Source organism: Myxococcus faecalis (genome assembly GCF_050039385.1).
Classification (GTDB): Bacteria; Myxococcota; Myxococcia; order Myxococcales; family Myxococcaceae; genus Myxococcus; species Myxococcus fulvus.
The window spans coordinates 8572109-8629779 of sequence record NZ_CP144336.1; the positions used below are offsets into that span (position 1 = coordinate 8572109).

At 70.5% G+C, this 57671-nt stretch carries 51 protein-coding genes (2 of these 51 running past the window's edge); 44 read left to right on the top strand and 7 right to left on the bottom strand.

The features are described 5' to 3' along the window. From glyA to VZQ01_RS34740, 19 genes are all read left to right on the top strand, one after another. Positions 1-196: the 3' portion of a serine hydroxymethyltransferase gene (gene glyA, locus VZQ01_RS34650; RefSeq protein ID WP_267700316.1), read on the top strand. Its footprint begins 1061 nt before the window's first position; only the last 196 of its 1257 coding nucleotides appear in the window; its start codon lies off the left edge, out of view; its stop codon occupies positions 194-196. Between the two features lie 40 nt (positions 197-236). After that, entirely contained in the window at positions 237-740 is a 504-nt protein-coding gene (nrdR, locus tag VZQ01_RS34655) for a transcriptional regulator NrdR (RefSeq protein WP_223745806.1), read from the top strand. 10 nt (positions 741-750) lie between these two features. Further along, the gene (gene ribD / locus VZQ01_RS34660) at positions 751-1914 is read left to right on the top strand and encodes a bifunctional diaminohydroxyphosphoribosylaminopyrimidine deaminase/5-amino-6-(5-phosphoribosylamino)uracil reductase RibD (protein WP_141327751.1); all 1164 of its coding nucleotides are present in this window, start codon (positions 751-753) and stop codon (positions 1912-1914) included. A gap of 108 nt (positions 1915-2022) precedes the next feature. Continuing rightward, complete coding sequence (locus VZQ01_RS34665; RefSeq protein WP_426745772.1) at positions 2023-2682, top strand: riboflavin synthase; 660 nt, start codon at positions 2023-2025, stop codon at positions 2680-2682. Positions 2683-2722: 40 nt separating this feature from the next. Further along, entirely contained in the window at positions 2723-3226 is a 504-nt protein-coding gene (gene ribH / locus VZQ01_RS34670; protein WP_046714846.1) for a 6,7-dimethyl-8-ribityllumazine synthase, read from the top strand. A gap of 3 nt (positions 3227-3229) precedes the next feature. Beyond that, complete coding sequence (gene nusB, locus VZQ01_RS34675; RefSeq protein ID WP_141327756.1) at positions 3230-3661, top strand: transcription antitermination factor NusB; 432 nt, start codon at positions 3230-3232, stop codon at positions 3659-3661. A gap of 25 nt (positions 3662-3686) precedes the next feature. Beyond that, positions 3687-4178 carry a M17 family peptidase N-terminal domain-containing protein gene (locus VZQ01_RS34680; protein WP_223745808.1) on the top strand — a complete coding sequence of 164 codons (492 nt, stop codon included), beginning with the start codon at positions 3687-3689 and terminating at the stop codon, positions 4176-4178. A 59-nt stretch (positions 4179-4237) separates the two neighbouring features. Next, on the top strand, positions 4238-4612 hold the full coding sequence (locus tag VZQ01_RS34685; protein WP_046714844.1) for a response regulator: 375 nt from the start codon (positions 4238-4240) through the stop codon (positions 4610-4612). After that, positions 4609-7035, top strand: coding sequence for a chemotaxis protein CheA (locus VZQ01_RS34690; protein ID WP_426745773.1), 2427 nt, complete (start codon positions 4609-4611; stop codon positions 7033-7035). Before VZQ01_RS34685 ends, VZQ01_RS34690 begins: the two co-directional genes overlap by 4 nt. A 34-nt stretch (positions 7036-7069) precedes the next feature. Further along, positions 7070-7636 (top strand): chemotaxis protein CheW, encoded by a 567-nt coding sequence (locus tag VZQ01_RS34695; RefSeq protein ID WP_223745810.1) that lies wholly within the window; start codon positions 7070-7072, stop codon positions 7634-7636. Then, on the top strand, positions 7633-8157 hold the full coding sequence (locus tag VZQ01_RS34700; RefSeq protein WP_223745811.1) for a chemotaxis protein CheW: 525 nt from the start codon (positions 7633-7635) through the stop codon (positions 8155-8157). The genes VZQ01_RS34695 and VZQ01_RS34700 overlap by 4 nt, the downstream gene beginning before the upstream one ends. Positions 8158-8175: 18 nt before the next feature. Then, positions 8176-8556 carry a hypothetical protein gene (locus tag VZQ01_RS34705; protein ID WP_223745812.1) on the top strand — a complete coding sequence of 127 codons (381 nt, stop codon included), beginning with the start codon at positions 8176-8178 and terminating at the stop codon, positions 8554-8556. Further along, entirely contained in the window at positions 8553-10529 is a 1977-nt protein-coding gene (locus tag VZQ01_RS34710; protein WP_426745774.1) for a HEAT repeat domain-containing protein, read from the top strand. The genes VZQ01_RS34705 and VZQ01_RS34710 overlap by 4 nt, the downstream gene beginning before the upstream one ends. A gap of 15 nt (positions 10530-10544) precedes the next feature. After that, complete coding sequence (locus VZQ01_RS34715) at positions 10545-11426, top strand: CheR family methyltransferase (protein ID WP_228557003.1); 882 nt, start codon at positions 10545-10547, stop codon at positions 11424-11426. After that, entirely contained in the window at positions 11423-12460 is a 1038-nt protein-coding gene (locus VZQ01_RS34720) for a protein-glutamate methylesterase/protein-glutamine glutaminase (RefSeq protein WP_223745815.1), read from the top strand. Before VZQ01_RS34715 ends, VZQ01_RS34720 begins: the two co-directional genes overlap by 4 nt. Before the next feature lie 46 nt (positions 12461-12506). After that, complete coding sequence (locus VZQ01_RS34725; RefSeq protein WP_223745816.1) at positions 12507-12887, top strand: response regulator; 381 nt, start codon at positions 12507-12509, stop codon at positions 12885-12887. Between the two features lie 16 nt (positions 12888-12903). Further along, positions 12904-13662 carry an ABC transporter ATP-binding protein gene (locus tag VZQ01_RS34730; protein WP_046714837.1) on the top strand — a complete coding sequence of 253 codons (759 nt, stop codon included), beginning with the start codon at positions 12904-12906 and terminating at the stop codon, positions 13660-13662. Beyond that, the gene (locus VZQ01_RS34735; RefSeq protein WP_223745818.1) at positions 13659-15389 is read left to right on the top strand and encodes a putative ABC exporter domain-containing protein; all 1731 of its coding nucleotides are present in this window, start codon (positions 13659-13661) and stop codon (positions 15387-15389) included. Before VZQ01_RS34730 ends, VZQ01_RS34735 begins: the two co-directional genes overlap by 4 nt. A 99-nt stretch (positions 15390-15488) precedes the next feature. Continuing rightward, positions 15489-16382, top strand: coding sequence for an NAD(P)-dependent oxidoreductase (locus VZQ01_RS34740; protein WP_426745775.1), 894 nt, complete (start codon positions 15489-15491; stop codon positions 16380-16382). A 90-nt stretch (positions 16383-16472) separates the two neighbouring features. Here the strand turns inward: VZQ01_RS34740 and VZQ01_RS34745 are convergent, their stop codons facing one another. Continuing rightward, entirely contained in the window at positions 16473-17858 is a 1386-nt protein-coding gene (locus VZQ01_RS34745) for a RagB/SusD family nutrient uptake outer membrane protein (RefSeq protein WP_223745820.1), read from the bottom strand. A gap of 3 nt (positions 17859-17861) precedes the next feature. Then, positions 17862-20864 carry a SusC/RagA family TonB-linked outer membrane protein gene (locus VZQ01_RS34750; protein WP_426745776.1) on the bottom strand — a complete coding sequence of 1001 codons (3003 nt, stop codon included), beginning with the start codon at positions 20862-20864 and terminating at the stop codon, positions 17862-17864. 548 nt (positions 20865-21412) lie between these two features. Between VZQ01_RS34750 and leuS the strand changes: the two genes are divergently transcribed. Genes leuS through lptE form a run of 3 tightly spaced genes read left to right on the top strand, consistent with a single transcriptional unit; the run spans position 21413 to position 25085 of the window. Further along, complete coding sequence (leuS, locus tag VZQ01_RS34755) at positions 21413-23914, top strand: leucine--tRNA ligase (protein WP_426745777.1); 2502 nt, start codon at positions 21413-21415, stop codon at positions 23912-23914. Between the two features lie 12 nt (positions 23915-23926). Then, complete coding sequence (locus VZQ01_RS34760) at positions 23927-24529, top strand: hypothetical protein (RefSeq protein ID WP_267700327.1); 603 nt, start codon at positions 23927-23929, stop codon at positions 24527-24529. A gap of 31 nt (positions 24530-24560) precedes the next feature. Next, complete coding sequence (lptE, locus tag VZQ01_RS34765) at positions 24561-25085, top strand: LPS assembly lipoprotein LptE (protein WP_141332109.1); 525 nt, start codon at positions 24561-24563, stop codon at positions 25083-25085. Positions 25086-25160: 75 nt separating this feature from the next. Here lptE and rpsT read toward each other — a convergent pair whose 3' ends face one another. Together rpsT and mazG are read right to left on the bottom strand one after the other, a co-directional pair. After that, on the bottom strand, positions 25161-25433 hold the full coding sequence (gene rpsT, locus VZQ01_RS34770) for a 30S ribosomal protein S20 (RefSeq protein ID WP_141332110.1): 273 nt from the start codon (positions 25431-25433) through the stop codon (positions 25161-25163). 136 nt (positions 25434-25569) lie between these two features. Beyond that, complete coding sequence (gene mazG / locus VZQ01_RS34775; RefSeq protein ID WP_426745779.1) at positions 25570-26745, bottom strand: nucleoside triphosphate pyrophosphohydrolase; 1176 nt, start codon at positions 26743-26745, stop codon at positions 25570-25572. A gap of 152 nt (positions 26746-26897) precedes the next feature. Here mazG and VZQ01_RS34780 point away from each other — a divergent pair, with 152 nt between their 5' ends. The 20 genes from VZQ01_RS34780 (at position 26898) to VZQ01_RS34875 (ending at position 51483) form a co-directional block, all read left to right on the top strand. Further along, a complete protein-coding gene (locus VZQ01_RS34780; protein ID WP_426745780.1) occupies positions 26898-29081 on the top strand; it encodes a tetratricopeptide repeat protein in 2184 nt (727 codons plus the stop codon). Positions 29082-29083: 2 nt separating this feature from the next. After that, on the top strand, positions 29084-30205 hold the full coding sequence (locus VZQ01_RS34785) for a DUF4388 domain-containing protein (protein ID WP_426745781.1): 1122 nt from the start codon (positions 29084-29086) through the stop codon (positions 30203-30205). Positions 30206-30288: 83 nt separating this feature from the next. Beyond that, a complete protein-coding gene (locus tag VZQ01_RS34790; protein ID WP_141330603.1) occupies positions 30289-31383 on the top strand; it encodes a PhoH family protein in 1095 nt (364 codons plus the stop codon). A 134-nt stretch (positions 31384-31517) separates the two neighbouring features. Continuing rightward, the gene (locus VZQ01_RS34795; protein ID WP_223745827.1) at positions 31518-34019 is read left to right on the top strand and encodes an HD family phosphohydrolase; all 2502 of its coding nucleotides are present in this window, start codon (positions 31518-31520) and stop codon (positions 34017-34019) included. A 22-nt stretch (positions 34020-34041) separates the two neighbouring features. After that, the gene (gene ybeY, locus VZQ01_RS34800; protein ID WP_141330607.1) at positions 34042-34899 is read left to right on the top strand and encodes an rRNA maturation RNase YbeY; all 858 of its coding nucleotides are present in this window, start codon (positions 34042-34044) and stop codon (positions 34897-34899) included. A 98-nt stretch (positions 34900-34997) separates the two neighbouring features. Next, positions 34998-36326, top strand: coding sequence for an Lnb N-terminal periplasmic domain-containing protein (locus VZQ01_RS34805; RefSeq protein WP_426745783.1), 1329 nt, complete (start codon positions 34998-35000; stop codon positions 36324-36326). A 78-nt stretch (positions 36327-36404) separates the two neighbouring features. After that, a protein-coding gene (gene prfB / locus VZQ01_RS34810; protein WP_223745829.1) for a peptide chain release factor 2 occupies positions 36405-37527 on the top strand; the annotation gives its coding sequence in 2 pieces (ribosomal slippage) (positions 36405-36473 and positions 36475-37527; 1122 coding nt in all). Positions 37528-37650: 123 nt separating this feature from the next. Next, on the top strand, positions 37651-38277 hold the full coding sequence (locus tag VZQ01_RS34815; protein ID WP_223745830.1) for an RNA polymerase sigma factor: 627 nt from the start codon (positions 37651-37653) through the stop codon (positions 38275-38277). Next, positions 38274-38657, top strand: coding sequence for an anti-sigma factor family protein (locus VZQ01_RS34820; RefSeq protein WP_141330615.1), 384 nt, complete (start codon positions 38274-38276; stop codon positions 38655-38657). Before VZQ01_RS34815 ends, VZQ01_RS34820 begins: the two co-directional genes overlap by 4 nt. Before the next feature lie 73 nt (positions 38658-38730). Next, positions 38731-40260, top strand: a complete 1530-nt coding sequence (gene lysS / locus VZQ01_RS34825) for a lysine--tRNA ligase (RefSeq protein WP_223745831.1) — start codon at positions 38731-38733, stop codon at positions 40258-40260. Between the two features lie 12 nt (positions 40261-40272). Then, on the top strand, positions 40273-42672 hold the full coding sequence (locus VZQ01_RS34830) for an FtsX-like permease family protein (protein WP_223745832.1): 2400 nt from the start codon (positions 40273-40275) through the stop codon (positions 42670-42672). Between the two features lie 2 nt (positions 42673-42674). Beyond that, entirely contained in the window at positions 42675-43349 is a 675-nt protein-coding gene (locus tag VZQ01_RS34835; RefSeq protein ID WP_046714818.1) for an ABC transporter ATP-binding protein, read from the top strand. A 295-nt stretch (positions 43350-43644) separates the two neighbouring features. Then, the gene (gene bamA / locus VZQ01_RS34840; RefSeq protein ID WP_426745784.1) at positions 43645-45885 is read left to right on the top strand and encodes an outer membrane protein assembly factor BamA; all 2241 of its coding nucleotides are present in this window, start codon (positions 43645-43647) and stop codon (positions 45883-45885) included. Between the two features lie 103 nt (positions 45886-45988). After that, the gene (locus VZQ01_RS34845; protein WP_223745834.1) at positions 45989-46546 is read left to right on the top strand and encodes an OmpH/Skp family outer membrane protein; all 558 of its coding nucleotides are present in this window, start codon (positions 45989-45991) and stop codon (positions 46544-46546) included. Between the two features lie 12 nt (positions 46547-46558). Then, positions 46559-47623, top strand: a complete 1065-nt coding sequence (gene lpxD, locus VZQ01_RS34850) for a UDP-3-O-(3-hydroxymyristoyl)glucosamine N-acyltransferase (protein WP_223745835.1) — start codon at positions 46559-46561, stop codon at positions 47621-47623. Then, positions 47623-48090: a 3-hydroxyacyl-ACP dehydratase FabZ gene (gene fabZ / locus VZQ01_RS34855; protein WP_046714814.1), complete on the top strand. Its 468-nt coding sequence runs from the start codon at positions 47623-47625 to the stop codon at positions 48088-48090. Before lpxD ends, fabZ begins: the two co-directional genes overlap by 1 nt. 29 nt (positions 48091-48119) lie before the next feature. Further along, entirely contained in the window at positions 48120-48896 is a 777-nt protein-coding gene (gene lpxA / locus VZQ01_RS34860; RefSeq protein WP_046714813.1) for an acyl-ACP--UDP-N-acetylglucosamine O-acyltransferase, read from the top strand. A 9-nt stretch (positions 48897-48905) separates the two neighbouring features. Next, entirely contained in the window at positions 48906-49727 is an 822-nt protein-coding gene (locus VZQ01_RS34865; RefSeq protein ID WP_223785658.1) for an LpxI family protein, read from the top strand. Between the two features lie 259 nt (positions 49728-49986). Beyond that, the gene (locus VZQ01_RS34870) at positions 49987-50991 is read left to right on the top strand and encodes an OmpA family protein (protein WP_426745785.1); all 1005 of its coding nucleotides are present in this window, start codon (positions 49987-49989) and stop codon (positions 50989-50991) included. 33 nt (positions 50992-51024) lie between these two features. Continuing rightward, the gene (locus VZQ01_RS34875; protein ID WP_046714811.1) at positions 51025-51483 is read left to right on the top strand and encodes a hypothetical protein; all 459 of its coding nucleotides are present in this window, start codon (positions 51025-51027) and stop codon (positions 51481-51483) included. Position 51484: 1 nt separating this feature from the next. Here the strand turns inward: VZQ01_RS34875 and VZQ01_RS34880 are convergent, their stop codons facing one another. The 3 genes from VZQ01_RS34880 to lpxB are packed head-to-tail and all read right to left on the bottom strand — an operon-like array spanning position 51485 to position 54010. Further along, a complete protein-coding gene (locus tag VZQ01_RS34880) occupies positions 51485-52117 on the bottom strand; it encodes a MarC family protein (protein ID WP_141331721.1) in 633 nt (210 codons plus the stop codon). A gap of 19 nt (positions 52118-52136) precedes the next feature. Further along, positions 52137-52841: a polyprenol monophosphomannose synthase gene (locus VZQ01_RS34885; RefSeq protein WP_046714810.1), complete on the bottom strand. Its 705-nt coding sequence runs from the start codon at positions 52839-52841 to the stop codon at positions 52137-52139. Between the two features lie 17 nt (positions 52842-52858). Beyond that, positions 52859-54010 carry a lipid-A-disaccharide synthase gene (lpxB, locus tag VZQ01_RS34890; protein WP_408889873.1) on the bottom strand — a complete coding sequence of 384 codons (1152 nt, stop codon included), beginning with the start codon at positions 54008-54010 and terminating at the stop codon, positions 52859-52861. A 61-nt stretch (positions 54011-54071) separates the two neighbouring features. Between lpxB and VZQ01_RS34895 the strand changes: the two genes are divergently transcribed. Together VZQ01_RS34895 and VZQ01_RS34900 are read left to right on the top strand one after the other, a co-directional pair. Further along, positions 54072-55955, top strand: a complete 1884-nt coding sequence (locus VZQ01_RS34895; RefSeq protein ID WP_223745839.1) for a DUF4388 domain-containing protein — start codon at positions 54072-54074, stop codon at positions 55953-55955. Between the two features lie 4 nt (positions 55956-55959). Beyond that, positions 55960-57671, top strand: the 5' portion of a protein-coding gene (locus VZQ01_RS34900; RefSeq protein WP_426745786.1) for an ABC transporter ATP-binding protein. It continues 73 nt past the right edge of the window; only the first 1712 of its 1785 coding nucleotides appear in the window; its start codon is at positions 55960-55962; its stop codon lies beyond the right edge, outside the window.

Below are 57671 nucleotides of genomic sequence, written 5' to 3' on the forward strand. Positions count from 1 at the left end.
GGTGACCTCCGGTGTCCGGGTGGGCACGCCCGCCATCACCACGCGCGGCATGCGCGAGGCCCAGATGGCCACGGTGGGCAAGCTCATCGGCGCCGCGCTGGACGCGGCCCAGGACGACGCTGGGCTCGCGCGCATCCGCGGGCAGGTGAAGGAGCTGGCCCAGAGCTTCCCGCTGTACGCCTCGCGTCTGAAGTAGCCGCCGCTCGTTCGCCGACAGGAGCTTCTCTCCCGCCTCCATGCGTTGCCCGTTCTGCCAGGATGCCGAAAACAAGGTCATCGACTCGAGAGAGTCACACGAGGGCTCCGTCATCCGGCGGCGCCGCGAGTGTCTGGCCTGCAAGCGCCGCTTCACGACGTACGAGCGGGTGGAGGAGCTCTACCCGCTCATCGTGAAGAAGGACGGCCGGCGGGAGGCGTTCGACCGCGAGAAGATCGTCAGCGGCCTGAAGAAGGCCTGCGAGAAGCGCCCCGTCTCCGCCGACAAGCTGGAGGAGACGGTGGTGGCCATCGAGCGGCTCTTGCAGGGCATGGGCGAGAAGGAGATCAACTCGTCCGTCATCGGCGAGGAGGTCATGCGCCGGCTGCAGCAGATGGACGAGGTGGCCTATGTGCGCTTCGCCTCCGTGTACCGCAGCTTCCGCGACATCTCCGAGTTCATGCACGAGCTGAAGGACCTGCTCGAGGACCAGGAGCGCGAGCGCAAGGCGAAGCCGCCGCTCCTCCCGGGCCGGGGCAGTTGAAGGAGAACGGATGAGGCTGCTCACGCGGGCAAAGCTCGAAGCCACGAGGGCGCCCCGGGCGAAGCGGGCGGCGGACTTCGACCGCGCGGTGGCCGAGTTCTTCATGCGCATCGCGCTGGAGGAGGCCGCCAAGGGCCTGGGCCGCACCAGCCCCAACCCCGTGGTGGGCGCGGTGCTGGTGAAGGGCGGCCGCATCATCGCCCGCGGCTACCACAAGAAGGCGGGCACCGCGCACGCGGAGGTGGTGGCGCTGGAGGCCGCGGGCGCCAAGGCGCGGGGCGCGGACCTCTACTCCACGCTGGAGCCGTGCGACCACTACGGCCGCACGCCGCCGTGCAGCCTGGCCATCATCGAGGCGGGCGTGCGCCGCGTCTTCTGCGGCTCGGCGGACCCCAACCCCAAGGTGAGCGGCAAGGGCGTGGCGCGCATGCGCCGCGCGGGCGTGAAGGTCGTCACCGGCGTGCTCCAGGCGGAGGCCGACAAGCTCAACCGGCCCTTCTTCAAGCTCATCCGCACGGGCATGCCCTGGGTGACGCTCAAGGCCGCGGCCACGCTGGACGGCAAGCTGGCCACGGCCACGGGGGACTCGCGCTGGGTGACGGGGGAGAAGGCGCGCGAGTGGGTCCACCGGCTGCGCGACTCCGTGGACGTCATCCTGGTGGGCGCCAACACCGTGCGCCACGACGACCCCAAGCTCACCACGCGGCTGCCCGGCGGCGGGGGCAAGGACGCGCTGCGCGTGGTGGTGGACAGCCGGCTGCGCCTGTCGCCGCGCTACACCGTCTTCAACCAGAAGAGCTCCGCGCGCACCATCATCGCCACGCTGGAGGACCCCGAGGGCCGCAAGGCCCGGCGCTTCCTCGCCCAGGGCGTGGAGGTGTGGCAGGTGCGCCCCAAGGCGGACCGGGTGGACCTGAAGGCGCTCCTGCGCCGGCTCGCCCGCTCCGGCCACAACCACGTGCTCGTGGAGGGGGGCGCGGAGATGTACGGCTCCTTCCTGCGCGAGAAGCTGGCGGACGAGCTGGCGCTGTTCCTCGCGCCCAAGCTGCTCGGCCGCGAGGGCATGTCGTGGGCCGGGGACCTGGGCGTGAAGGAGATGGCCCAGGCGCTCGCGGTGAAGGACCTCACCTTCGAGCAGCACGGCCCGGACATCCTGCTCCAGGCGCTGCTCTAGGCACTTTCGGCGCCCATGAGCGGGGCGCATGGTGTCGGTGAATGACGGACACATCGGCGCGCCGGACGAGGGCGACCCGCGGGGCCGTTCGTTATAAGCCTGGGCATCATGTTCACCGGGCTCATTCAGGACATCGGCAGGGTGGAGCGCGTCATCCCGGGTGGGATGACGGACTTGTGGATTCGCACGGCGCTGGGGGCCTCGGGCTTCGCGCTGGGCGAGTCGATCGCCGTGGATGGCGCGTGCCTCACGGTGGTGGAGCTCTCCGGGGACACCTTCCGGGTGCAGGTGGCGCCGGAGTCGCTCAGGCGCACCACGCTGGACGGGGTGCGGCCCGGGGACCGGGTCAACCTGGAGCGGGCGCTGGCGCTGGGGGACCGGCTGGGCGGGCACCTGGTCTCCGGGCACGTGGACCAGGTCAGCTCGGTGCTGGAGACCTACCCGGAAGGCGGCTCGTGGGTGATGGTGTTCGGCCTGCCCGAGTCCCTGGCGCCGTACTTCATCGAGAAGGGCTCGGTGGCCATCGACGGCATCAGTCTGACGGTCAACAGCGTGGGCGCGGACCGCTTCGGGGTGCAGCTGATTCCGGAGACGCAGGAGCGCACCACCCTGCGGGCCAAGGCGGTGGGGGCCCGGGTCAACCTGGAGGCGGACCCGATTGGGAAGTACGTGGCCCGGCTGTTCTCGCTCCAGCGCGGGCAGGTGGGCGCTTCCCCGGGTGGGGTGACGGAGGCGACCGTCCGGGCGGCGGGCTTCGGCACGCCGTAGCAGGCGACGGCGGGGGCGCGGGTGGTGTAGGAAGCCCCGCATGCCTCGCTACATCGAAGGTGACTTCCTCCCCCCCAAGGGCCGCTTCGCCATCTGCGTTGCCCGCTTCAATGGCTTCATCACCGAGGAGCTGGCCAAGGGCGCCGTGGACACGCTGGTGCGCCACGGCGTGGCCGACGCGGACGTGGACGTGTACCGCTGCCCCGGCACGTACGAGCTGCCCGGGCTGGTGCGCCGCGTGACGGAGTCGCGTCAGTACGTGGGCGTCATCGCCCTGGGCGCCGTCATCCGCGGCGGCACGCCCCACTTCGACTACGTGGCCGGCGAGTGCGCCAAGGGCATCGGCGCGGTGGCCTTCAACGCGGCGGCGGCCAACCCCGCGACGTCCGTGACGTTCGGCGTGCTCACCACCGACACGGTGGAGCAGGCCATCGACCGGGCGGGCGTGAAGGCGGGCAACAAGGGCGCCGAGGCCACGCTGGCCTGCATCGAGATGGTGAACCTGTACGCGCGCATCCCCGCGCTCGACGCGAGGAAGGGGTAGTCCATGGGCGCGCGCAGAACGGGACGTGAGCGGGCGTTGCAGGCGCTCTACCAGCTGGAGATGGCGCCGGGGACGTCGGTGTACGAGGCGCTGGAGTCGGCGTGGACGGCCTCCGCCGAGGCCGAGGAGCAGAAGCGCGATCCGGACGCGGTGAAGTTCGCCCGCGAGCTGGTGGACGGCGTGCAGGGCCACCGCGCGGAGATCGACCGGCTCATCGAGTCGCACAGCCACAACTGGCGGTTGGACCGCATGTCCCGCATCGACCGCAACGTGCTGCGCGTGGGCATCTTCGAGCTGAAGTACCGTCCGGACATCCCCCGCAAGGTCACCATCAACGAGGCGGTGGAGCTGGGGAAGAACTTCGGGACGGAGGAGTCCAGCGCGTTCGTCAACGGCCTGTTGGACCGGGTGGCGGTGGCGCTCAAGAAGGACTGAAGTCCCGAGCCGAGGAGCAACCGCGGTGAGCCAGACGACGACGCACGACATCGGGATGGAGGGGCTGGACTCGCTGACCGGCGTGGACGCCCTGTGCCTGTTCGTGGCCGAGGATGATCGCCCGTTGCCGGCCACCGCGGGCTACGTGGACTGGCGCCTGTGCGGTGCGTTGTCGCGGGTGCTCAAGGGCGGCTTCTTCTCCGGCGTGAAGGACGACTGGCTCCTGTTGCCCGCGGACGGGAAGCTGGAGGTGCCGCGCATCTTCGTCGTGGGCCTGGGGGCCCGGAAGGCGCTGGACGCCGAAAGGCTCCACGAGGCGCTGGCCGAGGCGGGCAAGGTGCTCAGCCGGGCCAAGGTGGCGTCGGTGGCGCTGGAAATCCCCGGCGGCGGTTCGTTGGATGACGCGGCGCGGGCGGAGGCCTTCCAGAAGGGCTTCTTGCCGGCGTTCAAGGGCGGACGGGTGGCCCTCCTGACGGACAAGGCGCTCGTCCGACTCCTACCAGGCAGGAAGGGCTGAAGCTCGGCGACCGGGCAGGCCTTCTGTTAGCATCGGGGGACCGTCCGGGGCGTGCACGCATGCGTGTCAAGGTGTTGATTGTCGAGGACTCCAAGGCGTCGCGCGAATACATCGCGTCGACGGTGGAGGCGGTGGAGGGCATCGAGGCCGTCGTCACCTCCAGCGGCTTCGAGGCGCTGAAGCTGCTGCCGCGTCACCGCTTCGACCTCATCATCACCGACATCAACATGCCCGACATCAACGGGCTGGAGCTCATCAACTTCGTCAAGAAGAACCCCAACTACCGCGACGTGCCGCTCTTCATCATCACCACGGAGGGGCGGGAGCAGGACCGCGAGCGGGGCATGGCGTTGGGGGCGGCGGAGTACCTGGTCAAGCCGTTCCAGCCCGGCAGCCTCGAGGGGCTCTTGCGCCGGTACCTGAAGCTGCCGTGAGTCCCCCGAGCAAGGCCCTGGCCGAGTTCGTGGCCGAGGCGACCGAGATTCTCGAGGCGCTCGGCAAGGACCTGCTGGTGCTGGACGAGCGGCGCGGCCAGGAGGCGGACCCGGAGCGGGTCAACGGCATCTTCCGCGCGGCGCACTCGCTCAAGGGCCTGGCGGGGCTGTTCGGGCAGGAGCGCATCTCCCGGCTGGCGCACGGGACGGAGGACCTGCTCGACCGGCTGCGGCTGGGCAGGCTGCTGTTGGACGACGCGGTGCTCGACACGCTGATTGAAGCGCTGGATGCGTTCCAGTCGCTGTTGGCGGAGACGGCGCGGGGGTTGGAGACGGAGGGGCTGAGCCGGCGCGTGGAGGGCATGGCGGAGCGGTTGATCCGCCTGGGCGAGGTGCCCGTCGCTCGGGACGAGGACCCGCTGGAGCGGCTGGAACTGGAAGCGCAGGTGCGCTCGGTCTTCACGGAGTACGAGGAGCATCGGCTCCGGGAGAACGTGCGGCGGGGCGTGGCGCTGTGGCGCGTGCGCGCGGCGTTCGACCTGTCGGACTTCGACAAGGGGCTGGCGGACCTGAACACGCGGCTCAAGCCGCTGGGTGAGGTCATCAGCACGCTGCCGTCCGCGCGGCCGGGTGGGGCGCATGGCATCGCGTTCGACCTCATCTTCGGCACGCACGTGTCGGTGACGGAGCTGGAGTCTGGATTGAGTGGGACGCCCGCGGAGCTGGCGCCCCTCAACGTGAGGCCCGTGGGGGTGCCCGCGACGGCCCACTCGGCGGAGGTGCTGGCCAGGGTGGTCGAGCCGCCCGCCATCGTCGTGGAGCCGCCGGGCACGCGTCCCGAGGGGGCGCCGCCCGTGGCGAAGCGCGGTGGGAAGAAGCGCGGCGCGAAGGGGATGACGGAAGGGCGACAGCCGTCACTGCCGCTCACGGAGCAAGGGCCTGGGGCGGCGCGGGGTGACGGCGGGCGTGAGAACGCGGGCTCGCCCCCGATGGGGAAGGGGGGCGTGAATCCAACCTCGGGTCCTGCAAGTGTGGGGCTGGGTGGCGTGACGTTGCTGCAGGGCGTCGCGGCCACCACCGGGCCGTCGCTCGTGACGTACCTCCAGGGCCCCGGAGGCCGCGCTCCCGTGCGCGCGGTATCGACCTCCGCCGAAGCCCCGACCTCTGCACCTCCGACGACCGTGGCCTCCACCACGCCGGAGCCGTCGCTGCGCTCGTTGACGCAGACGGTGCGCGTCGACATCGGCAAGCTGGATGGCCTCATCAACATGGTGGGCGAGCTGCTGCTCATCAAGGCGAACCTCCAGCGGCTCGCCGAGTCCGCGCGGCAGGACGGCGTGGTGCCCCTGTCGAAGCTGTTCGGTCAGGAGCTGGCGCGCGAGACGCGGGGCCTGGAGCGCAAGCTGGAGGCCCTCCAGGAGGGCCTGCTCGAGGCACGCATGGTCCCCGTGGGCCAGGTGTTCGACAAGCTGGCCCGGCTGGTGCGTCGCATCACCCGCGAGGCGGGCAAGGAGATCGACTTCGTCATCGGCGGCGGCGAGGTGGAGCTCGACAAGCTCATCGTCGAGGAGCTGAGCGACCCGCTCATGCACCTCATCCGCAACGCCATCGACCACGGCGTCGAGTCACCGGACGCGCGACTGGCCGCGGGCAAGTCCCGCCGCGCGGTGGTGGCGCTGCGCGCCGTGCAGAAGGGCAACCACGTCGTCATCGAGGTGAGCGACGACGGCGCGGGCATCGACGAGCTGCGCGTGCGCGAGGTGGCGCTGACGCGGGGCCTCATCACCTTCGCGCAGGCCGAGGAGATGGGCCGCCGCGAGCTGCTCAACCTCATCTTCCTTCCGGGCTTCTCCACCGCGCGCAGCGTGTCCGAGCTGTCCGGCCGAGGCGTGGGCCTGGACGTGGTGAAGAACAACCTGGGCAACCTCTCCGGCATCATCGACGTGTGGAGCGAGCGCGGGAAGGGCACCGCCTTCCACCTGACGCTGCCCGTCACGCTGGCCATCATCCGCGCGCTGGTCGTGGGCGTGAGCGCGCGCACGTACGCGGTTCCCCTCAACAGCGTGCTCGAAATCCTCTCCGTGCAGCCCCGCGAGATTCGCACCGTGGAGCGGCGCGAGGTGCTGGACCTGCGCGGACAGACGCTCCCCTTCGTGCGCCTGTCGCGCCTGTTCGGTCTGCCAGAGCGGCCGGTGAGTCGCTACTTCGTGGTGGTGGTGGGGCTCGCCCAGGAGCGGCTGGGCATCGCCGTGGACGAACTGCACGGGCAGCAGGACATCGTCACCAAGCCCCTGGGCGGCCGGCTGCAATCGGTCCGGGGCATCTCCGGCGCCACGGACCTGGGAAACCGGACTCCCGTGCTGGTGCTGGATGTCGGCGCGCTGCTGGAAGACGGGCTGGCCCTGGAGCGAAGGCGGGCCTGACGTCCGGCGCGGCCGGCTGCTATCCTCGCGAGCCGTGTCCCGGTTCGCCGAACTGCTCGACGACTTCTTCTTCCGTCCGGACGAGGACGTCAGCGGGCTGCAGGACTTCGCCGCCGGCAGCGACGGCGTGGCCTCCGTCACGCCCGAGGAGGTCCCCGAGGAGTACCTCGCCTTCCGCCTGGAGGGAGAGTGCTACGCGGTGCCCATCCGCGCGGTGCGCGAGATCGCCAAGGTGCCGCCGCTGACGGAGATTCCCAGGGCCGAGCCCCAGCTGCTGGGCGTGCTGAACCTGCGCGGCGAGCTGCTGCCCGCGTACGATATCAAGGTGCGCCTGGGCCTCGCGGAACGCGCGCCGCTGGTCGCCGGCCCCGACGCGCCCGTGCCGCCGCGAGACGCACGCATCCTCGTGCTGCGCACGCAGACGGGGCCCGCGGGTGTGTGGGTGGACAGCGTCAGCGGCGTGGTGAAGCTCAAGCCCTCCATGTTGGAGCCGCCACCGCCGAGCCTCCGAATCGGGGACCGGGACTGCGTGGTGGCCATCGGCCGACGTGGACCCTCGCTGTTCATCCTCCTGGACCCCGAACAGGCGCTGGCGTCATGAAGGACTCCGTCAACCTGCTGGCGCATCATCCTTCCGGTGTGCCCGAGGCGCCCGCGGGACACCCGGACTCGCCAGTGCAGCTGTGCGCCTTCTTCGTCGGCGAGGACGAATACGCGCTCGACATCCAGCGCGTGGAGGAGGTGCTCCCGCTCCAGCGCGTGACACCCATCCCCCACGCGCCGTCGTTCGTCGAAGGCGTGCTGCACCTGCGCGGCGTCATCCTGCCGGTGGTGGACCTGCGCAAGAGATTGCAGGGGCAGCCCTCGGTGGAGTCGCGCAAGGCGCGCCTCTTGGTCTGCAGGCTGGGCGCGCGGCGGGTGGCGGTGAAGGTGGAGCGCGTGGCGGAGGTGCTGCGCGCGCGTCGGGGTGATATCAAGCCCGCGCCCGCGTTGAGGGTGGCGGGGCGCTCGCCCTTCGTCGTGGGGGTGTGCGGTCCACCGGACCGGTTGCGACTGTTGCTGGACTTGAAGGCGCTGTTGCGCGCGGAGCTGGAGCGCGAGGCGGTTCGTCCGGCGCGATGACACGTGAAGGGAAGGGCCATGCCTCGCAGTGACCTGGACAACCACCGCCGCATCCTCGGCATCAGCTTCCTGGTGGTGAACGGCTTGACGGTGCTGGTGGGCGTCGGCGCGATGCTCTTCTTCACGGTCATGGGGCTGGGCATCATCAGCGACACCGCTTCGGCCAAGGACCGCGCCGACTTCTGGTGGTTCGGCGGCGGCGTGAGCGTCTGTGTCCTGGTGTACTGCCTGCCGGGGCTCTTCACGGGCATCGGCTTGTTGAAGCGGCGCGCGTGGTCGCGGGTGCTGGCGCTGGTGCTGGGAATCCTGAACCTGGCGAACTTCCCGCTGGGCACGTGCCTGGGCATCTACGCCCTCTGGTTCTACGCGCAGGAAGGGTCCGACCGGGTCTTCGAATGAGCCACCTGCCCGTCTTCCCCGCGGAGGAGGAGCGCTACCGCGCGCTCCAGGAGCTGGACCCGCGAGCAGAGGGCATCCTCGACGTGCTCGTCACCGGCCTGCACGACGAGAGCTGGCGCGTGCGGCACGCGGCGGCGACGGGCCTGCAGCGGCTGACGCCCCCCGAGCAGGTGGCCTCCCGGCTCGTCGCCGTGCTGGGCGAGCGCGGGGAGACGGGCGCGCGCAACGCCGCGGCGGAGGCCCTCTCCGGCCTGGGCCCGGCCGCGCTCGCGCCGCTGGTGAAGCTCTTGGGCCACGTGGACCCGGACCAGCGCAAGTTCGCCGCGGACATCCTCGGGCAACTGGGGCTCGGCACCGCGGAGCTGCCGCTCGTCCAGGCCCTGGAGGACCCGGACCTGAACGTGCGCGTGGCGGTGTCGGAAGCGCTGGGGCGCGTGGGCGGGGAGCACGCGGCGCGCGCGTTGTCGCGGCTGCTCGGTGACGCGGAGCCGCTGCTGCGCCTGTCCTCGCTGGAGGGCCTGGCGCTCCTGCGTCGCCCTCCGCCCCTGCCCGTGGTGGTGGCGCTGCTGGACGACGCGAAGCTGCGACGCAGCGCCTTCCGCGTGCTGGGGCTCATCCCCCAGGTGGCCGCCACGGAGCGGCTGTGTCAGGGCCTGTCGTCGGACGCGCGCTCGATTCGCGAGGCAGCCCTGGCGGCGCTGGGCACGCAGGCCTCGCTGGTGGAGGCGTCGCGTCGCTGTGAGCTGGAGGCCGTCATCGTCGCGGCGCTCCGGCGCCTGCCGGACGCGGTGTCGCGGCTGGAGCAGGCGATGGAGGCGGAGGACGTGGCGGTGCGCTCGGGCGCGCTGCTCGCGGTGGCGGCGCTGGGCGAGGCCTCGCTCGCGGTGCGGGTGGCGGAGGTCGCCCGCGAGGACCGGCTGCTGCGGGATGTGCTGGGCACGCTGGGGCGGCTGGGCTCCGAAGGTGGCCGGCTCCTGCTCGCGGCGATGGCGGACCTGTCCGCGCCGGCGAGGGCCGCGGCGGCCGAGGCGCTGGTGGACCTGGTGGACCCCGGCTCCGTCACGCCGCTGTGCGCGCTGCTGGAGTGGGCGGAGGATGACCTGCGCGGGGTGGTGGTGCGGGCGTTGGGGCGGACCCGCTCACCGGAGGCGGCCAGCCCGCTGGTGGATCTGCTGCGGGACCCGGTGACGGCGGGCGCGGCGACGCGGGCCCTGGGCGCGCTCGCGGGGAGCTGCCGGGCGGCGGTGCTGTCGGCGCTGGAGGAGGCGGTGGCGCGTCGGGCCACCCCCGTGGCGGTGACGGCGCTGGGCCGCGTGGGAGGCGCGCCCGCGCTGCCGTCGCTGCGTGCGCTCGCGCGCGATGTCGACCCGCGCTGGCGAGCCGCGGCGGTGGAGGTGGCCGGAGAGGTGGACGGCGGCGTCGGTCGGGAGCTGGCGCGCGCGGCGCTCGCGGACGAGGCCTCTCCCGTGCGGGCGGCGGGAGCGCGCGCCATGGGACGGTTGGGAGGCGCGGAGGCGGGCGCGCTGCTGCGCTCCGCGCTCCAGGACGAGGACGCCTCCGTGAGGCGGGCCGCGGTGGAGGCGGTGGGGGAGAGCGGCGCGGTGGACCGCGCGCCGGAGCTGGAGCGACTGGTGCGTCATCCGGACGGCGCGTTGGCGGTGGCCGCGGTGCGGGCGCTGTCGAGGCTGGGCCGGGTGGAGGCGAAGGTGCTGCGGGAGGCGTCTGGGCATTCCGACGAGGAGGTGGTGAAGGCGGTGTTGTCCGCGGGTGCGGTGTCGCGGGAGGGCGTGACTCTGGCGGTATCCTTGCTGGAGCATCCCCACTGGGATGTGCGCGCGGCGGCGGCGCGAGTGCTGGGAGACTCGGGAGGGCCGGAGTGTCTGGAGCCGGCCCGTCGGGTGCTGGAGACGGAGCCGGACGCGCTGGCTCGACAGGCACTGGCGGACGCGGTGGAGCGCTTGTCGCGGCGCTGAGCGGGGGGACTCGGGGTGGCTCGCTTCGACGACAGTCGGCCGGAGATGACCGCGGAGGAGTTCCGGCTCCTGCGCGACCACGTGTACTCGCACTGCGGCATCCTCGTGCACGAGGACATGAAGTTCGTGATGGAGCGGCGGCTGTGGCCGCGCCTGGAGACGCTGGGCGTCCCGGACTTCAGCGCCTACCACCGCTACCTGCGCTACGACGCCAACCGGCACGCGGAGCTGGAGGCCGCCGTCGAGTCGCTCACCACGCACGAGACGTACTTCTTCCGCGAGCCCTCGCAGCTCAAGGCCTTCCGGGAGGAGCTGCTGCCCGTGCTCGAGAAGCGCAACGCGCGCACGAAGCGGCTGCGCCTGTGGTCCGCGGGGTGCTCCTCCGGTGAGGAGGCGTACACGCTGGCGATGCTCCTCAAGGACGAGCCCCGCTTCGAGGGCTGGGACGTGGAGGTGTACGGCTCCGACATCTCCCGGCGCGTGCTGACGATGGCGCGGCGCGCGGAGTACGGCCCGTCCGCGCTGCGCGCCACGTCCGCGGACCTGCTGGAGCGCTTCTTCGTCCCCGCGGGCAACACCAAGGTGCGCGTGCGCGACGATGTCCGCGCCATGGTGTCCTTCGGCCACCACAACCTTCTGGACGAGGCCGGCAGCCAGCTGGTGATGAAGATGGACGCGGTGTTCTGCCGCAACGTGATGATCTACTTCGACCAGTCCGCGCGCAGGAAGGTGCTGCGAATCCTGCGCGACAGGCTGGTGCCCGGGGGCTACCTGCTCCTGGGGCACTCCGAGAACCTGCTCAACCTGGGCGCCGACTTCGAGCTGGTGCACCTGCGCGGAGACCTGGTGTACCGCAGGCCCGAGCTGCCGGGGCTCGCGGGCGGTGAGGTCCGATGAGCGAGCGGGGCACGGTCTCGGTGCTCGTCATCGATGACTCCGCGCACAACCGGCACACGCTCACCACGCTGCTGGAGTCCGCGCCGGACGTGCGCGTGCTGGACCGCGCGGCCGACGGCGAGGAGGGCCTCAAGAAGGTCCTGGAGCTCAAGCCGGACGTGGTGACGTTGGATTTGGAGATGCCGAAGCTGGGTGGCTACACGTTCCTGCGGCTGCTCATGCGCACGGCGCCCACGCCCGTCATCGTCATCTCCAGCTACGCGCACCGCTCGGACGTCTTCAAGGCGCTGGAGCTGGGCGCGTTCGACTTCATCGCCAAGCCCGCGCGCGGCACGCCCGAGGAGCTGGAGGGGCTGCGCGTGGAGCTGCTCGACAAGGTGCGCGCGGCCCTGCACGTGCGGCCGGGACAGCGCCACGTGTCGCCCGGCGCGCGGGCGCTGGCGGTGGCGGGCGAGCTGCCCCTGGTGGTGGCCATCGGCGCGTCCACGGGAGGCCCTCCCGCAGTGCAGCGCGTGCTGGAGGGCCTGGCCGCGGAGCCGACGCCGTGCGTGCTGGTGAGCCAGCACATGCCCGCGCAGTTCACCCGGGCCTTCGCGGACCGGCTGGACAGGATTGGCCCCTTCACCGTGACGGAGGCGAGCGAGGGGGACGTGGTGCAACCCGGACACGTGTACATCGCGCCCGGAGGCCGGCACCTGGTGGTGGTGGACCGGGGGACGCGTCTGGAGCTGCACACGCCCCCGCCGACGCCCGTGGACAAGTACGCGCCGAGCGTGGATCGGCTCTTCACCAGCGTGGCTCAGGTGCTGGGCCCGCGCGCGCTGGCGGTGGTGTTGACGGGCATGGGGGCGGACGGGGCGCTGGGCGCGCGCGAGGTGCAGCGCGCGGGGGGCGAGGTCTGGGCGGAGTCGGAGGAGACCGCGGTGGTGTACGGCATGCCGGGCGAGGCGGTGGCGGCTGGGGCGGTGAAGCGGGTGCTGCGACTGGGGGAAATCGGACCCGCGCTCGCCTCGCTGGCCCGTCGTCGACGGTGAGATGGCCGGGCGGGGCGACGGGGTCGGGTGTTAGTGTGCGCGGGCCATGACGCAGCAGATTCGAGCCCTCGTCGTCGACGACTCGCAGGCGATGCGACGCAGCATCATGTACGCGTTGCAGCGCATCAGCGGGATGGTCTGCACCGAGGCGCAGGACGGCGCCGAGGGGCTCAAGAAGCTGACCCAGGGCCGCTTCGACCTGGTGCTCACGGACATCAACATGCCGTTGATGGACGGGCTGAAGCTCATCCACCACATCCGTCAGGCCACGGACCATCGCGGCGTGCCCATCGTCGTCATCACGACGGAAGGCGCGGCGGCGGACCGGGAGCGGGCGCTGGCGCTGGGCGCCAGTGCGTACCTGGTGAAGCCCGTGCAGGCCAAGGTGGTGATGGACACCGTCAGGGACCTGCTGAAGCTGGCCTGAGGCGAGGGGCGTGCGAATGGACTTCGTCCTGCGGGTGGCGGGCCTGGAGAAGCGCTACGGCGCGGTGACGGCGGTGCAGGGCCTGCACTTCAACGTGGCGCCCGGCGAGGTGCTGGGCCTGGTGGGCCCCAACGGCGCGGGCAAGACGTCCACGCTGCGCTGCCTCGCCGGCATCCTCCCGCCCTCGGCGGGCAAGGTCATCGTGGCGGGGTATGATTTGGGCAAGGACGCGGTGGAGGCCAAGCGCGAGCTGGCCTTCCTGCCCGACGAGCCGCGCTTCTTCGACTACCTCACGGTGTGGGAGCACCTGAACTTCACGGCGCGGCTCTACGGCGTGGAGGACTGGGAGGCGCGGGGCCGCGCGCTCCTGGAGGAGATGGAGCTGACGGGCAAGGAGAAGGCGCTGCCCGGCGAGCTGTCGCGCGGCATGAAGCAGAAGCTGTCCATCGCCTGCGGCTTCCTGCACTCGCCCCGGCTCATCCTGCTCGACGAGCCGCTCACGGGCCTGGACCCCATCGGCATCCGGCGCATGAAGGACTCGCTGCGTCGGCGCGCGGAGGAGGGCGCGGCGCTGGTGTTGTCCTCGCACCTGTTGCCCCTGGTGGAGGAGCTGTGCCACCGGCTGCTGGTGATTGCCGGAGGGCGGGCCATGGCGCTCGGCAGCCTGGAGGAGATTCGCGCGCGGCTGAGTGGACCGGACGCGGGCAGCGCGTCGCTCGAGGACCTCTTCGTGCGCATCACCAGCGGCGCGGGCTCGGAGATGCCCAGGCCGTGAGCTTCCCGGGCGCGGTGCTCTTCCTCTGGCTTGCGTCCACGCGCAACCGCCTGCGGCTCCAGGTGCTGCGGCTGCGCAAGCCCCGCTACCTCGTGGGCGCGGCGGTGGGCCTGTTCTACATCTACTCGCTCTTCCTGCGCCGGCTGGACTTCACGGGACCGGTGGCCGCGGTGCCTCCGGGCGTGAGGCTGTTCGCGGAGCTGTCGCTGGTGGGCTCGGTGCTCGTCACGCTGTTCTCCGCGTGGGCGCTGGGGCCGGACCGGCCCTCGCTGACCTTCACGGAGACGGAGGTGGTGCAGCTGTTCCCCGCGCCCGTCACCCGGCGCTCGCTGTTGCACTACAAGCTCGCCCGAGGCGCGATGGGCGCGGCGGTGGGCGCGCTGTTCGCCACGCTGTTCGTCGGCCGGGTGGTGAGCCCCGAGCCCGCGCTCTTCTTCGCCGGGGCCTTCCTGTCGCTCGGCACGCTGTACCTGCACGGCATCGCGGCGTCCTTCATGCGCACGCGCTGGGCTGCGAGGGGACGGCGGGGACAGGTGGAGCGCTGGGTGGGCGTGGGGCTGGTGCTCGCCGCGGTGGTGATGGGGGTGTTCTCCACGCTGGAGACGTACCCGTTCCCCAGGACGGTGGGGACGCCGGGGGCGCTGCGCCACTGGGTGGAGGCGGTGGTGGCCTCGCCGGGGCTGAGCGCGGTGCTGTGGCCCGGCAGGCTCCTGGTGGCGCCGTCGCTGGCGCGCGACACCTCGGCCTTCTGGAGCGCGCTGCCGCCCGTGGTGGTGCTGGCCGTGGCGCACTACGTCTGGGTGCGATTGGCGGAGGTGCCCTTCGAGGAGACGGCGGTGACGCAGGCCGAGGCGCGCGTGCGTGAGCAGTCCCAGCGCCTGTCCGGGACGCTCGTGCGCAAGGGCGGGCTGGGGGCTCGCAAGGCGCCCTTCCGGCTGTCGGCGCGGGGGCGTCCCGAGGTGGCGCTCATCTGGAAGAACCTCATCACCCGCAAGCGGATGGCGGGCGGGGTGTGGACGGTGATGGCGCCGCTGCTGCTCGCCGCCGTCATCGTGTCGGTGATGGGCGAGTCGAACGTGTTCACCGACACGCGCCGCGTGGTGGGGCCCATGGCCACGCTGCTGGCGGTGATGATGACGGTGGTGGGGCCGAGCGCGTTCCGCATGGACCTGCGAATGGACCTGCCGAAGCTGGACCTCTTGCGCGCGCTGCCGCTCGCGGGCTGGCAGGTGGTGGGCGCGGAGCTGGCGGCGTCGGCGCTGGTGGTCAGCAGCCTGCAGCTGGGGCTGCTCGCGGTGGGCCTCGTCTGTGGCCCGGGCGCCGAGGACGACTGGCTCATGACGTACTGGTGGCCCGGGGGACTGGCGCTGGCGGCGCTGTTGCCCTCGGTGGCGCTGGCGGGGCTGTTCGTCCAGAACGGCGCGGTGGTGTTGTTCCCCGCGTGGGTTCCGGCGGACCGGGTGGGCAGCGCGCGCGGCATCGAGGCCCTGGGCCAGCGCCTGCTGACGCTGGTGGGCTCGCTGGTGGTGTCCCTGCTGGGGCTGGTGCCCGCGGCGCTGGTGGGCTCGCTGGTGGCCTTCGTGGCCTGGAGCTCGCTGGACCTCTGGGCGCTGCCGCTGGCGGGGCTGGCGGCGGCGGCCGTGCTGCTGACGGAGGTGGGGCTGGGCGTGCTCTGGCTGGGCCGCGCTTTCGAACACCTGGACGTCTCCGAGGACCGGCCGGAGTAGGCCCGAGCGTCGGCTCCTGGACTCGCGCCCGGAAAGAGGTGGCGGGCACCGGGCCCGGGCGCGCAGGAAGTCCGCGGACCGAACCGACGGGAGCGCGACATGAAGGTGGGATTCGTGGGACTGGGCAACATGGGGCTGCCCATGGCGAAGAGCCTGCTTGGCGCCGGGCATGTGCTGACGGTGTGGAACCGCTCACCGGCGCGAGGCGAGCCCCTGGTGAAGCAGGGCGCGCGCATGGCGTCGAGTCCCGCGGACGCGGCCCGGGGCGCCGACGTGGTGTTCAGCATGCTCGCGGACGACGTGGCGGCGGAGGCCGTGTCCTTGGGCGCCCAGGGCATCATCGAGGGGCTGGGCAAGGGCGCGGTGCACGTCTCCTCGAGCACCATCTCCGTGGCGCTCTCCCAGCGCCTGACGGACGCGCACGCCAGCGCGGGGCAGGGCTACGTGGCGGCGCCCGTGTTCGGCCGCCCCGAGGCCGCCGAGGCGAAGCAGCTGTGGGTGGTGGCCGCGGGCGCGCAGGTGGACGTGGAGCGCGTCAAGCCGCTGCTGGAGTCGCTGGGCCGGGGCCTCACGGTGCTGGGCGAGCACGCGTCCATGGCCAACGTGGTGAAGCTGTCGGGCAACTTCCTCATCGCGTCGATGCTGGAGGCGCTCGCGGAGGCGTTCGCCTTCACGCGCAAGTCCGGCGTCGAGCCCCGACAGTTCCTGGAGGTGTTCCAGTCCGTCTTCGCAAGCTCGCCCATCTTCGCCAACTACGCCCGCGCCATCGCGGAGGAGCGGTACTCGCCGGCGGGCTTCGCCCTGCGGCTGGGGCTCAAGGACGTGGGGCTGGTGCTGGAGGCGGCGCGCGCGGCGGAGGTGCCCATGCCGCTGGCCAGCCTCGTGAGGGACCAGTACCTGGGCGGCGTGGCCCAGGGACATGGAGACCTGGACTGGTCCGCGCTGGGAGCGCTCGTCGCGGAGCGCGCGGGGCTGGGCAGGCCTCCTCGCTGAAATGAAACGCCCCGGGCGAGCGACGATGCGCGCACCCGGGGCTGTGACGACGGGGGCTCCAGGCGTTGGCGCTGGAGCCCCGGAGGACGGCTACTGCCGTCCGTTGACCTCGGCGACGGGGATGGGGAAGAACGCGTGCGGCGGGACGTTGGGGTCCAGGTTGCGCGGCAGCTCGTCCAGCTTCCCGTAGCGGCGCATGTCGATCCACCGGTGGCCGCCCTCGAACATCAGCGAGTAGCGCTTCTGCTTGAGCAGCTCGTCCACGGCGTTCTCCGCGGTGATGTCCGTGCGCGCCGGCAGGCGGCCTGAGCGGGTGCGGATGTAGTTGAGGTCATCCGCGGCGGCGCCAATCTGGCCCATGCCGATGTTGGCCTCGGCGCGCAGGAGGATGAGCTCCTCGTTGCGGATGATGGGCACGGGCGCGTCCGCGGACGTGTACAGCGTGAAGCGCAGGTCCGTCGTCAGCTTGCCGTCCGCGGCGCTGACGGGGGCGTTGAGCTTGACCGTCTTGCGCGTCACGCGGTCATCCACCGGGCCACCCGCGCCCGCGGTCTCCGCGTCCGTCGCGATGGACGGGTGGGCGAAGACGGTGGTGGACAACAGGCCGTTGTCCGCGTCGCCGGAGGCCGCGCGGAAGACGTGGTAGACGCCGACGTTGAGCGAGGCGAGGGCCGCGGCCTTCGCGCCGTCATCGGCCGGGACGTTGGCGGTGATGAAGGACTGGCTCAGCGCCGTGAGCGCGTCCTCGTTGCGGCCCATGTACACGGCCACGCGCGCGCGGACGGCGCGGTTGAACGTGCGGAACGTCGCCGGCGTGTCGAAGCCGTTGAAGCCCGTGCTCAGCCGGAACGAGAAGCTGTCCCCGGCGTTGTCCAGGTGGCCCGCGGCCGTGTCGAGCAGCCCGGCGATGTGGGCGAACACCGCGTCCTTGCCCTCGATGGGGGCCAGGTCCGCGCCCAGCGGGCGGTCCACGTCGATGGGCGCGCCCTGGGTGTCACGCGTGTTGATGACCACCAGGAAGTCGAGCGCCTGCATCGTCTTCGCGAAGCCGCGCACGCCCTCCTTCTGCGCGTCCGACAGGCCCGCCACCTTCTCCAGCGCGGCCAGCAGGGTGTTGGCGTTGCGGATGTTGGCGTAGGGCGCCGTCCAGTAGTTGCCGCCGAAGGCCGCGGCGCCCGGGTCCATGACGGGGCCGAGCATCTCGTCGATGGCGCGCGGGTCCGCGGGGTCGAACACGTACGCCTCGCGGCCGATGACGCCCAGCTGCGCGACGTAGCCGTTCGGCGCCGACACGCCCGCGCGGTGGCCCAGCAGCAGGCCCGTGGACGCGCTGTTGACGCCGGAGACGGTGGGGTTGTCGCGGAAATCATCCAGGCTGGGGTTGTTGAGGTCGCCGATGTCCAGGCTGCCGCAGCCGCCCAGGCCCACCGCCGCGCACAACGCCAACAGGGTCTTCTTCGTCTGGTACATGTTCATGGCTTAGAACCCGACGTCGAGCGACGTCCAGAAGCTGCGGCTGGGAGGGAACGGGGCGACGTCGATGTTGCGCGCGATGGCCTGGTTGCCGAAGTTGCTCACCTCGGGGTCCAGACCCGAGTAGCCCGTGAACACCAGGAGGTTGCGGCCGCTGAGGCTCAGCCGCGCGTTCTGGAGCTTCGGGATGGCGGACACCCAGCTCTTGGGCAGGTTGTAGCTGAGCGTCACCTCGCGCAGCTTCAGGAACGTCGCGTCCTCGATGTAGATGGTCGCGTTGCCCCGGCGGTTCGCCACGCGCTCACGGCCCGCCGTCTCGAAGTCCGCGGAGGTGCCCGCGCTGTCATACAGGTAGCGGGTCAGGTTGATGATGTCGCTGCCCTGCTGCCAGTGCCACAGGAAGGACAGCGTCACGTCCGCGTAGCGCAGCGTGTTGGCGAAGCCCATGGTGAAGGTGGGCTCCGTGTCGCCAATCTTGCGGACGATGGGGTTGCCGTTCGCGTCGCGGCCCACGTTGCCGACGATCTGCGTGGCGGACGCGCCCTCCTCGATGAAGAACGCGCCCAGCGAGTTGCCGAAGCCGCCCGCCTGGAAGGGCGCCACCGGCAGGTTCGTCACCTTGCTGCGGTTGAGCGCGAAGGTCGCGGAGCTGGTCCACTCGAGCGGGCCGCTCAGCGGCGTCACCTGCACCATGGCCTCGATGCCGCGGTTGCGCAGCGAGCCGCCGTTGACGAACTGGGTGGTGAAGCCCGTGGAGGTGGGCAGCGCGCGGCGCAGCAGCATGTCGCTGATGCCACGCTGGTACACGGACAGCTCCAGCGTCAGGTCGCCGCCGAACAGCAGCGCGTCGACACCGGCCTCGATTTCACGCTGGCGCTCCGGACGGATGTTCGGGTCGCCCGCCACGCCCGTGCCGATGAGGCCCGGGGTTCCCTGCACGTTGTTCAGCGCGCTCATGCCGCTGAACTTCATGCCGTACTGGGGCAGGTTGCCCGTCTCGCCGTAGGCCGCGCGGACCTTCAGCTCGTTCATGAACGCCGGCAGCGTGGGGATGCGGTACGCGGCCGCCAGCTTGGGGAAGAAGAACAGCTTGTTGGGGTTGCCGTTGACGCTGGACTGCTCGCCACGCACGGCGCCCACCAGGGTCAGCCGCTCCTCGAGCAGGAGCACCTCCTCCTGCAGGTAGTAGCCGCGGTCCCTCACGTGGTTGGCGTCGTCGCGCACGCCAATCACGGTGCCGTTGTCCACGCCGGGCTGGCCGGCGTTGAGGTTCTCGCTGATGACGTAGGTGGAGTCGATGCGGCGCTCCTCGAGCTGCACACCGACGGACGTGGTGGCGCTGAGGAACTTGGAGGCCGGCTTGTAGCTGTGCACCAGGTTGAGGCCGCCGTTGAGGTTGCGCACCTGGCTGGTGCCGAACAGCGACGTGCCCGGGAAGGTGTCGTCCACCGGCTCGAAGTTGAGCTCGGGCGGGAACAGCAGCCGGTTCTCCTGCTGGAAGCGGTCCACGCCCGCGTTGGCCAGCACGCGCAGGTGGTGCTCGTCCGTCTTCATCAGGTGCACGGTGGCGTCACCGGACCCGATGAAGCGCCACACGTCCTCGTCGTTCTTCACCAGCGCGGCCGTCTGCAGCGGGTTGGCGCCGTTGCCGAGGAACGGGTTGGTGGGGTACACGCCGGCCGCGTCCGGGTCCATGTTCAGGAACTCGGGCACGTTGGGCAGCACCATGTAGTTGGTGATGGTCTGGTTGTCGTTGTTCGTCAGACCGCGCTGACCCAGCGTGTGGATGAGGTTGGTGGCGACGTTCACCTCCACCACCTCGCCGATCGTCTGACCCAGGTTGAGGCGGAACGACTCCTTCTCGTACCCGGTGTTCTTGATGATGCCCTCGTCGTTGCGGAGCATCGCGGACGCGAAGTAGCGCGTGTTGCCGCTGGCGCCGCTCACGCTGGCGAGCGTCTCCGTGGACAGGTCCCGCCGGCCGCTCAGCTTGGCCTCGTGGTCATACCGGTTGCCGGTCCAGTAGTTGGCGGCCTCCGGACCGAAGGTCTCCACGGCCTCTTCCACCGTCTCGAAGCGGCGGGTGCCCAGCTTGTTGGCCAGCGTGTACATGCCCACGCGCTGGGTGAGCTCCACCTTGGGCTCGCCGGCGCGGCCGCGCTTGGTGTTGATGATGACGACGCCGTTGGCGGCCTTGGAGCCGTAGATGGCGGCGGCGGACGCGCCCTTGAGGACCTCGATGCTCTCGATGTCGTTGGGGTTGATGTCCGCGATGCGGTTGACCTGGTTGTCCTGGGTGGGGTTCGGGTTGGAGCCGCCCACCGAGTCGGTCACCACGTACACGCCCGAGGCGATGGCCACGTCGCTGACGAGCACGCCGTCGATGACGTAGAGGGGCGCGGTGGAGCCGTTGATGGTGGACACGCCGCGCAGGCGCATCTGGATGCCGCCGCCCGGGGCGCCGGAGTTCTGCTGGATGTTGGCGCCGGCGATCTTGCCCTGGAGGGCCTGGTCCACCGTCTGCGCGGGCGCGCGGTTCATCTCCTCCGCGCTGACGGAGGCCACGGAGTTGGCCAGGTGCTTGCGCGCCAGCTCGGAGGCGCGGCCCACGACGACCATCTCCTCGGAGAAGACGTTGTCGAGCGCCACGTTCACGTTGTCCTGCGTGGCGCCGACGCGCACCTCACGCTCGCCGTAGTCCTGGCTGGAGAACAGCAGCGTGGTGGCCCCCGGCGGGACGTTGGGCAGCGAGAACGTGCCGTCCAGCTCCGTCTCCACGCCCTGGGTGGTGCCCTTGATGATGACGCGCACCAGCGGCAGGCCCTCGTTCGTCAGCCGGTCCGCGACGCGTCCCTTCACCGTGCGGCCCAAGGAGGGCGCGGGCGCCGCGGCGGGCGAGGGGGAGGCTGGAGTGGTGGCGGCCGGAGCCTGAGCGGGTGCCGGGGTCGCCGGAGCCTGCGCCGCGGGAGCCTGCGGCTCGGGAGCCGGAGTGGTGGCCTCCTGCGCCATGGTTTCCAACGAGAAGAGTGCGATCACGCACCCCGGAATCAACGCTCTCTTAAGCGTCATTCGGATCTTTCCTCGCAACGGTGGGAACGGCCCCCCCTGCAGGTGCCGTGGGCGCGAATCGTCGGTGGGTGAACTGAACCAAGTCAATGGTAAGACTTGTTTTTCAAGAATGTTGGCCAAATCCATCCAAACGGAAATATTCCGATCTCGTATCGAGAGCTGACTGACGCGAAGCGCGATGGACCGGCGCCACGAGGGGCGCGGTGTCCCTACCCGAGGGGGGACGTCGTGGATCTCCGCAAGGTCGACGTGGTGGGGAGGGTGGAGGCGTCACCGCAGCAGCCCCCGCAGGGCGGCGCTGTAGCGGGCTGTGTTGGCGCGGTGCATCCGTGCCTGCGGCCGCCCGGTTCCATGCGCGCGGCGGGCACAGAACGGCCGGGCCGGGGGTTCTCTCGGGTCAGCCGGAGAAAGCGGGCTCCGTCGGCCAGGAGTGGCCGGCGAGATTGGTTGCCCCCAGGGCCGGCCCTCCCATAAGAGGCGCAGCGGATATGGCGATGAACGAGCGTTACGAGCCGCAGGCGATTGAAGGTAAGTGGCAGGCCCGTTGGGACGAGGCCGGCATCTTCCGGGCGGGCAAGCGTCCGGGCGCACCGAAGAAGTACGTGCTCGAGATGCTGCCGTACCCCAGTGGCAAGATGCACATGGGACACGTGCGCAACTACCTCATCGGGGATGTGTACGCGCGCTACTTCCTGATGCGCGGCTACGACGTGCTGCACCCCATGGGCTGGGACGCGTTCGGCCTGCCGGCGGAGAACGCGGCCATCAAGGACGGCGTGCACCCGGCCATCCGCACCCAGGAGAACATCGTCTCCTTCAAGGCGGAGATGAAGAGCCTGGGCTACAGCTACGACTGGTCCCGCGAGGTGAACACCAGCCAGCCGGAGTACTACCGCTGGAACCAGTGGTTCTTCATCAAGATGCTGGAGAAGGGGCTCGTCTATCGCCGCTTCAGCAAGGTGAACTGGTGTACCGGCTGCCACACCGTCATCGCCAACGAGCAGGTGAAGGACGGCGTGTGCGAGCGCTGCTCCTCGCCCGTGGTGGACCGCGAGATGCCCGAGTGGGCCTTCCGCATCACCGCCTTCTCCCAGGATTTGTTGGACGCGCTGGACACGCTCAAGGAGTGGCCGGACCGCATCACGTCCATGCAGCGCAACTGGATTGGGCGCTCGGATGGCGCGGAGGCGGACTTCCGCGTCCAGGGGCATGACGCCTCCATCCGCGTGTTCACCACGCGCGTGGACACCCTCTACGGCTGCACCTACGTGGTGCTGGCGCCGGACCACAAGCTGGTGGCCCAGGTGACGACGCCCGAGCGCCGCGCGGACGTGGACGCCTTCGTGAAGAAGATGGCGGCCCAGTCCAAGACGGAGCGCACGGGCGAGGACACGGAGAAGGAGGGCGTCTTCACGGGCGCCCACGCCCTCAACCCGTTCACCGGCCAGCCGGTGCCCGTGTGGATCGCCAACTTCGTGTTGAGCGACTACGGCACCGGCGCGGTGATGAGCGTGCCCGCGCACGACGAGCGCGACTTCGCCTTCGCGCGCAAGTACAGCCTGCCCGTGAAGGTCGTCATCCAGCCGGCCTCGGGCGACCCGCTGCCCGCGGGCGACGCGCTGGAGGCGGCGTACACCGAGTACGGCGTGCTGGTGGACTCCGGTGAGTACAGCGGGAAGACGTCCGAGGCGGCGCGTCAGGAGATGGCGCGCAAGCTGGAGTCGGAGGGCAAGGGCCGCGCGACGGTGACGTACCGCCAGAAGGACTGGGGCTTCAGCCGCCAGCGCTACTGGGGCACGCCCATCCCCATCGTCTACTGCGAGAAGTGCGACCCGCAGCGCCACGGCATCCCCGTGCCCGAGTCGCAGCTGCCCGTGAAGCTGCCCGAAATCGACGTGCAGGAGGTGCTCACCGGCAAGGGCGAGCCCCCGCTGGCCAAGGTCGCCTCGTGGGTGAACACCACCTGCCCGAAGTGCGGTGGCCCCGCCCGCCGCGAGGCGGAGACGATGGACACCTTCGTCGACTCCTGCTGGTACTTCGCGCGCTACCTGTCTCCGCACTACGACGCCGCGCCGTTCGACCCGAAGGAGGCCCAGCGCTTCCTGCCCGTGGACATCTACGTGGGCGGGCCCGAGCACGCGGTGATGCACCTGTTGTACTTCCGGTTCTGGACCCGGGTGATGAAGCTCTTGGGCTTGAGCCCGGTGGACGAGCCCGTCACGCGGCTGATCACCCAGGGCATCGTCAACGGTCCGGACAAGCGCAAGATGTCCAAGCGCTGGGGCAACGTCGTCGCGCCGGCCTCCATCATCGAGAAGTACGGCGCGGATACGGCGCGCGCGTACGTGGCGTTCGCCGGCCCGCCGGAGCGTGACTTCGACTGGTCCGACGCCCAGGTGGAGGGCGTGTTCCGCTTCCTGAAGCGCGTCTGGGTGCTGGCCTCCACGCACCAGGCCGCCGTGGCGGGCGCCACGCACGCGGGCCCCTTCGAGGGCAAGGCGCTGGAGATCCGCCGCGCGGCGCACAAGGGCCTGAAGCGGGTGGGGGAGGCCATCGAGCGGCTGTCCTTCAACACCGCCATCGCGGGCATCATGGAGTGCCTCAACGCGCTCTCCGACGCGGGCACGCCGGAGACGCCCGCGGAGAAGGCGGCCATGGCGGAGGCGGTGCGCCTGTTGTCGATGATGCTCACGCCCTTCGCGCCGCACATCGCGGATGAAATCGCGGAGGCCTACGGCAGCGCGCAGCTCACCGTCTCGCAGACGTGGCCCGAGTTCGACCCGGCCCTGGTGGTGGATGACGTCATCCCCTACGCGGTGCAGGTGAACGGCAAGCTGCGCGCGGAGATCCAGGTGCCCGCGGACGCGGGCGAGGCGGACGTGCGCGCGGCGGCCGAGGCGGACGAGCGGGTGAAGTCCGCCATCACCGGCAAGACGCTGCGCAAGTTCGTCTTCGTGCCCAAGCGGCTGGTGAACTTCGTCGTCGGCTGAGCGGGGAGTCGGGTGCCCACCGAGGTCCTCGTCATGTGCACCGCGTGCGGTCGGCCCCAGGCGGCCGGCGGCGCGCGGTGCATCGCGTGTGGCGCGCCCCTGCCGGACGCGCCGCTGCCGGCCCCACCGCCGGCGGACGTGCCGCCTCCCGCTCCTCCCGGGCCGTTCCTGACGGCGGACCTGGGGGGAGGCCGCCAGCTCGTCGGCGAGGCGGGGCGGCTCTCCTATCGCATGGCGGATGGGGTGGCGCCCCGGGGGGTGGAGCTGGTCCACCTGCGCGCGCTGACGCTCGAGACGCGGCCGTTCCTGGAGGCGCTGATGCTCTGCGGCTTCGGTGCGCTGGGGGCCGTGGCCTCGGTGCTCGTGCTCAAGCTCGTCGCCTTCGGACTGACGGCGCTGGGCGTGCTGCTGGCGGCCGTGTGCCGCGTGCACACGCTGGTGCTGGAGACGTCCACCGGGGGCACGACGCGCTGGTCCCTGGGGCTCGCGCGGCGGGGCTCGGAGCGGGACGCGCGGCTGCTCCAGGCCTGGCGCACGCTGGCGGGCGCGGTGAAGGCGCGGGGCGTGGTGGTGACGGACGCGGACGGGCGCCCGGTGGACGGGCCTCACGCTTGACGCAAGGGCCGGGGCGGGTAGGGTGCCGCCCATGTCGCTCCGCTCGAAGTCCGCCTCACGGCGTCTCCACGTGGCCGTGCTGCTGTCGGGCTTGGGGGTGGGCTCCCTGCTGCTGTCCGGGTGTGGCTACCGCTTCACGCCGCGCGGTGAGGGGCTGCCCGAGGGCGTGAAGTCCGTGTGCGCGCCCATCTTCACCAACGACACGCCGGAGCCCGCGCTGGAGACGCTCTTCACGCGCCACTTCCGCCAGGAGCTGACGCGCGTGGGGCGGCTGGGCAGCGGGGCGTCGTGCGACGCGAAGGTGGAGGGGGCGGTGCTGTCGCTGTGGAGCTCGCCCACCATCGTGGGCCGCTTCTTCCGCGTCGCCGCGACGGTGCGCCTGCGGCTGGTGCGGGAAGGACAGCCACCCCAGGAGACAGTCATCTCGGGGACCGAGGACTACCTGCCGGGGAGCGGAGACATCCTCGAGGCCGAGTCCAACCGTCAGGCGGCCCTGGACCGGTTGGCGCAGGTGCTCATGCGGGATGGGTTCGATCGGCTCGCCAGCACCTGGTGAGGAGGCGCGGAGCCTCCTCCCGGGGAGCCTGTTTCGAGGACTGGGCGGGGACCTGTCGAGGGGCCCCCGGGTGCATCAGGCCTGACGCGCGCTCTTGGCGGCGGCCTTGGCCAGGCGGGAGATGCGGCGCGAGGCGGTGCGCTTGTGGATGACGCCCTTCGTCGCGGCCTTGCTCAGCGCCTTGGAAGCCGCCTTGAGCGCGTCCGTCTTCTTGGCGCCGTCCTTGGAGCCGATGGCCTCCCGGGCGGACTTCACGGCGCTCTTCACGTCCGTGCGGACGGTGACGTTCCGGGCGCGGCGCTTCTGGGACTGACGGTAACGCTTCTCTGCGGACTTGGTGTTGGCCAAGAGAAATCTCCAGCGAAAGGCAGGCTAAAAAGAGGGGCCGTCCTTACTGCGACGCCTCGCAGGCGTCAAGACGGGCGTGTGCGTACGGACGGGTTTTCCGGGCTCCGGACGCGATCAGAAGGCTCTGGCGGGGGAATCACCCAGCCTGGGTGGTGTATTCCCACACCAGCCCGGCGGGGTCCCGGAAGGTCAGCCGCCCGGCGCCCGCTTCGAGCACGGCGCCCGGGGAGGTCCGCTCCACCTGCCGGCGGATCAGCGCCACCGCGTGCTCGGACGGTGCCTCCAGGGTGAGGGTGGCCCCTGTCGCCGCCGTCTTCGCGCGCTGGAAGACCAGCCGGATGGATCCGCTCTCGTAGCGGGCCTCGCCCGCCGGGACAGGGGCCGGGATGATCCACCCGAGCAGGGCCGCCAGCGGCGTCCAGAAGGCGGCCTGGGCCTCCAGATCCACCACGCCCAGGCGCAGGGTGGACAGGGGCGCGCGGGGCAGGGTGGTGGGGGGCGGGAGGGATTTCTCCTGGGCCTTGGCCGCCTGCCAGTGGCGCTCCATGTGCTCCAGGGTGGCTCCGCCGAAGGGGACCCCCTCGGCCCGGAGCGCGGCCTCGATGTGCTGGAAGCGCCGGGTGAAGCGGAGGCTCGCCAGGCGCAGCGCGTCCTCGGCGGGGGTCTTCACGAAGCGCGCGAGGTTGGCGAGCGAGAAGAGGACGTCGCCCAGCTCGTGCTCGATGGCGGCCCTGTCCCCGGAGGCGATGGCCTCGTCCAGCTCGACCAGCTCCTCGGCCAGCTTGCCGCGCACGCCGGCCAGGTCCGGCCAGTCGAAGCCGATGCGGCTGGCCTTCTCGGTGAGCCGCTCGGCGCGCAGCAGGGCGGGCGCGGCGGAGGGGACGCCGTCCAGGACGGAGCCCTCGCTGCCCGTCTTCTTCTTGCGCTCCTCGGCCTTGAGCTTCGCCCAGTTGGCCAGCACCTGCTCGGAGCCGTCCACGCGCTGCTCGCCGAAGACGTGGGGGTGGCGGCGGGTGAGCTTGTCGCTGATGGCCCGGCTGACGTCGGCCATGGTGAACTCACCCCGCTCGGCGGCGAGCTGGGCGTGGAAGACAATCTGGAAGAGCAGGTCTCCCAGCTCTTCACACAGCGGGTGCCAGGGGCCGCCCTCGGTGACGCGGTCCATCTCGTCCAGGACCTCGAAGGCCTCCTCGAGGAGGTAGGGCCGCAGCGTGCCCAGCGTCTGCTCCCTGTCCCAGGGACAGCCGTCCGGGGCCCGCAGCCGCCGCATGATGTCCACCAGACGTTCCAGCTCGGTCCCGGGGGTCCCCATGTCGTTCACGCCTCCCTCGCGCGGGCCGTCCCGCGACATGCCGACCCTGTAACACGTGGTCCTGGCCGGCCGTCCCGGAAAGCCGGTCCTGACCGGACAGGTGGCGTTGTCTTTCGTGGTTCGGCCCGGCTCGCCTATCATCCGAGCCCTGGATGATCCGCTTCCTGCTTCCCTCCCTCCTCCTCTCGGGCCTGATGCTCCTGTCCCCTGCGTCGGCCCTCGCGCAGCTCGAGGCGCCCACGCGCCTCCAGGAGGTGGATCCGGGCCCGCTCGAGCCCGACCTCCAGGATGAGTCCTACGACGCGGCCGGGCCCGAGGACGACACCCCCGTCGAGGACGGCGAGCTCGACGTCGACGAAGAGCAGGATCCGGCCTCCCGGCGCACCGGACGGGGAGAGAAGGCCAGACCGCCTCCCGCGCGCGCCGCCACGCCCACCCCGCCCGTCGTCGAGCCCGCGCCGCCCCCCGTCATTGTGCCCCGCCCCGTGCTGAGCCCCATCCTGACGCCCCGGGTGTCGGACGAGGAGGTGCTCGCGGTGTGGGACCGCTGGCGGCAGGCGCGCTCGACGAACGACGTCGGCACGGCCGAGAAGGCGCAGCAGGAACTCCTGACGCTCAAGCAGGAGCTGCTCGCCGCGGACCTGGAGCCCATCAGCGTCGGCTTCCTCCGCGAGTCCGATGTCCGGCGTCGGGCCGGGGACATGGGCGGCGCGGTGCGGCTGGCCCGGCTCGCGGTGGAGCTGTCGCCCCGGCTCCCGCTGGCGCACTTCGAGCTCGCGGAGCTCTATGCCCAGGAGGACTTCACCGCCGTGGGCCGGGTGCTGGGCGAGCTTCGCGCCGCCTTCCTGTCCCTCGCGTTGGACCCCCGCTACCGGGGGCCGGCGCTGGCGGACCTGGGCTCGCTGTTGCTCCTGGCCTGGTCGGCCACGGCCGTGCTCTTCGTCGCGCTGCTGTTCCTCAGGCGCGTGCGCTACGCGCTGCACGACTTCCACCACCTGCTGCCGCGAGCCGTCGCGCGCTGGCAGTCGGCGCTGCTCGGGGTGCTGCTGCTCGGGCTGCCGCTGACGCTGCCGTGGGGGCTGGTGCCCCGGCTGCTGGTGCTGCTCGCCGTGGTGGCGGCGTACCTGACGAACCGGGAGCGCGTCGTCTCCGCCGTGCTGGTGGCGGGGCTCGGCCTGACGCCGCTCGCCGCGGGGCAGCTCACCCGGGTGACGGCGTTCGCGGGCACGCCCGCCGAGGACGTGTTTCTGTTGGAGCGCGGTGGCCTGTCCGCCGAGGGCGCGGTGGCCCGCGTCAAGGCGCGGCACGAGTCGCGCGCGGCCACCTTCGCGGAGCTCAACGCGCTGGGGCACTACGAGTCGCGCCGTGGCCTGCTGGAGGACGCCCGCACGCACTTCAAGGCAGCCTCGGCCGTGCGCAGCGGGGACGCGCGCCTGTTGACCCGCTTCGGCAACACGCTGGTGGGGCTGGGGGACGTGGACGGCGCCGCGCAGCTCTACGTGCAGGCCTCGCAGGCCGACCCGAGGATGGCCGCGCCGCACTACAACCTGGCGCAGCTCCACCGCCGGCGGGCCAAGACGCTGCCGGACTCGGAGGTGGGCAAGGAACTGGACCGCGCGGCCACGGCGACCGCGTCCGCGCAGGCGCTCGATGGCGAGCTGCTCCGCCGCGAGCCCCCTCCGGATGACCGCTTGCTGCTCAACCGGTTGACGCTCGCGCCCACGGTGCCCGCATCGGAGTGGCTGTCGCTCGCGGACGGCTCGGAGGCGGGGCGGCGGGTGGAGGCGCAGCTGTCCGGCTGGGTGTTGCCGGGCGTGGCGCCGGGGCCGGTGTCCTGGCTGCTTCCCGCCGGCGTGGCGGGGCTGCTGGTGCTCTGGGGCGTTGCGGCGCGACGGCTGAAGGCCGCGAAGGTGTGCGAGCGCTGCGGCCGTCCTGTGTGCACGCGGTGCGACCCGGAGCTGGGCGTGGGCAGCACGCAGTGTGGCCAGTGCGTGAACGTCTTCAGTCGCAGGGGCCTGGTTCCCCAGCAGCTGCGTCAGCGCAAGGCGGATGAAGTGCAGCGGCACCAGGCCTGGGTGGGTCGGGTGACGTACGCGGTGGGCACGCTCCTGTCCGGCGCGGGACACGTCTTCTCCGGGAGCACGGTGCGCGGGGCACTGTACGCCTTCCTGTTCCTCTTCGCGCTGGCCGCCTCGCTGCTGTACCGGGGCCTGGTGCGCGCGCCGTACGCGGACGCGCCGCTGTACCTCAAGCTGGTGCCGGCGGTGCTGCTGCTGGTGGGCATCCACCTGATGTCGCTGCGGGGCCTGGTCCGGCTGCGCAGGGGAGAGGAGTAGCCATGTCCCTGAAGGGAACGCTCAAGGACTTCGGCATCGGCGACATCCTCCAGCTCATCGGCCAGCAGCAGAAGACGGGCTCGCTGCAACTGGAGAACAAGGACCAGGAGGTCCGCATCGGCTTCCGGGACGGCCACATCATCAAGGTCGAGAGCGTCACCCGCAAGCGCAAGGACCTCATCGGCGCCATGCTGGTGCGCGCCGAGCTCATCACCGAGACGCAGCTGGAGGCGGCGCTGGAGACGCAGCGGCGCACCCTGAAGCGGCTGGGCGACGTGCTCGTCTCCAGCCAGGCGCTCACCACCGAGCGCTTCCAGTCGATGATGCAGCTGCAGGCCACGGAGACGCTCTACCGCCTCTTCACGTGGAAGGCCGGCACCTACGAGTTCATCCAGGAGCCCGTGGAGCCCGACGCCGAGGCCATCCGCCCCCTGCGCGCCGAGACGGTGCTCATGGAGGGCTTCCGGATGGTGGACGAGTGGCCCGTCATCCGGAAGTCCATCCACCGCGACGACCTCTCCTTCGAGCGGCTCAAGGCGCTGCCCCCGCCCCGCGAGGGCGAGGAGGGCGGCGAGCTGGGCGTCATCGCGGGCACCGAGCGCCGCGTGTACGACGAAATCGCGCCCGGCCGGGATTTGCGCAAGCTGGTGGATGTCTGCTGCCTGGGCGAGTTCGAGACCTGCAAGGCGCTGCACAACCTGGTGAAGGGCGAGTACGTCCGGGTCATCCACCCCGAGGGCGCAAGGGCTCCGGCCCCAGGTGACGAGCGGCTGCTCTCACGGCTGGTGGGCGCGGTGGGGCGCGTGGTGGCCACCATGCTGGTGCTGGCGGTGCTGGGGGTGGTCGTCTTCCGGGTGGCGCTCTCCGATGCGGAGCGCACGCGCGGGGCCACGGCGTTCGCGGCCCCAGCGGCCCAGCGTCATGTTTCCGATGCCCAACGCGTCCGCATCGAGGCCGCGCTCGAAGTGTTCCGTCTGGAACGGGGTGAGTTGCCGGAGCGGTTGGATGCTTTGGTCCAGGCTGGATTGTTGAGCCCGGAGGAACTCAGATACCCGTGGCGGGAGGAGTACTACTACCGGCGGCAGGCCGCTCGGCGGTTCGTCCTCCTGCCACCCTTGCGCTAGCCTCTGCGTGAAGTCGTCTTTCGGAGCCGGGGGGGCGGCGTTACGTTGAAGACAACTGGTACCGACCCGAGGAACGACCCGCATTGCGAAACCCCGCCACGTTGGAAGCGCCCGCAGCCGCCGTCACCGCCTCCTCCGCCAAGGTGGACGTCCGTGACAACGAGACGGCCCTGGCGCTGTGCGGCAACCAGAACGAAAACCTCAAACTGATGGAGCGACGCCTCGGGGTCCGTGTGGGACAACGGGGGACGGAGTTCCACCTGTCCGGCCCGTCCGACGCGGTGGCCTTCACGGTGCGCCTCCTGGAGAACCTGGAGGGGATGATCCGCGCCGGTCGCCCCATCTACCGCGAGGACGTGGAGCAGGGCATCAAGGTGCTCGGCCGCGGCGCGGAGTCCCTGCAGGAGGTCATGCTCGGCCCGGTCCTCAAGAGCTCCGGCAACCGGCAGATCGCGCCCAAGAGCATCGCCCAGAAGCGCTACGTGGACGCCATCCGCGCCCACGACATCGTCTTCGGCATCGGCCCCGCCGGTACGGGCAAGACGTACCTGGCCATGGCCATGGCGGTGGCCTTCCTCCAGGAGCGCAAGGTCAAGCGCATCATCCTCGCGCGCCCCGCGGTGGAGGCGGGTGAGAAGCTCGGCTTCCTTCCCGGAGACCTGCAGGAGAAGGTGAACCCGTACCTGCGGCCGCTCTACGACGCGCTGCACGACATGATGGCCGCCGAGCGCGCGGCGCACCTGGTGGAGGAGGGCGTGGTGGAGGTGGCTCCGCTGGCGTTCATGCGCGGCCGCACCCTCAACGACGCCTTCGTCATCCTCGACGAGGCCCAGAACACCACCGTGGAGCAGATGAAGATGTTCCTGACGCGCCTGGGCTACAACAGCAAGGCCGTCATCACCGGCGACGTGACGCAGGTGGACCTCCCCACCGGGAAGCTGTCCGGCCTGAACCACGCCCGCGCGGTGCTCAAGAACATCGACGGCATCCACTTCGCGGAGTTCTCTGACGTGGACGTCGTGCGCCACCCGCTGGTCCAGGAGGTCATCCGCGCGTACGACAAGGCGGAGCTGGCGCAGCGCGAGGCCCACGCCGCTCGCGAGGCCGCCCAGGCCACGGCCTCCCCCTCGGAGTCCGCTCCCCTGGTCGCCATCCCGCCGGAGGCCGCCGTCGGCTGAGCACCTGTCGAGGCTTACGTATGCCCACCCGCGCCTACCCTGGCGGGCGGGCATTCGTATTTCCGGCCCCGTGAATATTCCGGGACGCTGCGGCCTTGATGGAGCCACGGCCCCTATCTAGGGTGAGGACCTCCATGGACGAACCGGAACCGCAGCACCCCGCGCCCAGTCCGTTGGACGCGCTCGCAGCACGCTTTGGCCTGGGCCGAGGCGTGTGGGGGCGGCGTGCGGTCCAGGTGTTCCTCCTGCTCCTCGTGTCGGTGGGGGCGGGCTTCGTCATCTCCCCCGGGCTGTACAGCCAGCAGATCCCCGCCCTCTCCGAGGAGAACCTCGGCAAGCCCTTCCGGGCCAGCTCCCCCGCCGGCTTCAAGGCCGCGCGCGACTACGAGGTCGTCCACCGCGCCATGACGGCCCAGCGGCGCCAGGAGGCCCGCTCCGCCGTCAAGCCTGTCTACGACTTGAACCCGGCCGTGGTGGGACACCTGCGCACCGTGGTGCGAGCCTCCTTCGCGACCATGCGCCAGCGGCTGGCGGAGCTGGCCGAGGCCCAGTCGGAGCTGGAGCCGGAGGAGGGCGCCGCCCCGAAGAAGTCGCGCAAGGCCCCGGTGCTGACGCCCGAGCAGGTGGAGCGTGAGCGCCGGACGCGCGAGGAGATGCAGGCGGAGCTCCAAGAGTTGCTCTTCGGCCAGCGCGACGCGGGGCTGGAGGCCGAGGACTTCCAGGCGCTCTACGCGAAGGGGTTCTCGGACGAGGTGGAGACGGCCACCTTGCTGCTGCTGGAACGGGCGTACCGCTCCGAGCAGGGCCCGGTGAACGTGGCGGGCTCCCGGGAGGAGCTGGCCCGCGAGGCCCCCCAGGGCCTCACCGTGCGGGACGTGGTGAACAAGGGCGAGGAGACCCTGCCCAACGGCGCGCCGCAGGTGGCGGACATCCGTGAGGCGCACCAGGAGATGGAGCGCTTCGCCTCCATCCCCGGCAACCTCCTGCCGGACGCGCCCGGTGTGCAGCGCCGCGCGGTGCTGCGGCTGGCCAAGCGGCTGGTGCGCGCCAACCTGACCATCAACATCGCGGAGACGGACGCGCGCCGGCACCAGGCCGCGCAGGCGGTGAAGGACGCCGTCATCTCCATCAAGAAGGGCCAGCGCGTCATCGGCGACGGTGAGCTGGTGAACGAGGGGCACCTCGTGGTGCTGCGCGGCATGCGCGCGGAGACGGACCGGCTGGACCTGGTGCAGGTGCAGCTGGGCGGCACGGGGCTGGTGGCCCTGCTGGTGGTGGCCTCGTACTTCTTCTGCATGACGGCGTTCCGCCGCTTCCGGCCCACGCGCAAGGACGGCGTCCTGCTGGGGATGCTGCTGGTGGGCACGCTGGCGCTCTTGCAGCTCTGGGTGTCCATCGCGGACGCCATCCAGGACCGGTACACGGCGCTGCCCATCGAGGCGCTCTACTACGTGTTCCCGGTGGCCGCGGGCGCCATGCTGGTGCGCTTCATCCTCACGCAGGAGCTGGCGCTCTTCTTCGCGATGGTGTTCGCGTGTCTGGCGGGCGTGATGCTGGGCAACTCGCTGGCGTTCGGCATCTACACGCTGGTGGGCTCGCTGGTGGCGGCCGACCGCATCGTCCGGGCGAAGGACCGCGTGGGCATCTTCCGCGCGGGGCTCGTCACCGGCGCGGCCAACACGGTGGCGGTGCTGTTCCTGTTCCTCGTCGAGGGCAAGGGCCTGACGGCCGACACGGCCATCACCGCGCTGAGCGCGTTCGTCGGCTCGTCGCTGGCGGTGCCGGTGATGGTGATGGCGCTCACGCCGCTCATCGAGATGACGTTCGGCTACGCGTCCGACATCAAGCTGCTGGAGCTGGCGAACCTCAACCACCCGGCGCTCAAGGAGCTCATCGTCCAGGCGCCCGGCACCTACCACCACTCCATCATCATCGGCACGCTGGTGGAGAACGCGGCGGAGACCATCGGCGCCAATCCGCTGCTGGCGCGCTCGTGCGCGTACTACCACGACATCGGCAAGGGTCGGAATCCGCTCTACTTCGGTGAGAACCAGAAGGGCGAGAACCGCCACGACTCGCTGGCCCCCGCGATGAGCGCCGTCATCATCAAGCGCCACGTGACGGAGGGCCTGGAGATGGCGCGCCAGTACCGGCTGCCCAAGCTGGTGGCGGACGCGATTCCGCAGCACCACGGCACGCGCACGGTGGGCTATTTCTACCACAAGGCCTTGAAGGAGCAGGAGGGCAAGGAAGGCGCGCCCCCCATCGACGAGAGCATCTACCGCTACCCGGGACCGAAGCCCCAGTTCCGCGAGGCGGCGCTGGTGATGATCGCCGACGCGGTGGAGGCCTCGACGCGCTCCATGGCGGAGCCCACCACGCCCAAGCTCCAGGCCCAGCTGCAGAAGATCATCAACCTCATCTTCTCCGAGGGGCAGCTCGACGAGTGCGACCTGACGCTGAAGGACCTGAACCTCATCTCCCAGTCCTTCCTGCACACGCTCGAGGGCATCTACCACACGCGTCCGGTGTATCCGGCCGGCGCGGTGGGCGGCGGCAAGGCGCCGCCGCTGGTGGTGGCGGGGGGCAAGGCCGTGGAGACCAAGGACAAGGCACGCTCGGCGGGGGCTTCGTGACAGGGGTGCGAGGAGTGACGGCGTGAGACTGCGCAAGGGCAAGGTCATCCCGAGGGACGACGGCAAGCGCATCGAGGAGTTCGTGGGCGCGGCGACCACCGGCACGGACTCGGCTTCCGTGGCGCGCATGCTGGCGCCGCCGGGCTGGGCGGAGCCGGCGCAGCGGCCGGAGTTCGACGAGGTCGTGCTGGTCCTCAAGGGCGAGCTGACGCTCGTCATCGAGGGCCGCCGCGAGCGCATCGCCGCGGGCGAGGTCGGCCTGGTGCCTCGCGGCAAGCGCGTGGTGTACCGCAACGACGGCAAGGGCGCGTGTGACTACTGGTCCGTCTGCGCCCCGGCCTTCCGCCCCGAGCGCGCGCACATGGAGGCCCCCGCGCCCCCGAAGACGGAGAACGTCGTCACGCTGCAGGTGGCGCACCCCCAGGGCAAGGAGTTCGGCCGGCTGCTCACGACGTGGGCGCGCGACTACCTGACGCGCCTGTCGCTGGCGCACTGCGAGCTGTCGCTGTCGCTCGTCGACGACCGGGCCATCCGCCGGCTCAACCGCACCTGGCGCGACAAGGACAAGGCCACCGACGTGCTGAGCTTCCCCGCGGGCGATTTGCCCAAGGGGACTCCGGGCCCCCGGCCCCTGGGCGACGTGGTCATCTCCCTGGACACGGCGAAGCGGCAGGCCAAGGAGTACGGCCGACCGCTGGAGTCGGAGATGGCGCGCTACCTGGCGCACGGGCTGCTCCACCTGTTGGGGCACGACCACGAGCGCCCGCGCGACGCCAAGCGGATGGCGGCGCTGGAGGAGGAGCTGTTGGGCGAGCGCGGCATGGTGGCGGACTCGCTCCAGGTGGACGCGAAGGCCCGCCGGGCGCGCAGCCTGATGTAGGCCTCGCACGGCTCCCTGTCGGACAATCCGGCATCCTGTCGATTGAGTCGGCCATCGCGCATGATAGGTAGGCCGCCTCCCGCGTGTTGGACACAGCCATGCTCCGCCTGTCGCTCATCGCCCTCGGTCTGCTCGGCTTGTTGCTCGCGTCTCCCGCGCATGCGCAGTCGGGGCTTGTGCCTCCCTGGGGCACGGGCGAGAGCCAGGGCGAGGACCTGGTCATCTCGCTGGCCACGTTCAGCCCCGGCGACGACGTGCCCGCCTGGTGGGGCCACGGCTCGCTGGTGGTCGAGGACCGCAAGCTCGGCGTCTCGCGTCTCTACAACTACGGGATGTTCTCCTTCGACGACGCCATGCTGGCCCGCTTCGCCATGGGTCGCCTGGAGTTCTGGGTGGGGCAGGCCCGCGCGGAGGCCACCTACCGCTACTACCGCGCCGAGGACCGCGACGTCCGCATCCAGGAGCTGAACCTCACCCCGGAGCAGCGCGAGCAGGTCGCCAGGCGCCTGGCCGACAACGTCCTGCCGGAGAACCGCGAGTACCTGTATCACCACTACAACGACAACTGCGTCACGCGTCTGCGGGACATGATCGACGTGGCCACGGGGGGCCAGCTGCGCGAGGCGGACCGGGCGCCGGGGCGGATGACGCTGCGCGAGCACACGCGGCGCTACACCGCGGTGAACCCGCCGATGAGCGTGCTGCTCGACTTCATGATGAACGATGAAATCGACCACCCGATCACCCGCTGGGAGGAGGCCTTCCTCCCGGACGAGTTGGAGCAGCAGGTCGCCTCGCTCCAGGTGAAGGGCGCGGACGGCCAGCTGCGTCCGCTGGTGGCCCGGCAGTGGAACTATTACGTGGCGTCCAACCGCCCGCGTCCTCCCGTCGAGCCTCCGCCCTGGGGACCCTGGATCCTGGCGCTCGGGCTGGGGCTCGGGGGCGCGGCGCTGGGACTCGCCGCCTGGGAGCGCAAGAAGGGCGGCCGGCTGCCCCGGGTGCTGCTCGGGTTGGAGACAGCGCTGCTCGGGCTGGTGCTGGGCATCCCCGGCACGGCGCTCTTCGTCATGTGGCTGGTCACGGACCACACGGTGACGTACCGCAACGAGAACCTCTTTTTGGCCAACCCGCTGACGCTGCTCGCCATCCCCTTCGGCGTGTCCCTCATGCGGGGCAAGAACCCGAAGGCGCGCACGAGGCTGTTCAAGCTCTGGGCGGTGCTGGCGGGCAGCGGCGTGCTGGGCGTGGTGCTCAAGTTGTTGCCGCCGTTCGACCAGGACAACTGGCGGCTCATCGCGCTCATCCTGCCCATCTCCCTGGGGATGGCGGGGGCCTTCGGCCTGGAGCGCCTGCTGGCGCGGCTGCCGGGCGGGGCGCGGACGTCAGCGCGGCGGGACGGGCCCGTCGCTCGGCTCGAGGCGCCCTGAGCCCTTCACCTTCAACCCTTTCACCCGGGCGGTCGGCGAGCGTCGCCGCACGCGTCCGAAGACGAGGAACGACACACCATGGCGAACGATTCGATGGAGAAGATCAACGGCCTCAGGGAGCGCGTGTTGGCGCTCCGGGGGCATCTTTGACCTCGACCGCAAGCGCTCCCGCATCGCGCTGATTGAGCGGGACAGCACGCAGCCGAACTTCTGGGACGACAACACCAAGGCGCAGGCGATGTTGAAGGAGAAGTCCACGCTGGAGCTGAGTGTGGGCGCCTACGACAAGGTGATGCGCGGGCTGGATGACGCGCAGACGCTCCTGGAGCTGGCCGCGGAGGCCGGTGACGAGGACACGGCCCGCGAGGCGGAAGGCTCGCTCGAGGGGCTGGACGGCGAGGTCGCCAAGCTGGAGCTGGCGCGCATGCTCTCCGGCGAGCAGGACCGCAGCAGCTGCTTCATGGACATCAACGCCGGCGCCGGTGGCACGGACTCCATGGACTGGGCGGCCATGCTGCTGCGCATGTACACGCGCTACTGCGAGTCCAAGGGCTGGAAGGTTGAAATCAACGACGAGGTGCCGGGCGAGGAGGCGGGCTTCAAGAACGTCTCGCTGCGCATCGAGGGCGACTTCGCCTACGGCTACCTCAAGGCCGAGGTGGGCGTGCACCGGCTGGTGCGCATCTCCCCCTTCGACGCCAACGCGCGCCGCCAGACGGCCTTCGCGTCCGTGGACGTCTACCCGGAGGTCGATGACACCATTCAAATCGACATCCCGGAGAAGGACATCGACCTGAAGTTCATCCGGGGCGGAGGCGCCGGTGGACAGAAGGTGAACAAGACGTCCTCCACCGCGCAGCTGCGCCACCTGCCCACGGGCATCATCATCACCTGCCAGACGGAGCGCTCGCAGTCGGCCAACAAGGACATGGCCTTCAAGATTCTTCGCGGCCGCCTGTACGAGCTGGAGATGAAGAAGCGCGAGGCCCTGCGCGACGCCGCCGAGGCCGCGAAGAAGGACATCTCCTTCGGCTCGCAGATCCGCTCCTACGTGCTCGCGCCGTACCGCATGGTGAAGGACCTGCGCACCGGCGTGGAGACGGGCAACGTGGACTCGGTGCTGGACGGTGAGCTGGAGGAGTTCATCACCGCGCAGTTGTTGGGCGTGAAGAACCCCAACCGCAACGCGGCGTTGGATTAGTCACAGGTCCGGTGGAACCTTTTCCGCGCCCCGCTGTCGGAAGGCGGCGGGGCAGGGGAAAGGGGTAGGCTTCTGGGGCAGTGGCTCCTCCTGGGATGGAGGGGCCGTCGCGGGAGGACACCGGTGTCACCGGGCGGCGTGCTCGAAATCGGACAGGACGGGCCGGCCGCCGAGGCGTCCGACTCCCGGCGTGAGGACGCGGCCCTGCTGGCGCGCCTGCGTCAGGGGGACTCGGATGCGTTCGAGCAGCTGGTGCGCACCCACCAGGACCGCGTCTACGACTTCTGCGTCCGCATGCTGGGGGACCGCGAGGAGGCGCATGACCTGGTGCAGGAGATCTTCGTCAGCGTGCACCAGAACGTCCGCCGCTTCCGCGAGGACGCGCGGCTGTCCACCTGGCTGTTCCGAATCACGAAGAACCACTGCATCAACCGGCTGAAGTACCTGAAGCGCCGGGGCCGGGGCCGCTCGGAGGAGTACGACGAGACGAGCGAGGCGTGGGTGGATGGCCCGGGCGCCCCGCCCGCGCCCGACGCCGCCCTGGAGTCCGCGCGCGAGCGGGCCCGGGTGCAGTGGGCCATCTCCCAGCTGGACCCCGACGCGCGCGTGCTGGTGGCGCTGCGCGACATCGAGGGGCTGAGCTACGACGAAATCGTGGACATCACGGAGTTGCCCGAGGGCACCGTGAAGAGCCGGCTGCACCGCGCGCGCGAGAAGCTGGCCAATCTCCTGGGGCGGCTTGAGCCATGAGCCAATTCCATCGCAGACTCCCGGACGTGGACCCGCGGATGAACCACCGCGAGGCGAGGGCCCTGTTCCTCGCGCTCGCCGACGACGAGCTGCCCGCCCCCCAGGCGCAGGCGGTGCGCACGCACCTGGACGGCTGCGACGAGTGCCGCCACGGGTGGGAGGGTTATTCGCGCACGGTGCAGCGCGTGCGGGGTGTGCAGAAGGAGAAGGCCCCCCCGGCCCTGGCGTCGCTGGTGATGACGCGCGTGCGCCGCCAGCGCCGCTTCGGCCTCAAGGGCCTGCACATGGCGCATATGAACCACCGCTTCCCGGTGGAGATCCTCATCCCCCTGCTCCTGGCCGCCGCCGTGGCCGCCTTCCTGGTGATGGCCGCCCCCTGAAGCTTCCCGATGTGTTGCGTTGCGTCCCGGGGGAGCCTTGGCTACGGTGCCGCGCCTCTTGGAAGGGCGCGCGATGGCTGAAGACCAGAACAACGACCTGGGTTCGAAGGAGCAGGAAATCTACGAGCAGCGGCTGGAGAAGGCCGCGAAGTGGCGCGAGGCCGGCTTCAACCCGTACGGCAACGGCCACGCTCCCCAGCACCTCGCCGCCGACATCCTCGCCAAACATGCGGACTCCACCCCGGAGTCGCTCGAGCAGACCCCCGTCACCTACGACGTCGCGGGCCGGCTGGTCGCCATGCGCTCGTTCGGCAAGGCCGCCTTCATCAAGCTGCGGGACCGCTCGGGCGAAATCCAGGTCCACATGAAGAAGGACGCGCTGGCGGACGCGTACGAGGTCTTCAAGCTGTGTGATCTGGGCGACTTCCTGGCCGTCACCGGCACGCTGTTCCGCTCGAAGACGGGCGAGCTGACCCTGGCCGCGACGAAGTTCTCCCCGCTGACCAAGTCGCTGCGCCCGCTGCCGGAGAAGTGGCACGGCCTGACGGACGTGGAGAGTCGCTACCGCCAGCGCTACCTGGACCTGGTGTCCAACCCGGACGTGAAGCAGACGTTCCTGCGCAGGAACAAGCTGGTCCGCTTCATCCGCTCCTTCCTCGACGGGCGTGACTTCATCGAGGTGGAGACGCCCATGATGCACCCGCTGGTGACGGGCGCCGCCGCGCGGCCGTTCTCCACGCACCACAACGCGCTCGACATCGACCTGTACATGCGCATCGCTCCGGAGCTGTACCTGAAGCGACTGGTGGTGGGCGGCCTGGAGCGCGTCTACGAGGTGAACCGGAACTTCCGCAACGAGGGCATCAGCACCCGGCACAACCCCGAGTTCACCATGCTCGAGTTCTATCAGGCGTACGCCACGTACGAGGACCTGATGGACCTGAGCGAGGAGATGATTTCGGAGGCGGCCAAGGCCGTCACCGGCGACTCCAAGGTGAAGTACGGCGAGCACGTGATTGACTTCGGCAAGGGCTGGAAGCGCATCTCCATGACGGAGGCCATCCGCGAGGCGCTGGGCAGCGCGCTGTCCGACAAGGACATGTCGGACGAGGGCAAGCTGCGCCACGAACTGCTCAAGACGACGCGCGGCGAGGCCGAGCGCCGCGCCGTGGACACGATGACGCACGGGGAGCTGGTGGGCGCGCTCTTCGAGGCCCACGTCGAGCACACCCTGATCCATCCCACCTTCATCACCCATTTCCCCACCGCCGTCTCGCCGCTGGCCCGGCGCAACGACCAGAATCCGGAAATCGCGGACCGGTTCGAGCTGTTCGTGGCGGGTCGGGAAATCGCCAACGCGTTCTCCGAGCTCAACGACCCGCTGGACCAGAAGGGCCGCTTCCAGGCCCAGCTCGACGCCAAGCAGCGCGGACAGCAGGAGACGATGGACTACGACGAGGACTACATCCGCGCCCTGGAGCACGGCATGCCCCCCACGGCGGGTGAGGGCATCGGGATTGATCGCCTCGCGATGCTGTTCACGGATTCGCAGAGCATCCGCGACGTCATCCTTTTTCCGCTCCTCAAGCCACTGGCGAAGTAGCCAGGAGGCCAAGTGCACTCGGCAGAACGGCAGACCGTCCATCGCTGGAGTCTCATCTGGGCCGGAGGACTCGTGGCCCTGGTGGGCCTCATCCTCGTCGGCCTCTCCATCTCCGCCTCCGAGGCGTGGGCGGAGGTGGCCTCGGCCCTGGGCCTGTCGCTCTTCGGTTGGGGTGGGGTGGCCCAGCTCGTCGACGGCGTGATGCTGCTGCCGGCGCAGGCCGCCGCGAAGCAGTCGCTCCCCCTGGGCAGCCCCGGCTTCCTCTGGTCGGGGGCGCTCGCCTGGCTGGTGGGCTGGGGGCTCATCGCCTCCGGCATCCGCCGCGCGCCCGAGCCCACGGAAGGCCCGAGCCCCGCGGCCGGCGCCCCGCTGTATCCTCGCCTGGCGCGCTACCGGGACTTCTACTGGAGCACCCTGGCGGCGTACGGCGGCGGCATCCTGCTGGCGGAGCTGGTGCTGGTGCTGCTCCAGACGGTGCTCTCCAGCGGCGTGCCCTCCACGGACCTGTCCTCCGCGCGTGACGCGGGCGGCGGTGGCTTGTCGCTCCCGCCCACGGGGGCGTTCGCCATCGCCCTGGTCGTCGCGGGCCTGGTCGCCTTCATCTCCGGCTTCGTGGGCGCTTCGCGCGCGCAGCGGCTCGCGCTGCCCGAGGCCACCATCGGCGTGCTCTACCTGGGCCTGCCGGTCCCCATCCTGCTCACGCTGATGGAGCGGATTCCGTCGCTCCAGCTCGCGCTCGGCTACCGGCTGCGCGAGGTGACGTATGTCGCGGGATTGCTGGGCCGCCCGGAGCTGGCGTACTGGCTGACCTTCACCGGGCTGGTGCTGGCGCTGGTGCTCGGCATCAACACGGGCTTCATCGCCGCCGGCAGCGGGCGCGTGGACCTGAAGCTCGGCTTCGAGCTGTTCGTCGCGCGCCGCCACGTGGCGGTGTTCCGCCCGTCGCTCCTGTTGGGGACGCTGGCGGTGCTGATGTTCGGCATCATCCCGCCGCTGCTCGTCTACTTCATCATCCGCGCCGCCGAGGCCGCGGTGGAGAAGACGCGCATCCGCTCGCTGGGCCTGTCGGACCCGCTGGCCGCTTCCGAGGCGCTGCACAAGCTGAAGCTGCGCGAGCAGTCGCCGACCATGATGATGACCGCGCTGTCGGTGGGCGGCGTGGGCGTGGGGGTCATGGCGCTCATCATCGTGCTGTCGGTGATGAGCGGCTTCGAGGCGGACCTGCAGCAGAAGATCCTCGGCACCAACGCGCACGCGGTGGTGTCGCGCTACGCGGGGGACCTGCCCGAGTACCCCAAGGTCATGGAGACCATCCGCAAGGTCCCGGGCATCGCGGGGCAGACGCCGTTCATCATCAACCAGGTGATGATCGCGTCCGAGGGCAACGTCGACGGCGTCATCATCAAGGGCATCGACCCGAAGACGGTGGGCGACGTGACGGACCTGCCCCGGAACATCCTGGGCGGCGGCTCGCTCGACATCCTCTACACGCCGGAGAAGATCCTCTCGCGTGGCGGGGACGACGAGGAGTCCGAGACCCCGGCGGGGGAGGGTGACGAGGCGCCCGCGGAGGACGACATCATCCGCCGCACCGGCCCCGCCAAGAAGGCGGCGGCGGTGCTGCCCGGCATCGTGATTGGCCGGGAGCTGGCCGCGTCCCTGCGCGTGGTGGTGGGGGACCGCGTCAACGTCGTGTCCCCGCTGGGCACCGAGCTGTCCCCGTCCGGCCCCGTCCCCAAGAACCGCGCCTACCGGGTGGCGGCCATCTTCTACTCGGGGATGTACGAGTACGACTCCAAGTTCGTCTACATCCTGCTCAAGGAAGCGCAGGACTTCTTCGGCGTCCAGGGCGCGTCCGGCATCGAATTGAAGGTGCTCGACATCGACGACGCGCGCCGCATCGCCGGGCAGGTGGTGAAGGCGCTGGGCGGCTACCCCTACCGGGCCCGCGACTGGGGCGAGATGAACAAGAACCTCTTCTCCGCGCTGCGCCTGGAGAAGCTGGTGATGGGCATCATCCTCTCCATCATCATCATCGTCGCCGCGGGCCTCATCGTCGCCACCGTCATCATGCTCGTGCTGGAGAAGCGCAAGGAGATCTCCGTGCTCAAGGCGCTGGGCGTCCCCGATGGCGGCATCGTGAAGATCTTCCTCGCCGAGGGGCTCCAGATTGGCGTCGCCGGCGGCCTGCTGGGCCTGTTCTCCGGCCTGTCGTGGTGCCTCTTCATCGAGAAGGTCGGCATCAAGCTGGACCCCGAGGTCTATTACATCCCCGCGCTGCCGGTGCGCGTGGAGCCCCTGCAGACCGCGCTGGCCGTCGTCATCGCGGTGCTCGTCACGTACCTGGCCTCCATCTACCCGGCCCTCAAGGCCAGCAGCGTGGAGCCGGTGGAAGGGTTGAAGGCGGAGTAGCCATGACGCTGTTGTCCATCCGCAACGTCTTCAAGAGCTACTTCCTGCACGGCAAGCGCATCGACGTGCTGCGCGCGGTGTCGCTCGACATCGGCAAGGGAGAGCTCGTCTCGCTGGTGGGCGCCTCCGGCGCGGGGAAGAGCACCTTCCTGCACGTGCTGGGCACCCTGGACGCGCCGGCCGCGGGGGAGGTCTTCTTCGAGGGCCGCTCCGTGTTCGCCATGAACGACGCGGAGATCGCCGAGTTCCGCAACCAGACGATGGGCTTCGTCTTCCAGAGCCACTACCTGCTGCCGGAGTTCACCGCCCTGGAGAACGTGGCCATGCCCGCGCTCATCCAGCGCAAGGACCGCGCCGGGGCCTATACCTACGCCCGGGAGCTCCTGGAGCGGGTGGGACTGGGACAGCGGGTGGACCACAGGCCGGGGGAACTGTCCGGTGGTGAAGCCCAGCGGGTGGCCCTGGCGCGCGCCCTGGTGCTCAAGCCCGCCGTCCTGCTCGCCGACGAGCCGACCGGCAACCTGGACCCGGCCACGGGCGAGGGCATCCATCAGCTCCTGAGGGACGTCAACCGGGACCTGGGCATCACCGCCGTGGTCGTCACCCACAATGAAACCCTGGCCCGTTCCATGCCCCGCCGCCTGCGGTTGGCAGGGGGGCAGGTGTCGGAGGCTTGATGGCTCCGCGCTTTTGGATTGAGGGTCTTCGGCCCCTTCTCGTAGATTGCCCCGCCTTTTCCTGGCCGGTCTCCCCTTGAGGCACCCCGTTCTGTCGCGCAAGTCACTGCTCCCGCTGCTAGCGGTCGTCCTGTGGTCGCTCGTGCCCGGCTCCGTCCAGGCGCAGGTGAACGGGGGTGCGCCTTCCGAGGCCCCGGTTCCGAGCTCCCCCGCGCCCGCAACCCCGACTCCCGCGCGTCCCCCGGACGCCCCCGTCGACGAAGAGGCTCCCCCCGAGGACGGCGACCCCGACCGGGTGGTGGAGATTCGCGTCGAGGGCAACAAGCGCGTGGAGGCCGAGGCCATCCGCCGCGCCCTGCGCACCCGGGTGGGCCAGACGCTGGACGCGTCCAAGTCCGCCGAGGACCTCCGCGCCGTCTGGGCCCTGGGCTACTTCACCAACGTGGAGCTGCTCGTGCAGCGGCTGCCCCGGGGCGTGGCCTACGTCGTCCGCGTGGAGGAGCGGCCCATCGTCCGGGCCGTGAACCTCAAGGGCAACGAGGAGCTCAGCCGCGACGACCTCAAGGACGAGCTCGACGCCAAGCCCAACACCATCCTGGACATGGAAGCCGTGCGCAGCACGGTGAAGAAGATCCAGGCCAAGTACGTGGAGAAGGGCTACTTCCTCGCCGAGGTGACCCACCAGATCAAGCCCTCCGAGACGGGGGGCAGCGTGGACGTCATCATCATCATCAACGAGCACGCCAAGGTGATGGTGAAGCAGATCACCTTCATCGGCGCGGAGAAGGTCCCCGCCCAGGAGCTCAAGGAGACGATGATCACCCGCGAGGGTGGCTACTTCTCCTTCTTCACCGGCGAGGGCACCTACCGCGAGGAGGCCTTCCAGCGCGACCTGGCCGTCATCCAGATCGCCTACTTCGACCGGGGCTTCATCAACGTCAAGATCGACAAGCCCACCGTCCAGCTCTCCGCCGACAAGCGCTACATCTACATCACCCTGCGCATCGAGGAGGGTGAGCCCTACGACATCGGGAAGATCGACTTCTCCGGCGACCTGCTCGACGACGTGTCGAAGGAGCGCATGGCGCAGCTGATGAAGTCGACGCCGGGCCAGCGCTTCAACCGCTCGCAGCTGTCGCAGGACATCGTCGGCCTGTCGGACGTGTATTACGACCGGGGCTACGCGTACGCGAACATCAACCCCGTCACCAGCGTCAACGCCAACAACCGCACGGTGGACCTGACCTTCGACGTGCAGAAGGGCCCGCAGGTCACCATCGAGCGCATCAACGTCGTCGGCAACAGCAAGACGCGCGACAAGGTCATCCGCCGCGAGCTGCGCGTCTACGAGGGCGAGCTGTACAGCGGCACCGGCGTGCGCCGCAGCAAGGACCGCGTCACCGCGCTGGGCTTCTTCGAGACGGTGGAGATCACCCAGAGCGCCGGCAGCACCGACGACACCATCGTCCTCCAGGTGGAGGTGAAGGAGAAGGCCACCGGCACCTTCCAGGTGGGCCTGGGCTTCTCCAACGTGGAGAACTTCATCTTCACGGCGCAGATCGCCCAGAACAACTTCCTGGGCTGGGGCCAGAGCGTCTCCGCGTCCGCGCAGATCTCCGGCCTGCGCTCGCTGGTGCAGCTGTCGTTCTACGACCCGTACTTCCTGGACACGAACTACCTCCTGTCCGCGGAGTTCTTCCGCGTCCAGGCCGACTACGACGGCTTCATCCGCAACTCCACCGGCGGCACCGTCTCCATCGGCTACCAGTTCATCGACGACCTGCTGGGCACCATCGGCTACACGCGTGAATGGGTGAACGTGGAGGCGGGCTCCAACCTGGGCGCGGTGCTGCTGGCCAACCAGTTCCTGTCCGGCACCACCAGCGCGGCGCGCCTGTCGCTCTCGTTCGACCGCCGCGACAACCGCCTGTTCCCCTCGCGCGGCTTCATCCACTTCGGCTCGGTGGAGCTGGCCCCGGACTTCCTGGGCGGCACGTTCCTCTTCAACCGGTACACCGCGTACTCGCGCCTGTACTTCCCCATGCCGCTGGGCTTCGTCTTCAAGACGAACGCCACCATCGGCTACATCCAGCAGCTCGACTCGAACAAGCCGCTGCCCATCTCCGAGCTGTACTACGTGGGTGGCATCAACAGCGTCCGCGGCTACTACCTGCGCAGCATCAGCCCCTCGGTGAAGGTGCCCCGCTCCGGCAGTCCGGACGCCACCGTCACGGACTTCCTCGTCGGCGGCAACAAGCAGCTCGTCTTCAACTTCGAGCTGGAGTTCCCCATCTTCGAGAAGGCCGGCCTGAGGGGTGTGCTCTTCTACGACGCCGGCAACGCCTTCGCGTCGAGCGAGCGCTTCTTCCAGGACCGACAGAACGACCTGCCGCTCGGCCTCTTCCACTCGGCGGGCTTCGGGTTCCGGTGGTTCAGCCCCATCGGCCCGCTGCGCTTCGAGTGGGGCATCCCGCTCACCAGGCGGCCGGAGGACGACCGGATTCTGTTCGAGTTCACTATCGGCAACTTCTTCTGATAAGCCGTCGCCTGTCGTCCCGGCCCCGCCCTGGCGGGAAGGGTTGAACAAGCCCGGGCGTCTGACGTCGGACCCTGTACCCTTCCCTGAGGAGCTGTTGAACATGTCGCTTCGCACCACTGTCGCGGCCTTGGCCGCCGTCCTGTCGCTTGCCCTGCCGGTGGCCGCCTCGGCCGCCGAACTGAAGGTCGCCTACGTGGACCTCCAGCGCGTCCTGCTCGAGGTGGATGACGGCAAGGCCGCCAAGGCCCGTCTCCAGAAGTGGTTGGATGACAAGCAGAAGGAGATCGACAAGGAGCAGACCGCCCTGCGCGCCGAGAAGGAGACGCTCGACAAGCAGGCGAGCGCGATGACGGCCGAGGTGCGCGCCCAGAAGGAGGGCGAGCTGCAGAAGAAGGTGATGGTGCTCGCCCAGAAGTGGGAGAAGAGCCGGGGCGAGGCGGCCAACAAGGAGCGCCAGGAGATGGAGCCCATCATCAACAAGATCGACCAGGTGGTGGCCTCCATCGCGCAGCGCGATGACCTGGGCATGGTCCTGGACAAGCGGGACTCGGGCATCGTCTTCGCGAAGGCCCAGTACGACATCTCCAACGAGGTCATCCGGGCCTACAACGGCTCCGGCAAGAAGACGACGGCGGCCAAGGACGCCCCGACGAAGTAGCCCCGCGCTCCCGTGAAGACCTCTCCCGCACCCCGACGGCTCGGGGAGCTCGCCGCCCTCGTCGGTGGCGAGCTTCTCGGCGACCCTGAGCAGCTCATCCACGGACTCAACGGGCTCGAGGAAGCCGGCCCGGGAGACGTGTCCTTCTACGGAAACACGCGCTACCGCCGCCAGTTCGAGGCCTCCCGCGCCTCGGCCGTGCTGGTGGGCACCAGCGAGCCGGCCCGCGAGGGCGTGGCGCTGGTGCGCGTGTCCAATCCGCACCTGGCCTACGCGCGGCTCTTGCGCGTGTTCCACCCCGACGTGCGTCCCGCCCCCGGCATCCGCCCGGGCGCGTGGGTGCACCCGGAGGCCACCGTGCACCCGGAGGCCAGCGTGCTCGCCGGCGCGACGGTGGAGGCGGGCGCGAAGGTGGGCGCGCGCTCGGTGCTGTATCCCGGCGCCTACGTGGGCGAGCACGCCTCCGTCGGCGAGGACAGCGTGCTGCACCCCAACGTCACGGTGCGCGAGCGCTGTGTGGTGGGCTCGCGCGTCATCCTCCACGCCGGCAGCGTGGTGGGCGCGGACGGCTTCGGCTTCGCCTTCGACCCGGAAGGGGAAGACGGGCCCCAGCACTTCAAGATTCCCCAGGTCGGCATCGTCCGCATCGAGGACGACGTCGAGGTGGGCGCGTGCACCTGCATCGATCGCGCGACGGTGGGCGAGACGGTGGTGGGGCGCGGCACCAAGCTCGACAACCTGGTGCAGATCGCCCACAACGTCCGCGTGGGGCCGCTGGCGCTCATCTGCGCGCAGGCGGGCGTGTCCGGCTCGGCCGAGGTGGGCACCGGCGTGGTGCTCGCGGGCCAGGTGGGCGTGGTGGGCCACATCCGCGTGGGTGACCTGGCCAAGGTCGGCGCCCAGTCCGGCGTGGCCCATGACGTCCCCGACGGACAGATCGTGAGCGGCAGCCCGGCCATCCCCCACCGTGAGTGGCTCCGGGCCAGCGCGGCCTCGGGGCAGGTGGCGGACCTGCTCAAGGAAATGCGCGCCCTGCGCAAAAGGGTGGAGCAGCTCGAGAAGGAGAAGGGCCCGTGATGGACATCGGCGAAATCCAGAACCTGCTGCCGCACCGGTACCCGTTCCTCCTCATCGACCGGGTGGTGGAGATTGTTCCCGGCCAGCGCATCACCGCCTACAAGAACGTCACCATCAACGAGCCCTTCTTCAACGGCCACTTCCCCGGCCACCCGGTGATGCCCGGCGTGCTCATCCTGGAGGCGCTCGCCCAGGCCTCGGCCATCCTCGCGTACAAGAGCGAGAACATGGACCCGAGCCAGAAGGTGACCTACCTGATGGGCGTGGACGGGGCGCGCTTCCGCAAGCCGGTGGTGCCCGGAGACAGGCTGCAGCTGGGAATCGAAGTGCTGCGCCACAAGGGCGCCGTGTGGAAGACGAAGGGCACGGCGACGGTGGATGGCGTGAAGGTCGCCGAAGGCGAGTTCCTGGCCACGGTGGTGGACAAGGACAAGGGCGCGACGGCGGAAGAGGGCGCGGCGTCCTGACCGCGGGCCCGCGAGGTAGAGGAGACGACATGGCTCAGGTTCATCCCACCGCGGTGGTTCACCCCGATGCGCGTCTGCACGAGTCGGTCCACGTTGGACCCTACTCGGTCATCGGACCGCAGGTGACGATTGGCGAGGGCTCCCACGTGGGCCCTCACGTCGTCATCGAGGGCCGCACGACGCTCGGCGCGCGCAACCGCATCTTCCAGTTCGCCTCGGTGGGGGCGGACCCGCAGGACCTCAAGTACGCGGGGGAGGACACCGAGCTCACGCTCGGCGACGACAACCAGATTCGCGAGTTCGTCACCCTGCACAAGGGCACGGCGGGCGGCGGCGGCGCCACGCGCGTCGGCAACGGCAACCTCTTCATGGCCAACAGCCATGTCGCCCACGACTGCGTCGTCGGCGACGGGTGCCGCATCGGCAACGGGTCCGCGCTCGCGGGCCACGTGACGATGGAGGACCACGTCATCATCAGCGGCCTGGCGGCGGTGCATCAGTTCACCCGCCTGGGCCGCTTCGCCTTCATCTCCGGCGGGGCCATGGTCACCATGGACATCCCCCCGTACGCCACGGCGCAGGGAGACCGGGCGGAGCTGGTGGGGCTCAACACCGTGGGTCTGGAGCGCGGCGGGTTCACCAAGGACCAGATTGAGCGCATCAAGGAGGCCCACCGCATCCTGTTCCGCTCCAAGCTGGGGCTGCAGGAGGCGCTGGGGCGGCTGCGCACGGAGCTGGGCGGCCACCCGGAAGTGGACCACCTGGTGTCCTTCATCTCCCAGAGCAAGCGCGGCCTGACGCGCTAGGCTGTGGACATGGAGCACGCACCTCCGGACGGTCGCATCGGCCTCATCGCGGGCAACGGTCAGCTTCCCCTCTTGTTCGCGCGCGCCGCGCGGGCCCGGGGGCTGGAGGTGGTGGCCGTGGCCCACAAGGGCGAGACGAACCCGGCCCTGGCCTCGGAGGTGGGCTCGCTCACCTGGGTGCGGGTGGGGCAGGTCAACCGCATCCAGAAGGCCTTCGTCGCCGCGGGCGTGAAGCAGGCGGCCATGGCGGGCGGCATCGGCCGGGTGAAGGCCCTGTCCGAGGCCCGGCCGGACCTGGGCGCGGTGCGCATCATCTCCCGGCTGCGCAGCTTCCGGGATGATGCGCTGCTGCGCGCGGTGGCCGCGGACTTCGAGTCGCGCGGCATCACCATCATCGCCCCCACGGACTTCCTCGGGGAGGTGCTGTGCCCCGAGGGGCACCTGGCCGGCCCCGAGCTGAGCCCCACCCAGCAGCAGGACGTGGCGCTGGGGCGCGAGGTGGCGGCGTTGCTGGGGCAGGCGGACGTGGGCCAGACGGTGGTGGTGCACCAGGGCCACGTGCTGGCGCTCGAGGCCGTGGAGGGCACGGACGAGGCCATCCGCCGGGGCGGCAAGCTGGGCGGCGCGGGCGCGGTGGTCGTCAAGCGCTGCAAGCCGCAGCAGGACCTGCGCTTCGACCTGCCCGCCGCGGGGCCCCGCACGCTGGAGGTCATGAAGGAAGTGGGCGCCCGGGTGCTGGCGCTGGAGGCCGGGCGCACGGTGCTGCTGGACGCGCCGGAGCTCTTCGCCAACGCGCGCGCGGCGGGAATCACGCTCGTCGGCGTGCGGTAGCGGCCCCCTTCTCGCGCCCGGGCAGGAGAGGGCCTGGTGGCCGTCCCCCCGGCTGCCCTGAGAGGTGTGGCGCGCGGGAATGAATGTCGGCGCGCTTCTCGCGTCTGGCTCGCGAGGCGTTTCCACGCTCGCGAAGCATTTCCACGCGGGGGACACCGTCCTACCCTGGCGCGGAGGAATCCACCCATCCGGGTCGCTGTTGCACGGCGACCCGCGACGCCGGAGTCGACGCCGCGCCATGAATGCCCGCCTGGTTCTATTGCTCAGTCTTGTCGCCTCGACACCCCTGCCCGCGTTCGCCGACGCCATCCGCGTGTCCCTGGAGGGCCGGGCCGCGGTGGGCGAGAAGCTCCCGGCATTGCTCGTGCACATCGAGGAGCCCATCGCGGGCTTCGAGGTGAAGCTCAAACGCGACGACGGGAAGGTGGTCGACGTGAAGGGCGGCGGGAAGCCAGGCATGACCCGGCGTATCGAGCTGGAGCAGCCCGAGGGCCGCTTCCACTACGAGGGCGAGCTGGTGGTGCGCTTCGCCAACGCCGAGTCGGGCAGCCTGCCGTTGTCCTTCGACACGGAGCTCAACGGGCCGCTGCGCCTGGACGTGCGCCCGGAGGACGTGGACGTGCCGGGGCGCACGCTGCGCTTCCAGCTCTCGCGTCCCGCGGGCCGCGTGGAGCTCACCGTGCTGATGGACACGGGGAAGAAGGCCTTCGAGGGGGAGGTGGCCTTCAAGGGCGAGAAGGCGGGCACGCCGCTGTCATTGAGCTGGCCGGCCGCCGAGGGGAAGGTGATGAAGATTTCCCTCCGAGCCTTCGACACATCGGACTTCTACACGGGTGTGGACCTCTTCCCGTGGCGCGTGGACATTCCCCATGAAGAGGTGGGCTTCGCCTCGGGGCGCGCGGACATTCCCGCCGGCGAGCGAGGCAAGCTGGACAGGAGCCATGCGTTGATTGCGGAGGCGCTGGCGAAATACGGCCGCTTCGCGGCGGTTCGTCTGTACGTGCTGGGCCACACGGACACCGTGGGCGCCACGGCGGACAACCGCGAGCTGTCGCTCAAGCGCGCGCGCAGCATCGCCGCCGCCTTCCGTCAGCGAGGGCTGAAGGTCCCCATCTTCTACGAGGGTTTTGGCGAGGAGTCCCCCGCGGTGCGGACTCCGGACGAGACGGCGGAGGCTGCCAACCGCCGGGCGGAATACATCATCGCGGTGGAGGACCCGGTGCTCGCCGGCGCTCCCTTCTCGCCGCGGTGGAGGAAGCTGTAGCGGACGGACGCAGTGACGAGGAGGTAGCAGCGGATGGACCGATTCCAACGGTGGACCTGGGGCGTGGTGGGGATGGCGCTCCTGGTGGGGGCGGGCTGCGCGCATCAGGCGCCGCTTGCCGTGCGGCGGGAGGTGGAGGCGGACAAGTGCAGCCTGGTTCAATCCGTGTTGAAGGAACCGACACCGTCACGGGTGGTGGAGGAGATCGCCGCCCAGGGCCGTCACGAGCCCACGCCGGTGCGCGTGTACGTGCGCCGCCCGGAGCAGTCCATGCTGGAGCGCTTCTTTGAAGGCGATGAGCCCCGCTGCGGCGACTCCACCTTCAAGGTGGTGCAGGACAGCGTGCTGGACGCCGTCGTCGTCTACCTCCAGGAGATTCGCGAGGGCTACGCGTACGACGCGCGCCGCGCGGGCCCGGACGAGCTCACCCTGGAGGGCAAGCCCCAGGGCACGCTGCGCCGCGCGGGCCCCACCTGGGTCGTCGGCAACTAGGTTACTTCAGCAATTCCTTGGCGCCGTCCGCGATGAACTGCACGGCGATGGCGGCCAGGATGAGCCCCATGACACGCTCGACGATGGCGACGCCGGACTGGCGCAGCACCCGCTGCACGAGCCCGGAGGCGCGCAGGATGAAGTAGCTGAAGACGAACGTCAGGAGGATGGCCGCCAGCACCGGAAGGGTGGAGGCCATCGAGTTGGAGTTGCCGCGAGCCATCAGCACCATGGCGGTGGCGATGGCTCCGGGCCCCGACAACAGCGGGATGGCGAGGGGGACGATGGCCACGTCCTCCTTCACCACGCCCTCCTGCTCCTCGGTGGGGGTGGTGCGTGTCTCGGACGGACGCGCGCGCAGCATGTCCAGCGCGGTGATGAGCAGGAGGATTCCGCCCGCCACGCGGAAGGCCCCCAGCGACACGCCGAACACCTTGAAGATGATGGTGCCGAACAGGGCGAAGAAGGTCATCAGCCCGCACGCCACCAGACACGCGCGCATCGCCGTGCGGCGTATCTTCTCCTTCGTGTCCCCGGCCGTCATGGCCAGGAACAGCGGCACCACGCCGATGGGGTCCACCACGAAGAAGACCGCCGGCAGGGCGACGAGGAATTGCGTCAGGTAGTCCTTCATCACCGCACGACCTTTGCGACTACACCGTGAGGCGCAGCTTCCACACCATGGTGAGCGCCTCGGCGAAAATCTTCTTGCTCATCTTCGAGTGCCCCACGCGGCGGTCCTCGAAGATGATGGGGACCTCGCGCACGGTGAAGCCGTTCTTCAGCGTGCGGTAGGTAAGCTCGATCTGGAACGCGTACCCGGTGCTGTGTACGGCATCCAGGTCGAGGGTCTCCAGCACCCGGCGGTGGAAGCACTTGAAGCCGCCAGTCAAGTCCTGCACGCCCACGCCCAGGATGGTGCGGGCATAGAGGCTGCCGCCGCGGCTGATGACCTGGCGGCCCACGCCCCAGTTCACCGTGCCACCGCCCGTGACGTAGCGGCTGCCGAGCACCAGGTCGGCGCCCGCCTCGGCCGCGTCCATCAGCCCGGGCAGGTAGCGCGGGTCGTGGCTGAAGTCCGCGTCCATCTCCAGGATGTACGTGTAGCCCTCCGCCAGGGCCCAGCGGAAGGCGGCGAGGTAGGCGCGACCCAGGCCCTCCTTCTTCTCGCGGTGGAGCACCCGCACGCGGGGCTCCTTGGCGGCGAGCTGGTCGGCGATGTGCCCCGTTCCGTCCGGCGAGTTGTCGTCGACGATGAGGATGTCGACGCGCGGGTCGGCCTTGAGCACCGCCAGGGTGATGGCCTCGATGTTTTCCCGCTCGTTGTAGGTGGGGATGCAGACCAGCGCTGGGTTCATGGCCGGGCCGACATACCCTAAATGGCGCGCGGGGGCAGTAGCTCCATGACGGTCTCCGCCGCCCGGGTGGCGGCCCCTGCCTCGCCCAGCCGCCCCCGGACCTCGCCCAGCCCCTGGAGCATCTCGTCCCGGGCGGCCCCCGGAACCCACACCTTCCGGACCTCGTCGGCGATGCGCTCGGGGGTCATCTCCCCCTGGAGCAGCTCCGGCACCACGCGCCGCCCGGCCAGCAGGTTGACCAGGGACACGAAGGCCACCTTCAGCATCAGCCGGCCCACCCAGTACGAGATGAGGGACACCCGGTAGATGACGACGAGGGGGCGCTGCATCAGCCCCGCCTCCAGCACGGCCGTCCCGGAGGCGACCACCGCCGCGTCGCTGGCGCCCACCACCTCCGGGGCATGCCCGTCCACCAGCACCGGCGTCAGGCCGCTGCCCTCGAAGCGGGAGAGCACCTCCTCGCGGGGGATGGTGGGGGCCACGGGGACCACGACCTGGAGCCCGGGCCGCTCGGCGGACAGGCGGCGGGCCGCGTCCACCATGGACGGCAGCAGCCGGCGGATCTCGCTCATCCGGCTGCCCGGCAGGAGCGCGAGCGTGGGGGCCTCCCTGGCCAGGCCCAGGCGCTCCCGGAACGCGGTGGGGCTGTCGGGGGCGGGGACCTGCTCGACGACGGGGCTGCCCACGTAGCGGGCGGCGACGCCGGCTTCCCGGTAGAAGTCCTCCTCGAACGGGAGGATGCACAGCATCCGGTCCACCAGGCGTTTGATGGTGCGCACCCGGCCGCGGCGCCACGCCCAGATCATCGGCGAGATGTAATAGGCGACGGGGATGCCCTGGGCCTTGAGCTTCTCGGCCAGGCGCAGGTTGAAGTCCGGGATGTCGACGAGGATGGCGACGTCGGGGCGCCGCTCGGCGGCCGCGTTCGCCAGGCCCTTCATGATTTGGAGGATGCGAGGGATGCGGGGGAGCACCTCGGTGATGCCCATGACGGACACCTCGCGGGCGTCGAAGAGCAGCTCGACTCCCCGAGCGGCCAGGCGCGAGCCGCCCATGCCGAAGAAGGTGAGGTCCGGACGGCGGGCCTGGAGGGCGGCGACGAGCTCTGCGGCATGGGCGTCGCCGGAGGCCTCGCCTGCCACGACGAGGATTCGGGGCGGGGGCGTCATGTGAGGGGGGCGCATCGTACCCTGATGCAAGCCGGGGTGAAGGTGTAGACTGCGCCAACCCTTGAAGACGCTTCTGCTCGCCGAGAGCCATCCCCCCACGCTCGAGCACCTGACGGGCCTGCTCTCGCAGGCCGGGTACTCCGTGCGCGCGGTGAATGACCCCATCGCGGCGCTGGAGCACTTCGCGGCGGACAACCCGGATGTGATGGTGTTGTCGGTGGACCTGCCGCGCGTGGAGGGCTCGCACGTGGTGCAGCTCATCCGGGGGCACAGCCAGGGTGGGCGCGTGCCCATCGTCGCCATCGACAAGGGGCACCTGGGGCGGGCGCGGGGCGTGGGCTCGGTGTTGGACCTGAAGGTGAATGCGTACGTCGCGGACCCGCTCAAGCCCGGCGAGCTGGTGCCCCGGCTGGAGTCGCTCGTGCGCGCGGCGCAGGCGGTGCCGCTGTCGGGCCTGGCGTCCACGCTGTCGCGTCCGGCGGTGAACAGTGGCGAGCTGAAGGGTTATCCGCTGCCCGGCCTGCTGCACTCCATCCACCGGCTGCGGCGGGATGGTGTGCTGGTGGTGGCGCACCGGGGGCTGAGTCGGCGGGTGTACTTCCTGCGCGGCGGGCCGGTGAGCTTCGACTCGACGGTGAAGGAGGACTCGCTGCCGCGCTACCTCGTGGAGCGCAAGCTCGCCACGCCCGCGCAGGCGGAGCAGGTGGTGGAGGCGCTGGGCTCGGGGCTGCGCATCGGCTCGGCGCTGGCGGACGCGGGCGTGGAGCTGGTGGGTGAGGAGCTGTCGCAGTTGTTGCGGGACTACACGCGCGACAAGCTGGCGCGGGTGCTGGGCATGCGCGAGGGCCGGTACGCCTTCTACTCCGGCGACGAGTTCACCGCGGAGGTGGCGTCGGTGGACCTGCCGCCGCTGGCGCAGATTCTGGAGGGCGCGCGGCGCACCTTCCCGCTGAAGGTGATGGCCGCGTCGCTGAAGGCGAACCTGGGGGAGTACCCGGTGCGCTCGCCCGAGTTCGGCCGTGATTTGCAGGCGATGGCGCTGGACACGGACGACATCAAGATCGCCATGCAGGTCAATGGCCGCATCGTGCTCAAGGAGCTGCTCGCGCATGGCCGCGGGGAGCTGAGCGCGGCGTATTCGCTGTTGTGGTTCCTGAAGCTGACGGGGGGCGTGACGTTCTCCCCGACGCCGGTGGCGACGGGGGCGGACGTGCTGTCGGCGGCGGTGGTGCCGGACCGGATTGGCCCGCGCAAGCGCAAGTCGTTGCCGGTGGAGACGGCGGCGTCGCTGCGCGAGGAGGCGGTGCGCATCATCACCCGCAGCTACTTCGGCAGCCTGGGGTTGGACATCGCGGCGGACGCGGAGGCGGTGGAGCGCGCGTACCACGAGACGGCGATGCGCTTTCACCCGGACACGTATGCCGAGTACGACATCTCGGACCTGAAGGACCTGCTGGACTCGGTGCAGGAGAAGCTGTCGGCGTCCTACCGGGTGTTGAGCGTGGAGGAGAAGCGCAAGGCGTACCTCCAGTACCTCTTCAGCAAGCTGGACGTGGGGCGCAACACGGCGGTGGTGGTGGACGCCGAGATTGCGCTGCGCCGGGGCGAGTCCGCGCTGAAGCGGCGGGACTTCCTGTCGGCGATGCACGCGTTCGAGGAGGCGGTGACGCTCAACCCTCGCGAGCCGGAGTACTACTCCTTCCTCGCCTGGGCGACGTACCAGGGAGCGGGCGGTCCGTTGGTTCAGCGTGCGCAGAAGGCGCAGAAGGTGTTGAAGAAGGCGTTGTCCCTGGGGCCGTACGTGGAGCGGCTGCACATCATCGCGGCCATCATCGACACGGACCTGGGGGATGCGCCGCTGGCGCGGAAGAAGCTGCTGAAGGTGCTGGAGTACAACCCGTACTCGCAGCTGGCCAAGGCGGCGTTGCGCAAGGTGGGACGGTAGGCAGATGGGGCGGACACTCTGGCGATTGTTGCGCTACGCGCGCCCGCATGCGGCGGTGCTCGTGGTGGCGTTCGTGTGCATGGCGTTCGTGGGCATCGCCACGGGGGCGTACGCGTACCTGACGGGCCCCGCGCTGCGCTTCCTGTTGTCGGGCGGCGAGGAGGGCTTCGGCGGGGCGAACCGGGTGCCGTGGCTCTCGGACCTGCCGCGTGACGCGGCGCTGTGGGGCTTCCCGCTGATGATGGTGGTGGTGGGCGCGGTGAAGGGCGTGGGGTACCTGGGCCAGTTCTACTTCATGGGCCTCTTCGCGCAGCGGGTGGTGAAGGACCTGCGGCGGGAGCTCTTCGTGAAGCTCACGTCGTTGTCGCCGGCGCAGCTCGCGCGTGAGCGGCAGGGAGACTTGCTCAGTCGCTTCTCGTCGGACGTCGCGGCGGTGGAGGCGGCGGCGATGTACACGGTGGGCTCGTACCTGCGGGACAGCCTGCAGGTCATCATCCTGGCGGGAGTGGCGTTGTCGATGAGCCCGCTGCTGGGTGGGCTGATGCTGGTGGTGATTCCGCTCGCGGCGCTGCCGGCGTCGAGGCTGACGCGCAAGGTGCTCAAGGGCACGCGCGAGGGCCAGACGCAGCTGGGGCATCTGGCGGGGCAGCTCCACGAGGGGCTCGGCGGACTGCGGACGATTCAGGCGTTCAACGGGCAGGAGGCGGAGCTGGCGCGGTTCGCCTCGCACGCGAAGGCGCACGAGGAGGCGGTGGTGGGGGCGGCGTGGGCGCGTGGCGGGGTGCCCGGCATCATGGAGGTGCTGGCGGCGGCGGCGCTGGCGGGGGCGTTGGCCTTCGCGGCGAGCGCGAAGTTGATGGAGCCGGAGGCGCTGTTGTCGCTGCTGACGGCGGTCATCCTGGTGTACCAGCCGGTGAAGGACCTGGGCCGGGTGACGCAGTTCGCGATGCAGGCGGGCGCGGCGGGTGAGCGGCTCTTCGCGTTGCTGGACTTGAAGCACCCGGTGCAGGACGCGCCGGACGCGGTGTCGGCGCCGCCCTTGTCCCAGTCGGTGCGCTTCGAGGACGTGAGCTTCGCGTATGGCGAGCGGCGCGCGCTCGAGGGCGTGACGCTGGAGCTGAAGGCAGGGCAGGTGACGGCGCTGGTGGGAGGCAGTGGTGGGGGCAAGAGCACGGTGACGTCGCTTCTCATGCGCTTCGAGCGGCCCCAGTCCGGGAGGCTGTTGTTGGACGGCGTGGACATGGACCGGTACACGGCGGCGAGCCTGCGCGAGCAGTTGGCATTGGTGACGCAGGAGCCGTTGTTGTTCCAGGGGACGGTGCTGGACAACCTTCGCTATGCGCGACCGGACGCCACGCGTGAGGAAGTGGAGGCGGCGGCGAAGGTGGCGAACGCGGACGGGTTCATCCGGGCGCTGCCCCAGGGCTACGACACGCGCATCGGCGAGCGCGGCGTGACGTTGAGCGGTGGTCAGCGGCAGCGACTGTGCATCGCGAGGGCGGTGCTGGCGCGAGCGCGCGTGCTGGTCCTGGACGAGGCGACGAGCAGCCTGGACCCCGAGAGCGAGCGCGAGGTGCAGGCTGCGCTGGCGGCGGTGTTGCCGGGGCGCACGGCGCTGGTCATCGCGCACCGGTTGTCCACGGTGGTGAACGCGGACGTGCTCCACGTGATGGAGGCGGGGCGGGCGGTGGAGAGCGGCTCGCACGCGGAGTTGCT

Coding starts and splice junctions, on each gene's coding strand:
- nrdR (WP_223745806.1), top strand. CDS start 237: ATGCGTTGCCCGTTCTGCCAGGATGCCGAAAACAAGGTCATCGACTCG.
- ribD (WP_141327751.1), top strand. CDS start 751: ATGAGGCTGCTCACGCGGGCAAAGCTCGAAGCCACGAGGGCGCCCCGG.
- VZQ01_RS34665 (WP_426745772.1), top strand. CDS start 2,023: ATGTTCACCGGGCTCATTCAGGACATCGGCAGGGTGGAGCGCGTCATC.
- ribH (WP_046714846.1), top strand. CDS start 2,723: ATGCCTCGCTACATCGAAGGTGACTTCCTCCCCCCCAAGGGCCGCTTC.
- nusB (WP_141327756.1), top strand. CDS start 3,230: ATGGGCGCGCGCAGAACGGGACGTGAGCGGGCGTTGCAGGCGCTCTAC.
- VZQ01_RS34685 (WP_046714844.1), top strand. CDS start 4,238: ATGCGTGTCAAGGTGTTGATTGTCGAGGACTCCAAGGCGTCGCGCGAA.
- VZQ01_RS34700 (WP_223745811.1), top strand. CDS start 7,633: ATGAAGGACTCCGTCAACCTGCTGGCGCATCATCCTTCCGGTGTGCCC.
- VZQ01_RS34705 (WP_223745812.1), top strand. CDS start 8,176: ATGCCTCGCAGTGACCTGGACAACCACCGCCGCATCCTCGGCATCAGC.
- VZQ01_RS34710 (WP_426745774.1), top strand. CDS start 8,553: ATGAGCCACCTGCCCGTCTTCCCCGCGGAGGAGGAGCGCTACCGCGCG.
- VZQ01_RS34720 (WP_223745815.1), top strand. CDS start 11,423: ATGAGCGAGCGGGGCACGGTCTCGGTGCTCGTCATCGATGACTCCGCG.
- VZQ01_RS34725 (WP_223745816.1), top strand. CDS start 12,507: ATGACGCAGCAGATTCGAGCCCTCGTCGTCGACGACTCGCAGGCGATG.
- VZQ01_RS34730 (WP_046714837.1), top strand. CDS start 12,904: ATGGACTTCGTCCTGCGGGTGGCGGGCCTGGAGAAGCGCTACGGCGCG.
- VZQ01_RS34740 (WP_426745775.1), top strand. CDS start 15,489: ATGAAGGTGGGATTCGTGGGACTGGGCAACATGGGGCTGCCCATGGCG.
- VZQ01_RS34745 (WP_223745820.1), bottom strand. CDS start 17,858: ATGAACATGTACCAGACGAAGAAGACCCTGTTGGCGTTGTGCGCGGCG.
- VZQ01_RS34750 (WP_426745776.1), bottom strand. CDS start 20,864: ATGGCGCAGGAGGCCACCACTCCGGCTCCCGAGCCGCAGGCTCCCGCG.
- leuS (WP_426745777.1), top strand. CDS start 21,413: ATGGCGATGAACGAGCGTTACGAGCCGCAGGCGATTGAAGGTAAGTGG.
- lptE (WP_141332109.1), top strand. CDS start 24,561: ATGTCGCTCCGCTCGAAGTCCGCCTCACGGCGTCTCCACGTGGCCGTG.
- mazG (WP_426745779.1), bottom strand. CDS start 26,745: ATGGGGACCCCCGGGACCGAGCTGGAACGTCTGGTGGACATCATGCGG.
- VZQ01_RS34780 (WP_426745780.1), top strand. CDS start 26,898: ATGATCCGCTTCCTGCTTCCCTCCCTCCTCCTCTCGGGCCTGATGCTC.
- VZQ01_RS34785 (WP_426745781.1), top strand. CDS start 29,084: ATGTCCCTGAAGGGAACGCTCAAGGACTTCGGCATCGGCGACATCCTC.
- VZQ01_RS34795 (WP_223745827.1), top strand. CDS start 31,518: ATGGACGAACCGGAACCGCAGCACCCCGCGCCCAGTCCGTTGGACGCG.
- VZQ01_RS34805 (WP_426745783.1), top strand. CDS start 34,998: ATGCTCCGCCTGTCGCTCATCGCCCTCGGTCTGCTCGGCTTGTTGCTC.
- VZQ01_RS34820 (WP_141330615.1), top strand. CDS start 38,274: ATGAGCCAATTCCATCGCAGACTCCCGGACGTGGACCCGCGGATGAAC.
- lysS (WP_223745831.1), top strand. CDS start 38,731: ATGGCTGAAGACCAGAACAACGACCTGGGTTCGAAGGAGCAGGAAATC.
- VZQ01_RS34835 (WP_046714818.1), top strand. CDS start 42,675: ATGACGCTGTTGTCCATCCGCAACGTCTTCAAGAGCTACTTCCTGCAC.
- VZQ01_RS34845 (WP_223745834.1), top strand. CDS start 45,989: ATGTCGCTTCGCACCACTGTCGCGGCCTTGGCCGCCGTCCTGTCGCTT.
- fabZ (WP_046714814.1), top strand. CDS start 47,623: ATGGACATCGGCGAAATCCAGAACCTGCTGCCGCACCGGTACCCGTTC.
- lpxA (WP_046714813.1), top strand. CDS start 48,120: ATGGCTCAGGTTCATCCCACCGCGGTGGTTCACCCCGATGCGCGTCTG.
- VZQ01_RS34865 (WP_223785658.1), top strand. CDS start 48,906: ATGGAGCACGCACCTCCGGACGGTCGCATCGGCCTCATCGCGGGCAAC.
- VZQ01_RS34875 (WP_046714811.1), top strand. CDS start 51,025: ATGGACCGATTCCAACGGTGGACCTGGGGCGTGGTGGGGATGGCGCTC.
- VZQ01_RS34880 (WP_141331721.1), bottom strand. CDS start 52,117: ATGAAGGACTACCTGACGCAATTCCTCGTCGCCCTGCCGGCGGTCTTC.
- VZQ01_RS34885 (WP_046714810.1), bottom strand. CDS start 52,841: ATGAACCCAGCGCTGGTCTGCATCCCCACCTACAACGAGCGGGAAAAC.
- lpxB (WP_408889873.1), bottom strand. CDS start 54,010: ATGACGCCCCCGCCCCGAATCCTCGTCGTGGCAGGCGAGGCCTCCGGC.